This is a genomic window from Granulimonas faecalis, from assembly GCF_022834715.1.
GTDB lineage: Bacteria > Actinomycetota > Coriobacteriia > Coriobacteriales > Atopobiaceae > Granulimonas > Granulimonas faecalis.
On the sequence record NZ_BQKC01000002.1, the window covers coordinates 57,672 to 111,162 of the forward strand.

The window sequence follows — 53,491 nt, forward strand, 5'->3', positions numbered from 1 at the left end:
CCGGAAGGTGCCGCACGAAGGCCTGCTGCCTCGCCTGCGGCACCGCCGCAGCCGTCTCCCACAGGGCCGGGGAGGGCCCCTCTGCCGCAGCCAAGGCGAGGGCCCTTTCCGAGGCCCGCCCACAGGACCCACCCCCGGTCGGGGGCCCTCGACGATCGGATAGGAGAACCCATGAACAAAGATAACGAACCGCGCAGGAGCGTCCTCAACGTCGTCCTCGACCACCTGGGACGGTCCGCCGCGGTCGTCGCGGCCCTGTCGGGGGTGGCCACAGCCGCGGTGGCCTCGCTTGTGGGGTGCGGGACCGACATGGTCGTGCCGAAGGTGTTCTGCCTGTTCCTCGTCGCGAACCTGTGCGTCTGGACAGTCATATGCGAGGCGCTCCTCGTCAGCATCCACCGCGGCCGGCACCGGCCGGACTCCATCAGGCGCTACGGCAACACGTCCCTGGCCATGGTGCTCTGCGGCGTGGCGGTGGGGGTCTGCGTCGCCTGCGCCGTCTTCACCGCCGTCCCGGGCTGGGACGCCCTCGACTCCATTTGGGACTCGGTCCGCTCCGCCTCCGTCGCCCTCGTCGCATGCTCCGCCGGCGCCCTGGCCGTCCCGGTCATCGTCCTCGCCCTGATGCACGTCGCCGGAAGCGACGACGGGGGCGCCTAGGGGCCCCGTCCGCCGCACCCCCCGCGTCCGAGAGAAGGGACGAACCCATGATCGTATCCGTGGCACCCGACGCCCTGGCCGCCGCCGTGGCCTCGGTGTCCAAGGTCACCGCCACCGTGGCCGAGACCCCGGTGCTCGCCGGCGTGCTCCTCGTCGCCGACGCCTCCGGGACCCTTTCCGTGACCGGCACCGACGGCCTTCGCTCGGCCAGGCTCTCCGTGCCCGCCCAGGTGGAGGAGCCTGGGGCTGCCGTGGTGTCCGCCAGGACCCTGGCGAGGGTGGCCAAGAGCCTTCCCGGCGGCGTCTGCTCCCTGGAGGGCTCGGGGGCCTTCTTGAAGGTCTCCTCCGGGCGCTCCCGGTTCAGCCTCCAGGCCCTACCCCCGAAGGACTTCCCGGCGTTTCCCGAGGTGTCCCCGGACTCGTCGGCGGAGCTTCCCGCGGAGGTCCTGGCAGACCTCGTCGGCCGGGTCCGCCGGTTCGCCTCCAAGGACCTGTCCCGGCCGATCCTGTGCTCGGTGGCCGTGGAGGTGGCCTCGGGGCGCCTCACCCTGAAGGCCACCGACGGCTACCGCCTGGCGGTGGCCTCGGCGGGGCTCGCAGACGATGGCGCCTCCTTCTCGGCCCTGCTTCCGGCCGACGCCCTGGCCGAGGCCGTGGCCATGGCCTCCGGGGCCGAGGGCCTGTCCGTGGGCCGCGGGGGAGGCCAGTGGGTGGTCTCCTGGCGGGGCGGCTCCTACGTGTGCCGCCTCGTGGAGGGGTGCTACCCCGAGGCGGAGAGCCTCTTCCCCACGACGACCTCCTGCACCCTGGGGCTCCCTTTGGGCCCCTTCCTCGACGCCCTGTCCCGGGTGGCCCTGGTGGCCAAGGAGAACCCCCGGGTGCGCCTGGACGTCCGCGCCTCAGAGGGGGAGGTGGCGGTCTCGGCCGCCAGCGGCGAGGTGGGGGACGCCTCGGACTCGGTGGGGTGCTCCGTGGAGGGCACGCCGGTGGCCGTGGGTCTCAACTATCGCTTCCTCGCCGACGCCCTGGCGGCCTTCGACGGCCGGGAGGCGGTGTCCCTGGGGATGTCCGGCGAGATGGCCCCGGCGGTGCTCTCCTCCCCGGGGTCCCCTGAGGTGCGCTGCCTCGTCATGCCTACCCGGCTCTGAGGGGGCGGGGCGGTATGGACGGGGAGGGGCCCCTTAGGTCCCCTCCCCCTTGGAACGCGACTCGGAAGGAGCGGACCATGGAACAGATACTTGCAGGTGCGGGCCCCCTCGGCGGCGGGGACGAAGGGGCCCGGGCGCCGGTCGGCGCCCTGAGGGGCCGGCTTCCCGGGCGCCCTCGTGGCAACCGAAAGGCCGCGCTACAGGAGCGCGTGGCGGCCCTGGTGAGCACCGTGGGGGCCCTGGAAGAGGCATTGGCGGAGGAGAGGCGGCGCCTGGAGGAGTCCGAGGATGACCGCCGCAGGGCCAAGGCCCGCCTCATGGCCCTCTTGAAGGATGCCCGGGCCGATTCCGCGGCCGCCCGCAAGGAGGCTGCGGACCTCAAGGAGAGGCTCAAGGAGGCCGAGGCCGCGGCGCCGGGCGTGGCCGGCGAGGGGCGGGGGACCGACGAGGAGCGGGCCCGCTCGGAGGCCCTGGAGGCCGTCGTGGGGCGCCTGGAGGGGGAGGTCTCGGGGCGAGATGACGAGATCCGCAGGCTCAAGGCCCGCCTCGCCGCCCTCGAGGCCTCCCGGGCCCGGGAGCAGGAGGCGGCCCGGGGCGAGACCTCCATGGTGGTCTCGGAGATGGCCTCGGTGCCGAGGACCCTGGACGACGTCCTGACCCTGGCGGAGCGGGCGTGGCCGGAGCGGCTCCTCGTGCTCGAGAGCGCCCACGACGCGGCCCGGGCGTGGTCGGGCAGGGACCTGGACAGGCCCTGGACAGGCCCTGGAGGGCCCTCTGCGCCGTGGCGGAGTGCCTCTGGCCCCTGCACTTCGTGGAGGCATCGGCCGACCCCGTGAGGGAGTTCGCCTCCCGCACGGGGTTCAGGTTCACCCCGACCGAGTCCTTCACGGTCTCCACCATGCCCAGGCTCCGCGAGGCCCGCACCTTCCCCTGGGAGGGGAGGCGCACCTACATGCCTGCCCACGTGGCCGTCACCGGGGGCTCCGGCGACAGCAACATCCGCATGCACCTCTGCTTCGACGAGGAGGGGCGCCGCATCGTCGTCGGGCACCTGGGAAGGCACCTGGACAACACCCTCACCTAGAAGGCGCACCGGTCCGGCCGTCGGGTCCCCGACCTCGAGGAAGAGGTCGGGGACCCCTTCTTTTCCCACTTCGGTACGGAGGAGGGGGCCTTCCTCCGAGGCCTCCGAGGCGCTACACTGTAGAACGGATGTTCGGTAACGGGGTCTTCAGGGGGTGTGCCATGGGGGAGGCGGCCAGGGTCTGCCTGTGCATCGACCTTCGGAGCTTCTACGCCACGGTGGAGGCGGTTGACCGCGGCCTGGACCCCATGGAGGCCCGGCTCGTGGTGGCCGACCCCGACCGCTCCGCCAACACCATCTGCCTGGCCGTCTCCCCGCGCCTGAAGGCCGAGGGCGTCAGGAACCGCTGCCGGATGCGCGAGGTGCCGAAGGACCGTGGCATCGTCGTCGCGAGGCCCCGCATGGCCCGGTACCTGGAGGCCTCCTGCGAGGTGGTGGCGTGCCTTCTGGAGCACGTCTCGGCCGACGACGTCCACGTCTACTCCGTGGACGAGTCCTTCATAGAGATCGGTCCCTACCTGCCCTACTACGGCCTCACACCGAGGGCCATGGCCAAGCGCCTCCAGGAGGCGGTGGCGGAGCGGCTCGGATACCCCGCCACCTGCGGGCTGGGGCCGAACCTGTTCGTGGCCAAGGTGGCCCTGGACGTGCTCGCCAAGCACGACACCGAGGGCATCTGCGAGCTGGACCTGCCCGCCTTCTACCGTGACATCTGGTTCCACCGCCCCATCACCGACATCTGGCAGGTGGGGCCGGGCACGGCCCGGAGGCTCGCCTCCGCGGGGATCGTCGACCTCGCGGGGGTGGCCGCGGCAGACCCCAAGGAGATCTCCCGCCTCCTGGGACCTGCCCGGGCCCGGCTCCTCGTGGACCACGCCTGGGGCCTGGAGCCTGCGACCGTTTCCGAGGTCTCGGCCTGGGAGCCCAAGGGCAAGAGCCTCACCCGGGGCCAGGTGCTCATGAGGGACTACACCACGGCCGAGGCCGCCACGGTGGTCCGGGAGATGGCCGACGAGCTGGCGCTTTCCGCCGAGGCCGACGGCTGGGACGCCCAAGGGGTGTCGCTTTACGTGGGCTACTCCGGCGACACGTGGCCGGCCACGGGAGGGTCCCGTCCCCTGGAGGGCCGCCTCACCGCCCACGGGGTCGCCGAGGCGGCGGTTGCGGTGTTTGCCGCCACGGCCTATCCCGGGGTGCCCATAAGGAGGGTCAACGTGACCCTCACGGGGCTTACCCGCGAGGGCCAGCCGCGGCTCTTCGACCCGGCCTCCGCCGACCCCCGCCGACAGCGCCTGGACGAGGCCCGAAGGGCCGTGGCGGCCCGCTTCGGGAAGGCCTCGGTGCTCCTCGCCTCGAGCCTCCTTCCCGAGGGCACCGCCAGGGACCTCGCCGGGCGCATCGGGGGCCACCGTGCGTGAGCAGGCCCCGGAGCTCACGGCGGGGCTCCTGGCCCGGGTGCTCGCGGGGGCGCCCACGGTGGCCGAGGCGGAGCGCCGTCGGAAGATGCTGGGGAGGATCCGGGAGAGGCAGGCCGCGGACGGGTGCCGGGAGGCCGTGGCGGATCTATCCCGGTGCGCCCAGTTCGCCCCCTTCGACGCCCTGGAGGGGTTCCGGGAGATGGTGGGGGAGGTCCGCGAGAGGTCCCGCGGCGGTCCGCGGACGTGATCTCTAAGGGGGTGCCATGGGGAGGGTCAAAGACAGGCGCGTGTTCGTCGACGTCGAGTCCTCCTGCGACCGACGCGGGCGGGTGACGCCCTCCTGCATCGTCTGGGAGGACGGGCGGAGGCTGCCTGTCCGGGTGGTACGGCGGAGCCCCGCCAGGACCGAGCGGCCGGACTGCGCCCGGGGGGTGCGCTACACCGTGGAGGTGGGGCCCGGGAGGGCGCGGAGGACCCTCTGGCTGGACCCGCCGGGGCTCTGGCACGTGCTAGCCGGCGGGGGACCTGAGGGGGTGCGTCCTGAAGGGTCTCGGGGTCGGACGTTTTGACCCGAGGCCCACCCGGGAGAGGGCGGACGCCTAAATGTAGGCCAAGGCAGACACTGTGGCCTGCGCTTCTGTCTCAAACGGGTTTCTCGGCTCGGCCAGCCTCAGGGTGTCGCCCCCAGCACGCTTGCAGCCTTCTCCACGGCGGCCTCCCTCATGAAGGCCGACTTCTTCACACCCAGGGCTTCCGCGGCCCGCGCTATGAGCTCGGCGGACGATTCCGGGCACTTGAACGAGAGGTTGGCATTGGGCTCGTCAGACAGGCGAGGTCTCCCGGCACGGACCACCTCGAGGTGGCCGTCCCAGGTGCCGTCCTCCCACTCCCTTGCCCGGCGCTCGATCTCGTCGTCGGTGAGGACATATCCGTTGTCAAGCAGGTACTCGGCCATCAGAGCTCCCTTCCGCATCTCTTCAACTCGTCTCGCGTCCTCTTGGACAAGGGTGTGTTCGCGTGGTAGATGATCCAACCCCCTTTGTAGGGGGCGGCGACCATCTCGACCTCGCGCCCTTTGTCGTCGAAGCCGACTCGCAGATACTCGGGCCAGTTCGGGCTTCCGACCCTTGCAGCCTCGACGAAGGCTGTGTCCCATGCCCTCCTCACGTCCTCCTCGGTAAGCTGCGGATGTCGCTCGAGAACTCTCGGGTGTACCTCCACGTACTCCAAGCAATCCTCCAAGCACGACCGCGGAATCCTGTCTTTGGACAATATTCTACTACTAAATCGATGTCAAACTCTCGACATGACTCTGGGTGCACCCCCGACCCTCACCCCATGGAGAACCCCCCGAAGCCCTGCCCCGGCGCGATGCCCGGGCAGGGCTTTGGGCAGGAACCCGTGGAGGGGGCCCTCGGGCAGGGCCTTGGCCGAACTCCGGGGAAGGGGCCCGCTATGGGCGAGGACATGTTGTATAGGGGCGCCGTGAGGGCCTGGGCGGAAGGGCTCGGCCGGAGGGCCGCCGGGATGGGGCCCGCAAAGGCCCGGGAGCTGATCTTGGGGGAGGTCCTCGAGAACCCCGCTGTGGCCTCCGAGGAGGAGGCCGTGTGGGCCGCCATGGTGGCTCTGGAGGTGGCCTTGAAGGACCGTTGAGGGGGCTTCGGTACGGAGGTAGTAGCTCCTCTCCTTCGGCCTCCGTTCCCCTTTGCAGGATCGAGGCTGTCAGAGGGTATGGCGGAGGTCCGGCGGCGTACGGTCGATGACATCCTGTTCGGTGAGGGGTTTCCAGAGGCGCACAGCGTTCCCATACCTCCTCGCACTGGCCTCCTTGGCCTTGATCTGGAGCCTCCTGAGGCCCTTCCCATCGACCATCTCCACGCCGGCGTCCCTAGCGAATTTCTTCGCCTCTGGTGTGAAGTAGCTCGTGGTGATGAACACCATGTGCTCGGCCCCTTCTGTGAAGTTGGCGCCTACGAGCTTCTGCACATCGGGGCGACCTACGGTGGTGTTCTTGCCGTAGAGCTTGCACTCCCCGATGGTCTTCTCCCCGTCCTTCTCCACCAGGAAGTCGAACCCGCCGTCGCCGGACCTACGCGTGGCCTCGCCGGTGTATCCGAGCTTACGGTAGAGGTAGACGCAGAATTGCTCGAACCGGTAGGGTTCTGACCGGTAGTGCGCGAAGACCTCGTCGGCCGACATGATGGGGAAGCCGTAGCTCGCGACGGAGCTATCCGAGCATGCCTTCTCCGACTCCCATCGGTGCGGGGTCACCTCTACACCGCCCACCCTCATCCTCTGGACGAACCTCACCGCCTCCCGCGGGGAGTCGAACGTCACGCGCCAAGGGCCGGAGACGAACTCGGAACCGCCGTAGTAGTAGGAGGTGGAGCTGTAGCGAGCGTCCCTCGTCCCGTCGTTTCGCGGGTGCTCCCAGTGGGGGAGCACGAGTTCATAGGCCGTGATGGCGTCGTTGTCGGGGTCGTAGTTGATCTCCTTGAACTCGTTGGGGTAGGGGACGGCGGGGAAGGACTCCTCCCACCGTTCGTGGAGGAACGCCTGGGTCTTGGCGCGCTCCTTCTCGGCGGCGGCCTCGCGCGAGGTCTCGACGACAGCCTTCACGATGGTGACGACGAGCCATATGACGAGGCCGACGACGATGAAGACGACGAGCAGGAAGCCGATGAAGGTGTTGAACGCCAGGGCGAGCAGGGGAATGAAGGGCAACTCGGGCCTTTCTCTCGTGTCTCGGGAAGGTCAGCGGGCCTTGGAGCCGCCGCGGGTGCGGTTGTAGGAGCTCGTCGCGTCAAAGGCGGCGATGAGGGAGCGCTCGGTGGCGTTGAGGTCCGAAGGTGCGCAGCGGACCATGCGGACCTCCACGGGCTTTCCCGCACGAACGTCGGCATAGACGTCGCCGTTTCCGTGGCCGGTGAGGTGCGCCCTCACCCTCTGGGCCACATGGATGGACTGGCCTACGTAGACAGCCTCATAGGACACCTTGCCGGCCTCGTCGTAGACGGGATCCGTCATGATCACGTAGCAGCCCGCCTCGTCGGTTGCCCCGTAGCCGAGGCCGGACCCCCGCCTCCCGATCCTCCAGTTCTCGAGGAACTCCTCCGCAGACACCGGGGCCGCCTCCATGAGGGTGCGCCGGACCTCGTCCTGGCGGCGCCTGTTGGACACCTCCTGCCAGACGAGGATAGCGATGGTGAGGGCGAAGAGGACAAGAAGGACGGTGTTGATGGCCTGCTCGGTGGGCGTCGGGTGGGCCGGGAAGAACGCCTCCCAGATGTTTCGAAGCGTGCCCGTCAGTGTGCTCATCGTTCCCCCTCTCTCACGGCTTCAGCGTAGAGCCCGAAAAGGTGGTTCACAATCCTCTCCTCGTCGCCGCCGAAGTCGACGCCGTAGGCCGCCTCGACGGCGGCGTCGAGGGAGTCATGGGCGGCCTTGAGGTCGGAGAACACGAAGCGGTCGAACTTCCTGGCCTGGGCGCCCGTCGCCCCCTCGGGCACAGGGGAGATGCCGTCGTACATCTCGGCGAGGGAGGAGTCGGGGTGCGCTGCCCTGGCGTCGAGCACCGCTTGGGCGCACCGCTCGACCTCGGACTTCTTGGATTCGTTTGGTGTTGGGAAGACGAAGGTGTTGTAGACGATGGTGTTGCTGTAGCTATAGTCGCTTTTGAGACGACCGCACGTCATGCGCATCCAGGCGTTGTGGAACCGGGACATGAGGACACCGAATAGGAAGAGGCTGCCGGTGGGGATGAAGTACAGCTTGTCCCCCGGGACCATGCCGTCGGTGACGAAGCCCATGGGGATGTAGGTGCGGTTCGCGGAAGTAACCTTGGGCACGCCGATGTAGGTGCCCTCGGGGTCCCTGACCTCGTCGAACAGCCACGGCGTGGCGGCCTTCTTCCTCGTGGCGGCCTTGGGGCTTGCCAGGCGGAAGTCCCGGACCTCCTTCACCCGCTCCTCGACCAGGGGCATGGAGGCGATGTCGTTAAGGGTCGCGTCCTTGAGCCAGAGGCATCGTCTCGCCTCGCCGTCGACGAAGTCCTTGCCCATGGAGAACGGCCTGATCCACCGGGCTGCCTCCGGCTCCGCATCCACGAGGCCGCGGGCCTCGTCATCGGTCATGATGAGGGACTTGCCCGTCGGCTGACACCCCCTCGACATCTCCGGCATCCCGCTGGCCTGCCTGGTGCTCTTGGTGACGAACCAGTCGGGGGCGGCCATGAGGTAGCCGTTGATGTTGTCGCAGAGGACGGCCTCGCCCTCCCGGGTCCGGTGGAGCACCCGGGGCTTTTCCCCCGTCTTGGAGAACCCGACGATGACGACGTGGACGTGGGCCGGGTCGTCGGCCTCGCTGGACCAGAAGAACGTGGTCCAGGCGAAGTCGATGTGGAACCCTAAGGAGAAGAGGCGCCGCCACAGGGGCTCGACCTGCTGACCCTGGCAGATGGAGTTGGTGCTGACAAAGGCGGCCTTTATCGGTCCGTCACCCATGTACTCGGCCGCCTTCAAATACCAGCAGGCGACATAGTCCAGCACGCCGCCACCGGCGCCGAACAGGTCCTTGCGGTCCGCCTTCTGGATCGCGTCGAGGCGGTAGGACCCGAGGAAGGGAGGGTTGCCGCAGATGTGGGTGACCTTGTCAGACGAGACGACGTCGTTCCAGTCGATGCGCAGGGCGTTGGCGCAGACGATGCCCTCGTAGTCGTTGAGGGGGAGCGCCGGCCTCGTCACCGTGAGCACCTTCGAGGTGTCGCGGTCCGCCTGAATCTCCGCGATCCAGAGTGCGGTGCGTGCGACGCAACAGGCGTAGTCCTCCAGCTCGATGCCGTGGAAGTTGGCGAGCGAGACCTTCGGCTGCAGGTCCATGGCGTCCGAGAAGAGGCCGCCGGAGAACGCCGTCTGGTCTCCGGCACCTTTGCCCGTGTAGCTCAGTTCGAACAGGACCCTGTTCTCGAGGCGGCGCAGGCTCAGGTAGCTTTCGGTGAGGAAGTTGCCCGACCCGGCCGCCGGGTCGAGGACCGAAACGGCGGCGATCTCGTCCTGGAGGCTCAGGAGGGCCTTGGTCCTTGCACCGCCGGCCGTGTCCCTGTTGCAGGCGTCGACGAACTTCTCCTTGAGGTCATCCAGGAAAAGGGGGTCGATGACCCTGTGGATGGCTTCGGGCGTCGTGAAGTGCTGGCCGTTCCTTCGCCTGTGGTCGGGGGAGAGCGCTCCCTCGAAGATCGACCCGAACACGGTGGGGGAGACGCCGGACCAGTCGAACTCCTGGCATCCGTCGACGATCAGGGTGTGCCGGAAGTCCTCGTCCAGGGTGGGGATGGGGATCTTCTCGCGGAACAGGCCCCCGTTGACGTAGGGGAAGGCCCTGAGCTTCTCGGACGCATAGGGGTCCCTGTCCTCGGGCTTGGTGTCGAGCCAATCGAACAGCACCTTGAGGCCTGTCGAGAGGTTCTCGGGGCTCCACGACCTCACGTAGTCGCGGAAGGCGAGGTTATCCCGGACACCGTCCTTCTTGGCGGAGAGGAGGAGCCCCGCGTCCTCGGCGAACATCAGGAACATGAGCCTGGTCAGGAGCACCGACACGGCGTGTTGCACGGACGGTTTGGAGGTGTCTCCGTAGGCCCTCTCGGCGTGCTCGTGGAGTCGGCCCATGATGCGTCCGGCCTCGACCGACACCTCGCGGGCGAGGACCTCGGGCGGCTTGGCCTCCCCGGAGAGGAATCGGAGCACGTCGACCTGACGGGGCAGGTCCTCCAAGGGGATTCTGTAAAGGGGCTTGTCCGCCAGGGGGTTTCTCGCGGTGTCGTAGACCCACATCTCCTCGAAGTTGCATGCGATGAGGTAGCGGGGCCTCAGGGAGTAGGGGAACCCGTTGGCGTAGTCGCGAGCCTGTTCGGCTGGGGTCACCATGCGCCCCTGGCGCATCTCCTTCTTGGCCAGGTCGACGCCCGACGATTTCATCTCGACGATGGTGGATGCGCTCGGGATGTGGACGTCGATGAAGCCCGAGCTGTCGGAGGCCAGGGTCTTGATGGGCACCTCGAACTGGAGGCGCTCGATGGCGTCGTCCAGGCCGAGCACGGTCTGGAACAGGTCGATCCAGAACGACGACGCCTCGCCCTTCTCGTACCCGCGTCCGCTCCAGCGTCTCACGAACGCCTCGGCGTCCTTCCTCCTGTCCGTCCTGTCTGCCCTAGCCATGGTCGCGACCCTCCCTGCGTGCCCTCTCCCGGGCCATCATGTCGCGGAACACCTCGGCCTTCGTCGAGGAGTCCTCCTCGGCCCACCGGGCAAGGTCCCGGTAGTCCGTCTCCAGCATGTTGATGAGACAGGCCTTGCGGGGCACGGCCTTCGGCCCCCGCCTGCCATCTGCCTTGGAATCCAAGACACACCCCCTAATTCTCATATAACTATTATATAGGAATTGCCCTCTCGATGAAAGCAAACTGACAATCCAACGGCCCTCCCCACGCCCCTTCCGCGCGGTGACGCGCGGACGGAAGCCCCCGCGAGATCCGGGCGGAAGGCCCCGGACGCCCGACCCGCGAGGAGGCCCTGATGGAATCCGTCAAAAACCCCGACACCGAGAACGCCACCTCCGACGCCGTCTCCAAGGTCTGCGACGAGGGCGCCGCCTGCGTGGACGCCCTTCTGGCCCGCATCGGCGGCCACCTGGAAAGCGCCTGGTACTACCGCACCTGGATGCGCCGCGACGTGCCCTTCGAGGATGTCGGCGGCTGGTACCTCTACGACTCCCTCTATGCCACCTACGCCGTCGCCGACGTGGACCCTGTGGAGCCCACCCACGCGCTCCCGGCGGAGCCCGTCGGCGACATGGACTGGGAGGGCGTCGGCGCCTGGAACTCCTACGTGCCGCTCCTGAACGAGCTGGAGGACGCCCTGGAGGCGGTCTCAGACGGGATCTGGGAGAGCGAAGGCTGGGAGCTCTGGGACGACCTCATGACCGCCTACAACGGCCTCTACCAGCGCGCCCTGGAGCGCTCCGTCAAAGAGATCGTCCGTTGGTGCGACTGCGAGTGCGAAGAGGTAGCCTCCGGCGAGACCCTGGCGGCTTGACGGCGGGCCCGAGGACGCCCTGGGGTGGGTCGTGGGCCACATCCAGGCATCGGCCAAGGACGAGAGGGTCTGGGCCGCAGAGGTCGTCGACGGCAATACCGGAGAGGTCGTCTGGGAGCTTCCGGAGGATTCCGACAGCGGCGGCCGGTAGGGCCTGATGGACGAGGAGGGGCTGAGGGGGTTCAGGGACGGGCCCGTGTGGATCTCGGGCAACCGCTACGGGCCGCGGGAGGCCGACTTCGTGCCCCAGGCTACCGATAGGGTCCCCGCCCACGTCGACGACCTCGAGGTCGCCGCCGCAAGGGGTGACCTCGATCCCTCGGTCAAAGCCTTCGTCCTCCACGCCCAGTATCAGTGATCTGGCGCCCGGCACCCAATAGGGCCGGGCCTGGGAAAGGGTTCGCGCCCACCGGGACGCGGCCCCTTTCTTGTGCCGAAGGATGCGTTCCTCGGTTTGAGTGCCCCTGCCACGTACCTTCCACGGCGCTTCGCCCCGGGCTGTTGCGACACCGTAGACAGTGGTGTATACAATATGTAGACACTACAGTAGACGCAGGGAAGGAAGGAATCATGGCCAGTGTTGTCGTCTCAGCGAGGGTGGATGAGGGCACCCGCCGCAAGGCCGAGGCTGCCGCCCGTCGTGCCGGCATGTCGCTCGGATCGCTGATCTCCGGGTTCGTGTCCGACCTGGCCACGACCGGGAAGGTCCCGGACTCCTACACGACCGACAGGGAGCTGCTGCGCAGGAGGCGCGCCCTCGACACCCTCGAGGAGATCTCGAGGTCCTTCCCGGTCGGGACGCCCCTGGACACCATGACCAGGGACGAGTTCATGGAGGAGGCGTACGGTGACCGAGACTAAGGTGATGCTCGACACGAACATCCTGATCGACGCCGTGGTGAGCAGTCGTCCCGAACACCATGCGGCGATAGACCTCTTCAGCCTCTGCGTCGACCGTCGCGTCCGAGGATGTGTCCTGGCCTCGAGCCTGAAGGACTTCTACTACATTTGCCGTCGCTATATTCCAGAGCCGGACCCGCGGGGCGCGGCCATACGGGTCTTCCTAGAGATCCTCGACGTCGTCCCCTTGGACAGGGACGCCTGCGAGCTGGCCCTCGACCTTCCGGAGCCGGACCTGGAGGACGCTATGGTGCTCGCGGCGGCCCGATTGAGCGACGTGGACATCATCTGCTCCCGCGACCGCAGGGCCTTCGGGGAGGGGGGCATCCCGTCCATGACCGCGGCGCAGGTCCTTTCCGCGATGGGGTGTTGAGGGCACCGACGAGGGGGTGTCCGCGGGAAGGCCGGCGGGCCCTCTGGCAGGAAGGCACTCGGATGGCGCGTCCAGGGAGGAGGGCCATGGTCGATACCTAGCCGGGGCGCAGCGGCCGGGAACGGATTCTAGGGGCTTCCGAGGGGGCGATCGGAAGTCCCTGCGCGAACCCCGGCCGCCGGCGAGATTCCCGGAGGTTCGCGCTGGATTGTCCCGCAAGATGCGTCTTTGGTATGATTCGATATGGTTTTCCTTGGGGTCGGGCCACAGGATGTCGTGGGGCAGGTGGGCTCGGGCACGACCTTTGGGGTCGCACCCCGCAGGGGTGCGTGTATTGAAACTGCAGTGAGACCGCCCGCCACAAGGTCGTTGAAAGTCGCACCCCGCAGGGGTGCGTGTATTGAAACCTTTGCAACAACGGACGTTGAGAACAAAACGATCGGTCGCACCCCGCAGGGGTGCGTGTATTGAAACCGAAAGGGTGCCGTCGGCCCCGCGCAGGACCTCCGTCGCACCCCGCAGGGGTGCGTGTATTGAAACATCAGCACCGATTCCGGCGTCCTGCCCTGGTGGGTCGTCGCACCCCGCAGGGGTGCGTGTATTGAAACCGGAGTTGAGGTGCCGCCGAAAAGTCGAATGGACCTCAGTCGCACCCCACAGGGGTGCGTGTGTTGAAACACGCGGGGTAGTATGCGGCGAGGCCCACGGCGCCCCGTCTGTCGCACCCCGCAGGGGTGCGTGTGTTGAAACAGCAAATGGTCCTTAAGCGGTTGCCAAGCGGACGTCGCACCCCGCAGGGGTGCGTGGCCGTCCCGCCCTACAAACCCACAGGGACGGCCCGAAGGGCCCCACGAGCGTCTCTCGTGGGGCCCTTCCCCGTCTTCCCGGGGCCGGCGCCCGGAGGCGCCGGGGGCAGGTCCCGTGGAGGAGGGGTGCCGAGGCACTCCTCCCGGGTCTGCGTCCCGGTGGGCCCGGAACCAGTCCGAGACGACACCCGCGGGGCCCTGGGGGTCCCAGCGCTGTGCCCGGGTGCTCCGTCTTGTGGCGAGACCCATGGGATGCTACGGCCCGTGTCACTGACTAGACCCCGTGGACTCCACGTGAGGCGGGGACTGGAGGGGGACTGGCGCCTTTGCCGGTTCCCCTCCTACTTTTTCGGGGATGCCGATAGGGGGGGACCCGGGTCAACCCACCTCGAAGGTCCTCTGTGCGACCGCGGCGCCTTCGGGAGTGCTCACCTCGACGGTGACGGGGGATGTGTCCCTCAGCTCGAAGCAGTCGGAGACCTCGATGGACGCCCCCGGCTTGATATAGGTCCCCTTGTCCGAGTCCGTCTGCGGTATGCCGGAGGTCCACGACTCGGCATAGCCCCTGTCCAGCTCGACCCCGCCCTGGTAGGCCTTGACGGAGGCGACCCCCGTGAACGACGTCTCCTTGCCGGTGGTGTTCGTGAAGGTCATTGGCACGAGGACGACCTTGCCGTCCCCGAAGAAGTCGTTCTCGAACGCGGCGTCTCCGACCTCCACGGTATCGCTGCCCACCCGGTCGACGCCCTCTGTCTCGGCGTCGTCGGCCTTCGACCCCCCTTGGTCCTGCGCCGTCCCCTCCATGGCGTCCACACGCTCCTCAAGGGCGGCCACCCTGGCCTCGAGGTCGGCCGCGTTGCCGGCGCCCGAGCACCCGGCCAAGACCATGAGGGCGGATGCGGAAAGGGCCGTCAAAACGACCTTCGTGCGGATTCCCATGACTTCTCCTGACGGTTGTCTGACAATCAACCGCCAAAGATACCAAAGCGGCCCCTTTCCCGTGCCCCCTGAAAGCTCCTCCCGCCGCCACCCTCGGGAACGCCCGCCCTGGGTGCCTACCCGGCGCCTTTCCGATGTCCCGAAAGATGCGTCTTTGGTATGATTATCCATGGTTTCCCTTACGGCCGGGCCACGGGGTATCCTGAAGCAGATGGGCTCGGGCACGACCTTTGGGAGTCGCACCCCTCAGGGGTGCGTGTATTGAAACGATGACCGAAGCTCACGCAAGTACACTCGGTTTGTCGCACCTCGCAAGGGTGCGTGTGTTGAAACGTTGGTTCTGAGGACTCCGCCGCTGCCGTCAAGGTCGCACCCCGCGGGGGTGCGTGTGTTGAAACCAAAATAAAACATGTCAAGCGTAAACGGGGTCAGTCGCACCCCGCAGGGGTGCGTGTGTTGAAATTTGACCCGTCAGGCCGCCAACGACCTGATCATCCCGTCGCACACCTCAGGGGTGCGTGGCCGTCCCACCCCCGCACTCCCACAGGGACGGCCCGGAGGGTCCCCGCGAGTGTCTCTTGCGGGGACCCTCATCTGTCTTCCCGGGGCCGGCGCCCGGAGGCGCCGGGGGCAGGTCCCGTGGAGGAGGGGTGCCGAGGCGCTCCCCCCGACCCTGCGCCCGTAGCTCAGCAGGACAGAGCGCGGCCCTCCTAAGGCCGGCGTCGGCGGTTCGAATCCGTCCGGGCGCACCAGAAGACACCCGTCAGAGGGTCCCTTCCCGGATTTCCGGGGAGGGGCCCTCGCCCTATGGAGAGGGGATGCCCATGCACTACTGCGTAGCCGTGATCCGCCCAAAGGAGGGGCCGCTTTCCCTGGCAAGCATCCTCGCCCCCTTCTGCGGAGACCCCGACCTCGCCGCTCTGGGAGGGGCCGTCCCGGAGTTCCAGGAGGACGAGGACGCGAACTTCGACGACGAGGCCCAGGCGAAAGGCTACTGGTACAACCCCGACGCCCACTGGGACTGGTGGGAGGAGGGCGGCCGCTGGGAGGGTCTCTGGGGTTACGACCTCGCCCCCATACCTCTGGCGGACCTCCCGGACCCCGAGACCTACGAGCCCACGGAGGCCGAGGAGCGCGCCATCCGCCTCGACTACGAGAGCCTCCTAGCCAAGATCGAGCGCCACGGGGAGTCCCGCGAGCGCAAGCGCCCGAAGAGCTTCGACGATTTCCGCCGGACCCACATCAGGTTCCGCGAGTGCGCCGAACCCTACGCCTACGTGGATGCCGACGGCTCCTGGGTCGAGGGCGGGGTCCCCTTCTGGGACTACGTCCGGAGCCTCCCCAAGGACGACTTCACGGTCGACGTCGTCGACTGCCACTGCTGACAAGGAGGAGCCATGAGAGCACTGCCCCTGGAAGTCTTTCGCAACCCCCTGTTCGAGGGGTGCTCCCTCGGCGGCATCAGCGAGCGCTACGACAAGGTGCTCGTGGTCTGCCCCGAAGGCCACGTCGAGGTCGACCCGGACGACCCGCCGGAGAACCTCGTGCGTCTCGTCCAGAAAAGGGGCCCCTTCGGCGCCCATACCCCCCACCTGGAGCCCGTGGCGGAACCTTCCGAGGGCTGCGCCCCGTGGATGCCGGGCGGCACCGTCGCCGGCTCCGGCGACAGCCGCTGGGGGGACCTTCTCAAAACCGAGACGGACCTGGCCCACGGGGTGCCGCTCGAGATCTTCGACCGCTCGGAGACCTGGGACATGTTCCGCTCGCTCAGCCATTGAGATCCCTTAAGGAGGAGACCATGGCCATGAACCTCAAGATCCATTGCCGCGGCGCCGAGCCCCTCGTGATCTCGGCGGCCGAGGCCGAGATCGTCTGCGACCGCGTCGACGAGGAACGCTTTGCCGACGAGGTCCGCTACCGCCTCACGGCGCGCGTCGGCGATACCTACTGCTACGACGACGACCTCACCGCCGAGGTCCGCTTCCTCCTCGATGAGGGCTGCGGGTGCCCTGACGACATCGTCGAGGGCGCCATGGCGGCGTGGTACGACAGCGACTGGGAGGACTCCCGGGAGAGCGCCCTCAGGAGCGCCTTCGAGACCTTCCGCTGCTCCATGGCCCGGAAGCGATCCGAGCGCGTCCGTCGGGAGATGGCGGAGCTCGGAAGGTTCTAAGGCGCCGGCGGGGGGGGGGGGGGGGGAGACCCCGCGACCGCCCATACCGGCGAGGAGGGCTGACCGAAACACGCGGCGCAAGCCCCTGGCTTCAGCCATGGGGTCGAGCCGCGCCCACGGGTTGCGAGAATGATAGATAGCAGGCTGTGATATAATTAGGGCATGGAGTACAAGAGCAACAACAACGTCGTCTACAGCTGCAGGTACCACGTGGTCTTCTGCCCGAAGTACCGAAGGGCGGTGCTCGTGGACGGCGTGGACGTGCGCTTCAAGGAGATCGCGGCCCAGGTAGCCTCCGAGCTCTCCTTCGAGGTCGTCGAGATGGAGGTCATGCCCGACCACGTCCACCTGCTCCTCGACGTGGACCCGCAGCTCGGCGTCCACCGGGCGGTGAAGCGCATCAAGGGCAGGACGAGCCACGACCTGCGCTCCGAGTTCCCCTGGCTGAAGAGCCGCATCCCCTCCCTATGGACCAACAGCTACTTCGTCTCCACCGTGGGCGGGGCGCCCCTGGCCGCCGTCAAGCGCTACATCGAGGCCCAGAAGGAGGTGTGAGCGTGGAGCGAGCCTACGTGGTCCGCATCTACCCCAACAAGGCCCAGCGATCCCGAATCGAGCGCACCTTCGGGTGCCGGCGCTGGGTCTACAACCGCTGCCTCGAGGTGCGCAAGGCCGCCTACGAGGCCACGGGGAAGTCGCCCTCCCGCTGGGAGCTCGACCGGATGCTGCCGGCCTGGAAGGCCGAGCACCCGTGGCTGCGCGAGGCGGACTCCCACGCCCTCCAGCAGGCGGTGCGGGACCTCTGCTCTGCCTACGACCACTTCTTCCGCCGGGTGAGACAGGGCGGAAAGCCCGGCTACCCCCGCTTCAAGTCGAAGTCGGACCCCGGGCAGAGCTTCCGCACCAACTGGGGCGTGTCCGTGCCCGACGAGAGGCACCTGAGGCTCCCCAAGCTCGGGGCGGTCAGGGCCCGGGTGTCCAGGCCCGTGGAGGGCCGCATCGTCTCGGCCACGGTGAAGCGGGCCCCCTCCGGCAAGTACTTCTGCGTGCTCAGCTGCACGGGTTGCCCTGAGGCCCCCATGGCCGAGGGCGAGGTCCCCGTGCTCGGCATCGACGCCGGCGTCCGGGACCTCATGGTCCGCTCCGACGGCGTCAGGGTCGCCAGCCCCAGGGCGCTCGCCAAGGCCGAGAGGCGCCTCGCCAAAGAGCAGCGCCGCCTCTCCCGCAAGAGGAAGGGGTCCAGGAACAGGGCGAAGCAGAGGCTCAAGGTGGCCAGGGCTCACGAGGCCGTGGCCGACAGGCGCAAGGACGCCGTCCACAAGGCCACGACGCAGGCGATGCGCGAGAGCCAAGCCATCGCCGTCGAGGACCTGAACGTGGAGGGGATGAAGAGGAACCGCCGCCTGGCCAAGGCGGTCTCGGACGCCTCCATGGCCGAGGCGGCCCGCCAGCTCGAGTACAAGTGCGCCTGGCACGGCCGCCCGTTCGTCAAGGTGGACAGGTTCTACCCGTCCTCCAAGACGTGCTCGGCCTGCGGTCACGTGCTGCCCGGGCTGCCGCTGTCGGTGCGCGAGTGGCGCTGCCCGGAGTGCGGGGCGACCCACGATCGCGACCTCAACGCGGCCACAAACATCGCCCGGGAGGGCGAGAGGATCCTGAGGGAAGGTACCGCAGGGCATGCGGGAACCGCTGGGGTCTAAGATTCCAGCTACGCTTCTGGAGCGGGCGTAAGACCTACTTGCCACCCAGGTGGCAAGTAGGCAATCCGCGTCGAAGGAAGAATCCCCTTGCCTTAGCTATGGGGAGTGTCAAAAGAACTCAAGGGGCTCTTTCTCTAGAAGAATAGGTCGAGGGGTCTGTGCGGGGTCGCGCGAGAGCGCGGCCCCGCTCATTTTTGTTCGTACGCGACCGTGCCTGTCTCACGGCAGACGTTCGTGGCCGTGCCCGGGCACCTTTTCGACCATCCGGGAACATTTCCGGCTATTCGGGCACCTTTTCGACCATCCGGGAATATTTCCGGATATTCGGGCAGTTTTTTCGAACACCTGTCTGAACCCCTGTCGGAATGCCGCGGCCTAGGCCCCCTGGAGCACCCTCACGAGGGCCCTCTCCATGAGCCGCGCCCGGGCCTCTGCCGAAGGGTCCCTCCGGGGGGCCGGGTGGACCGTCCTTGCGGCCCCGGCGGCCCTGTCCGACAGGGTCAGGCCCCAGCCGCGGCCGCGGGCCCCCTCGAGGACCCCGGGGGTGTCCGCGGGCGCCATGAGCCACCGGAAGTCCGCCCCCTCCGGGGCCTGGGCGCCGGGACCATGGCAGCCTCGCATCCGGAACATCGACGCCATGGAGCGGGCCTTGGGCGAATACTATTCGCCCACATCCTCGGTCAGCCCGATTCCGTTGAATACGCGTGGCAATTCGCAGTAGAATACAAAACGAGGTCTGCAAAGGAGGACGAACGGAGTGAGAACCATGGCCACGATCGAGAACGGCGCACCTGTTGCCACCTCGACATCCCTCGAGGACCGGATCCCTGTGAGGAACGGGGAGCTTCTCTTCTCCAAGGACCAGATCGTCACCGCGACGGATGCCACGAGAAACTTCAAGCGCGTCCGGGAGCAGGCCAAGAACCGTCCCCAGTTCATCCAGGGCAGGACGGGGGAGATCGAGGTCGCCGTCCTGGACTTCTCCATGCTCCAGGACCTCATGGCCCAGATAGAGGAGCTGCGGATGGAACGCTTCTACGACGAGTGTGCCCAGCGCCTCGAGGATGTCGACGCAGGGCGCGACCAGGCCGTCCCCATCGAGGACGTTCTTGGCCGAGACTGGGAGCAAACCCTGACCATGGCCGGTGGCGCCTTGACCGACGAGGACCTTTTCGAATGAGCGGGCGTTTCGCGATCGAGTTCCTTCCAGGGGCTGCCAAGGACTACGGCAAGCTCGACAACTCCCAGCGCCTCATCGTCAACGCCGGGCTCGACAGGCTTCGCCACCGTGCCGACGAAGTGGGAAAGCCCCTGCGGGGTGGCCTGGCCCCATGTCGGGAGCTCAAATTCCGATCGGACAACCTGAGGCTCGTGTACAGAATCAGAAACGGCGTCGTAGAGGTGGTCGAGGTGGTGGCCATCGGCCCCAGGGACGGTGGCAGGGTGTTTCTCACGGCGGAGCGAAGGCTCAAGGGGCTATAGACCGCAAAACCCCTCCAGTACCTCTGCCCGTTCAAAGAGCGCCCCTCCGGTACCGCGCGACCAAGGCCCTCCCGGCGCAGCCCCGGGAGGGCCTTGGTCGCGCGGGGTCGTCCCCGCGCCGGAGGCGCGGGCGGCGGGGCCGCAGGGGAGAGGAGGACCAATGCCTGTCACCAAGACACCCCTGCGCTACCCCGACGGCAAGAGCCGGCTGTTCCCCCTCATGGCCCGCCTCCTCGCCGCCAACGGCCTCACGGGCGGCACCTGGGCGGAGCCCTTCTGCGGCGGGGCGGGCCTCTCCATGGCCCTCCTGCTCGAGGGCTGCGTGTCCCGGGTGGTGCTCGCCGACGCCGACCCGGCCGTGGCCGCCTTCTGGCAGGCCGTGAGGGAGCGCCCCGAGGACCTCTGCGCCTTCATCGGCCGGGTGGACCTGGACCTGGTCACGTGGCGAAGGTGCCACGACCTCTGGGCCGGGGCCGCAGAGCCCTCCTTCGGGCTGGCCTGCGCCTGCCTGTTCCTGTCCCGGACGAATCGGGCGGGAATCCTGGGCGCGAGGCCCATGGGGGGCATGGGCCAGACCGGTCCCTGGGCCCTGTCCGACCGCTTCAACCGGCAGGACCTCGAGGCGAAGGTGCGCTCCATCGCCGCCCTCGCCGACCGCATCGAGGTGCGGTGGTGCGACGCGATCGACTTCATGGCCAAGGTCGCACCGACCCTCGGTCCCGATGCGGTCTGCTACCTCGACCCGCCCTACGTGGCCGCCGGCCCCGGTCTCTACCGCCGGAGCCTCTCCGAGGGCGACCACAGGGCCCTCGCGGAGGCCCTGGGGCGCCACAGGGGCCCATGGGCGCTCTCCTACGACGCCTGCCCCCTGGTCGACGAGCTGTACGGGCCCTACGGGCCCATGAGCTTCCCTGCCACCTACACCGCCCAGAGGAAGAGGGCCGTCGAAGAGCGCCTCGTCCTCGCCGGCGGCCTCAGGGCCTTCAAGGACGGCCTCGGCAAGGCCTTCGTGGAGGACGCCGTCGCACCTCTCTGACAGCCCCCCTCACACCCTCCTGAGGCACCTCATGAGGGCCCCCTCGAGGAGGTCGGCACGCCCCCCGGCGTCGGCCCTCCGGCGGCGCCCCCGGGTGACCTCGGTCACGGTCCCGGCGGAGACATCGCAGACCGTGAGGCCCCATCCGGAGGGTCTCGCCGACGCCGCGTCGGGCGCTTCCGCGGCGTCTACGCAGAGCCACGCGAAATCCACCCCGGCAGGGGCCTTGGGCACCACCGCCGACGGGGACCCGGGGTCGGCCACGGCGGCGAACCACAGGAGGTCGATCCCCGCAGGGGTGCCGTCGAGGTCTTCCAGGGTGGCCTGTCTGAGGCAGTCTGTGGCCACGAGGGTTGACGCCGAGTGCCTGCCGGAGGTCTCCGGGAAGGCCTGCCAGAGGAACCTTCGGGAGGGGTCGGAAGACGTCGCGCCGAGGGCCTCCGGCGAGAGGGCCCAGAGCAGCTCCTCGGGCAGGTGCCCAGAAGGCGCCGAGGTGTCCGCCCGGGGGCGCCCGCGGTCCCTCAGGCCGGCCCCGGCGGCCGCCATCCGGCGGACCTCCGAAAGCGTCGTGTCGCCTGAGACGAGGGAGCCCATGAGGCGGTCGAAGGCCTCGGGGCGCCCGGCGGAGACCCTTCGGGCCTCCGCCACGGCGGTGGCCGAGACCGGGGCTGCCGAGAGCTCAGGGCAGGGCCTGCCGGCGGCCAGGGACCGCTCCCGGAAGGCCTCGTAGGAGCGCCCGGCGGCAAGGACCCGGTTGAGGTAGTTCACGGACACCCTCGACCTGTCCCCGAAGGACCTCATCCAGGAGGCGAGGGAGCGGTAGGAGTCGAGCCAGAGGCGCTCCTCGGCCACCTCCGACACCAGGCGGTAGACACGGGTCCACCCCATGGAGGCGTCCGACAGGCTCCCCTCGATCTCGCGCTCCACCTCGCGGAGCCTCTCCAACCGACCCATGGCACCTCCAGAAAATATCACCCGGGTGATATTTATCCCCACAGTGATCATACACCGGGATCGCCGAGGGACCCGCGCCGGGGAGGCGCGGGCGGCAGGGGGCGCGAGCGGTACGGGGTGAGGCCCCGGCACCGCGGCCAAGGAAGTAAAGAAACAACGTAGAGGAGACGCCATGGCGAACACCGATGAGACCCGCCCGATCCCCATCGTCATCGACTTCCTGGGTGAACCCACGGAGCTCTACCTGACGGTGGAGGAGTATTACTTCGGAGGAACCTACGTCGGTGCCGTGGAGGCGGATACCGGGGAGCCCTTCTGCGACGTCACCGTGAACCTCGGCGGGATGCCCGATGTGGACGGCGCCATGGCCTTCATCGACACCAACGGCTGTCCCAAAGCGCTCCGGGAGCGCCTCAGGGAGCTCGGGCTGTATCGCCCCACGGGCATCGAGGAGAAGAGCGGCTTCTGCACCTACCCCCTGGTCCGGCTGGACCTGAAGGCCATGGGGCCTTACGCCGTCCGTGAGGAGGTTCTCTGACATCAGAAACGCTAGGATTTCCCGGATGGGTTGAAAACCTGCACGTTCAGATCTCGAGAGGGGGTCCCATGAACGACATCGCCCCGGCAGACGGTCGTGCCTTCGCCGAGAGGCACCTCCCACCCGACGCCTACGAACACTCCCTGAGGGTCGCCGAAAGGGCAGAGAGGAAGATCTCCCTAGACTCCGCCGACAGGACCCCCGTCGCCATCGCCTTGCTCCACGACGTGGTGGAGGACGGGGACGTCACCCTAGGGGACGTGCGTGAGGCCTTCGGGGAACGGGTGGCCGACGCCGTGGGGTGCCTCACGAGGCGACCCGGCGAGCCCTACGACGCCTACATCGGGCGCGTCATGACGAACCCCGATGCCGCGGCCGTCAAGGCCTGCGACCTGGAGGATCACCTGGCGAGCCCCGCCACGGCACCCTCGGCCTCCTACCTGAGGCGCTGCGAGAGGGCCCTGGGAAGGCTCAGGAATACCGCCCTGGGGTTTTGAGACGCCATGACAGTGCCCGCAGCGCGCCCGGAAGGGACCGCCGGAGGCATCCGCAGTTGGGGCCGGAGGGGACCTTCCTTTCGGCCCCTTCGTTTAACCAACGAAGATGATTTGGAGGTACGCCCATGGGAACCGAACTCGTCGCCGTCGACTGCACCATCCTCGGCGAGACCCACCGCATCGTCGTCTGCCCGAGGGTCCAGGCGTCGCGCCTGGAGGGCCCCTTCGACTGCATCCTCATGACCGGCCCGGACTCCGACCCCATCGAGGTGCCCGCGGGCGCCGCCCGCCACCTGGAGCTCCTGTTCGACGACGTGGAGGACGGGGAGCGCGCCTCCTGGGGCCGTCCCCTGGAGCCCATGGGGAAGGACCAGGCGAGGGCCGTGGCCGACTTCGTCTGGGACGGTGCCTTGGCCATGGACCTCGCTGGCCTCATCGTCGTGGCCTGCGACGGCGGCATCAGCCGCAGCGCCGGGGTGGCCGCCGGCATCCTCGCGGCCACCGGCAACGACGACTCCGAGATCTTCCGAAGGAAGTGCCCGAACTCGACCTGCCGGCGTCTCGTCATGGGGGCCGTGGCGGAGCGCCTCGAGGACGACCGGAACCTGTGAAACACGGTCTCGGAGGCCATGGCCACGGCATCCCTTTCCGAGGGGGAGCTCGGGGAGCCCTGCGGGCCCCTCGACCAGGGTGTGGCCCGTCTCTACCGGCATTGCGCTGCCAAACCGCCAGGAATCTAGCGCCTCTGGTAGAATAATCCCAGATAAGTGCAACGCTACCGCTAAGAAACCAGCGATTCTGGAGCCCATGATGGCCACACCGCTCGAGATCATATCCGGAACGGCGACGCCCAGGAGGACCCTCGAGGCCCTCGGCTCCCGTGTCCGGGCACGGCGGTCCGCCCTCGGCCTCACCCAGGAGCAGCTGGCGGAGCGCAGCGGCGTCTCGGTGGCCACTCTGCGGAACCTCGAGCACCGCGGCAGGGCCACCCTGAAGACGGTCGTGGAGGTGGCCCGGGCCCTGGGCTGCGACAGCGACCTGGACGCCCTGTTCGCCAAGCCCGCGTACCGGACCATTGAGGAGGTGGTCGCCGATGGCACGGAGGGGAAACCCCGTCGCTGAGGCCCCGAAGACCGTTTCCGTCTCCCTGGAGGGGTCGCGGGTCGGTACGGCGGCCATGACACCCGACGGCCTCATGGCCTTCTCGTACGCCCCCTCCTGGATCGAGGAGGGGTTCTCGATCAGCCCCTTCAGCCTCCCGCTGGCCCCGGGGGTCCGGGTCGCCCCGCCGGACCCCCTGGAAGGCGTGTTCGGTGTCATCGACGACGCGATGCCGGACGGGTGGGGGAGGCTCCTGCTGGACAGGTCCCTGAGGATGCAGGGCGTGGACCCGAGGTCCGTCGGGGTGCTCGAGAGGCTCTGCCTCGTGGGCGACGGCGCCATGGGGGCCCTCTCGTTCGAACCGAGCCGGGAGTTGGCCGACACCATGGTCGCCGACATCGGCGACCTCGACCGCTTCCTGGGGGAGTGCCGCCGGATCCTCGACGACGAGCCCCTGGAGGACCCGGCCGACGTCGACAGGCTCAGGGCCCTCGCCGGCTCCTCCGGGGGCGCCCGACCCAAGGCCCTCGTCTCCATCGAAGGCGACCCGTGGATCGTCAAGTTCCCCACGGGGCAGGACGGACCGTCTGCGGGGGTCGAGGAGTATGCCTATATGGCCTGTGCCGCGGAATGTGGTCTGGACGTCCCCGAGACGCGCCTGCTCCCGTCGGAGGTGTGCCCCGGTTATTTCGCGGTCCGCCGTTTCGACCGCACGCCCGGTGGGGGACGGGTCCACATGGTGAGCGCCGGCGGCCTTCTCGAGGTCTCCCACCGGATCCCTGTCCTCGACTACGAGAACCTGTTCCAGCTGACCGACGCCCTCCGGTGCCCGGCGGGGGACCGCCTGCGGCTCTTCCGCCTGATGTGCTTCAACGTGTTCTCGGGAAACCTCGACGACCACGCGAAGAACTTCTCGTACCTGTGCCGCGAAGGTGCCTGGGAGCTGGCACCCGCCTACGACCTCACCCCCTCATGGAGGGCCTACGGCACCCAGGAGAGGGCCTGCACGGTGGCCGGGAAGGGCTCGGGAATCACCGTGTCCGACCTCGTGTCCGTGGCGGAGCCCTTCGACGTCCCTTGCGGCGACCTCGCTGCCGAGGCGGAGGCGATCCGGAGGGCGGTCCGGACGCTCAGGGGGACCGTCGGGTCCTAGACAGCGAAGCAGACGACGGGCGCTCCCCCGAAGGGCCCCGGGATTATCTCCCGGGGCCCTTCTTTCGCTGCAGGCCGCCGGCCCCTCCCTTGATGCCCCTCCCGATGTGCAATATCATGCCCATGGAGACTTGTGCATGATATTGCACATCCACCACGGACGGAGGTGTCCCATGGCCTTCAGATTGGCCCTGGCGATAGGGCTCGCCGTGAGGGAGGCCAGGGAGGAGCAGGGCCTCACCCAGGCCCGGCTGGCCGAGCTCGCCGGCGTCTCCCGTCGGCGCATCCTCGACCTCGAGGCGGGCCGGGCGGACGGGATGGCGATGGACAAGGCCGACCGCATCCTCAAGGCCCTGGGGCTCGCCGTGACCGTCGGGGCCGACGAAGGAGGACCTGCGGGCCCCTCCATCCAGGAGCTTCACGCCCGACGGCAGCAGGCACGCAGCGAGGCGATCGCCAGGATGCTCGAGGCGTCCGAGAAGGGGGCGCCATGGTAGCCAAGGCCCTCACTGCATGGCTCTACGGCACCCCCACGGCCGTCGTGGACCGCGACGGGCACGGCTTCATGAGACTCCGGTACGCCCCGGGATACGACGGCGTGCCGCTTTCGGTGCGTCTGCCCGTAAGGACGCCGCCTTACCTCGAGAAGGACCTAAAACCCTTCCTTGCCGGGCTCTTGCCGGACGACCGGGGGGGCAAGGGCGGCCACGGGCGAGGGCGAGGGGGTCGGCCCCGGAAACGTCATGGGGCTCCTGTCCCTCATGGGAAGGGACTGCCCGGAGGCCGTCTCCTTCCTCGGCGTGGGCGAGGACCCGGTTCCGAGGGCGTCCGACTACGTCGAGGTCGACGAGGGCGTTCTGGGACTCCGTCTCTCCGAGCTCATGGACAGGGGCGAGGCGTCCTGGCAGGCGAGGGCGGAGCACTGGTCCCTCGGGGGGGGGTTCCAGCCGAAAATCGCCCTCGCCTGCTTCGACGGACGCTGGTACTCCTGCGAGGGCGACGCGGCCACGACCCACATCCTTAAGCCGGGAATCAAGGGCAGGGCCTTCCAGTCCCTGGTCGAGCACGTGACCATGAGGGCATGCGCCCTCATGGGTGTCGAGGTCGCGAACACCGAGTACCTCGACGGGCTCGGTGCCGTCTGCATCGAGAGGTTCGACCGGGTCGTCCGGAGGCCCTTCGATGTCGTCCGGATCCACCAGGAGGACTTCTGCCAGGCGTGCGGGATCCTGCCGGAGAACAAGTACACGGAGAACCGGGGCCCCGTGGCCCCGGACATCGCTGCCGCCATAGACCGGTTCATTGATGACCCGGACACGGACAAGAAGGCCTTCTTCCTCATGGTCGTCGCGAACCACCTGCTGGGGGCACCCGACGGTCACGCCAAGAACTTCTCCCTCCTGGAGTATCCCGACGGAGGGGTTCGCCTGGCCCCGATGTACGACTGCGCGTCCGGGCTTCCCTACGACGGCCCGAGGGACCGCAGGGTCGCCATGGGCATAGGGGGCGTGAGCGCGGTGGGACGCCTGGGCATCGGGGCGGTGACGCGTATGGCCAAGGCGTGCGACCTGAACGGCGACTGGTGCGTCGCGAAGGTGTCCGACCTCTCGAAGGGGCTCCCCGATGCCGTCGCAACGGCCCTGAACGAGGTCTCCGGTGTGAGCGGGGCCGAGGAGCTTCGCATCCGCCTCTTGGACCCGGTCGCATTCGTGTGCGAGGCCACACTGGCGAGACTTCGCTAGGACCGGCTTCAATGTGCAACATCCTGCACAATCGTGTAAGTTACGCCGATAACTTACACGATTGCCGAGAAAGGTGGACGAAAGTCCCCCCCCCTTGCGGGCAGGGGAGGCGGGTCTGCCGCTCCGAGCTCGGCCCCCTGTCCGTGTCCCACCCGGCCGGGGGCCGTCCCTAGGCCGCCCCGCGGGACACCCGAACCAAGACATACGAAAAGGCACCCCGAGGGGCCCTGGGAAGAGAATCCCGGGGCCCCTCGCCGATGTCGCCTGCGGCCTCGGCCTCGACGGGGCCTGGATGGCCGGGCCGGTCGACGCCCCGGCCTCCCTGGCCCATCCTCGCCTCTCTCGCCCCGGCACCGGCAAGGGTCGCGCGCAAAGGCGCGCCCGGCAGTGCCCGCGGGGGCGGCCCACAGTGGGTGCGCCCGAGACGAGAGGGGGCATCCCATGGAAACGACCGTCGAGCGCACCGGCACCTTCGGCACCGTCACCGGCCGCACCGACCACGCAACCGACGTCCTGGCCGACATGGTCGCCGGCATCTGCGCCCGGGGGGACCGGGCGGTCCGCCGCCTCTGCGCCCACGTCGGGGCCCGCCTGGTGGACGGCTTCTGGGTCTACCTCGAGAACTTCGGCACCGGGCGCATCTGCACCCTGCCGTCCGTCGGTGGCTGGTACCTCTACGACTCGGTCCACGGCACCTACCTCGAGGTGGACCTGGACGGCGACGAGGTGCCGGTCCCCACTCCCCTTGACAGCTTCTGCGACCTGGACGCCGAGGGCTGCTCCGAGTGGAACCGCCTCGTCCCGACCCTCGCCTCCCTGGGGAGCGCCCTCGAGGCCGCCGAGGCCGACGCGTGGGGGCTCGACGAGGACGGCCTTCCCACCGACTCCTGGGACCGGTGGCTCGCCGACGTGGACGCCTACGGGTCCCTCTACCGCCTCGCCTGCGAGCGGGCCGTGAGGGCCGTGGTCGCCGCCTGCGACGGGGAGTGCGGCTTCTGGGACTCCGACGAGGGGGAGGCGGCCTGGGCCGAGGGCCTCGTCCCCGAGACCGCCTGAGGGGCCCTTCCCGAACGAGACACCCGCGACCGAACCTCAAGGAGGACATGATGGACCTTCTCGACCCCGCGGTGGGCTGGCCCGCCGGAAACCTCTCCTCGATCCTTGTGAAACCGCCCCAGCCGGGCCTCGTGGCGGGCCTCGTCGGGCGCGCCGCCGAGACACTCTCGGAGCGCATCGCCGAGGTGGCCGCGGAGGCCGCCTCCCTGGGCTTCACCGAGGATGGGGCCCTGCCCGCTCTCATGGAGGTGCCGGACTGGGACACGGCCTGCCACATGGCCGTAGTCGGCACCCTGGACCTCGACGACGGGCGCGCCCTTGCCTGCTGCGTGGTGGTCACCCCCGTGGACGACCCGAGCCGCGGCGCCTGCGTGCCCGTGGTGCTCGACGAGGACCGGAGCCGCATCCTGGGGCTTCCCGGCCCCTGGGTGGGCCCTGCCACGGAGGGGCCCGCGCGCTGGGGAGAGGGCCTCTCGGCCTTCGACTACGGCCTGGACGGGGGCGACGGCCTGCCGAGCGCGGCGGCCTATATCCGCTGCACCCAGGACGGCCCGGCGCTCGGCTGCGACGGGGAGGCCGGAGAGCTCATCGTCGCTGCGGCCGACCTGGCTCGGGCCCCGGGAGAGGTCGACCTGTCGGCGGGAGGCGAGCTCGGCCGTGAGGCGGTGCTCGCCCGCACGGCGGCCACGGCAAGGCTCTGGTCGGTGCTCGACGCCATGGTCTCAGACCTCCACACCCCGGCCCCCGAGGAGGGCACCCCCTGGGGCCCCCAGGCCTTCCTCGCAGAGCTCCCGGGAGAGATCCGCGAGGCCCTGGTCTGGGCGGCCACGGCCCGGTGGTGCTCCGAGGCGGGGGCCACAGAGGCGGAGGCTGTGGCTGCCGCTTTGGCCGCCCAGCGCCTCATGGTGGCCCACGACATCTCTGAGCGAGAACTTTGGGCAGAAGTGCCCGAGGTGATCGAAGAGATCTCTGTGGGCAGCGTCCGCATGGACTGGAAAAAGAGCCTTTTGAGCGTGGTCGCTCGCAGCTATCGCTGCTCATGCTATCTAAGCGGTGGCGGCAAGACCTTCCAGGGCATCTTTGTGGGTCGTTCCTCAGACGCCAGCGCGGCAAAGCTGGTTTTTGAGTCTCTGGCGAACCTTGGGCAGAAGCTTTCCAAGAAGGCAGGGGAGGCCCGCAAGCAGCAGGCTGCCCAGGCCCAGGCGAATCTCTATGTCCATGAGTCGCTGAAAGAGGACTATGTGAAGCGTTGGCTTAACCAAGAGGCAGCCAAAGCTCGCACGAGCTTTCTAGCGGGCTTTGTGTCGGGGGTTGCCAGTGTCCTGGACAAGCAGACCCGAGAGCTCCTTGTGCTGGTGCCCTCTGAGGTAGCCGACTATATGGACAACATGAATCTGACCTCTCACAAGCAACGCAAGAAGTCCTATAGCTGCGATGCCTACGAGCAAGGGCGCCTTGAGGGAGCCGCTGCGGTGGCTTCTGGGCGAGTGGAAGACGGACAAAACCCTTGCTTGGTAGCCTAGACACCGGTCGTGCCGCTGGACCGGAATCGGCTCTACAGCGGTGGATAGGGGTCCGGGCCGGCAGGCCCGGGCGGAAGGTCCTGTGGAACGCAACGAAAGTGCCGCACGGCCTTCGGCGTCATCGACGGCGAGATAGCCTCCGGCTAGGTCAGCGTCGACGTCCGCCGCTTCGGAACAGCCGAGGAACTTCTCGAGGCGGTCGACGTTCTGGATTGTTGGAGCTTTCGCAAGGTGACCGAGGAATGGATCCACACTGGCCCTGAGACCGGAGATGCGCCGGTCGGGGGGCACGGTCATCGTGGAGTTCGACGAAGGTCGCGTCCCCTGTGACCATGTAGACGTGACGCCGGACCACGAAACCCACCTGCAGACGGTGTGGCGCTGCTCGGCGTGTAGAAACGAGCACACCGAGCGTGCCGGCACCGAGGGTGTCGGTCGCGAATTCCGGTTCTGCCCGTGGTGCGGGCGTCCCATCGGGACCCGGGCGTCCGTGGTGAGAGACGGAGGTCCTCGCTCAGGCCCGGCCGAGGTCGTCGCCCGCGTCGAGGAGACTGTTCCCGTCTCCTGTGTTCAGCGCGGGTACCGGGGAAGCGGCCTGGTCCTCCTCGGCGACTTCGAGCTCATCGACGCCATCCCTGACCCGGGCACCTTCGACCCGTGGAACGACATCGACGACCTCGTGGCCGACGTCGCTGCCGTCGAGATTCCAGGGACGGACCCGGACCGTTCCTTCGAGGGGTGCGAGGTCCGCACCACCGTGGAGCTGATTGAAGGGGGTGACCATGGAACTGAGTGAGATCGTGTCAGCCGGCCTCTGGACCTACGACCCACTCCCAAAGGGGATCCTGTGGCTCTGCTTCAAGGACGGGGTCCCGGTGGCCACAGGCTCTGTGGCCTGCGACGAGTTCGGCCACCCCTTCAAGGTGGAGTGCGTCGAGTTCTTCGATGGCTGCATCACCCTGGTGGGCGACCGCAGCCACCGATGCCTCGAATACGGCGAGGCCGTCGAGCGGCCCCGCGGAAAGGAGCGGCCATGAGCGATCCCTTGGACCTTCGGGGGCTTACCGCAACGATGGTCCTCGGCAGCATCAAGGGGGCGGCCTCGGAGCTCGGCCGCGCCATGGCGCTCCTGCCGGAGCTCGGCCTTGAGCCGGAGGCGGAGGAGGCCGTCTCAGATACCCTGGCCAAGGCCATCGTCTACACCCTGAGTGCCAAGGCCAAGGTCGAGATGGACCCGTCCCTCGAAGACTGTCGGTGAGAGAGCCCATCGCAGACCTGCCCCACGGAACCCGGGCGAGTCCTCAGGACCCCGCTCGGGTTCCCCTTTTCTGCCTGCCCCGGCGGCCGGAGCCGCCGGCGGGATCCCCCGCGAGGGTCCGCGTCGGGCCCGTCCGGGCACTGACGCCCGCCTCAGGAAGACCGGAAGGGGATTGCGATGGCTGATGAGAAGCTCGACGCCATGAGGGAGGCCCTCGTGGCAAGGCTCCTGGAGGACATGGACGCCCTGGGGGCCAACTGGGTCAGGCCCTGGGTCTCCCAGGCGCCCCAGAACCCCTCCACGGGCACGGTCTACCAGGGCCGCAACGCCCTCATCCTCGGCTTCGTGATCCGCTCCGAGGGCTACGGGGACCCGCGCTTCATGACCTTCCGCCAGGCCCAGAAGATGGGCCTCAAGGTCGCCAAGGGATGCCACGGGTGGCCCGTGGAGCGCTGGGGCGAGGTGTTCTTCCACAAAGAGAAGACCGGCCGGATCCCCCAGCCCAGGAGCGTCACCGAGCGCGAGCGCTACCGCAGGGACCCCGAGATCGGCAGCAAGGTGCTCCCCATCGGCCACTACACCGTCTTTAACGGCGCGGACATCGTAGGGCTCGACCCCTTCTGCGCCCCGGACACCATGGCAGATACCGAGGCCAGAAGGACCCTCGTGGAGGGTTGCCCCTGCAAGCTCAGAATCCTTGCCACGGACAACGCCTGCTATTTGCCCAAGTTCGACCGCATCGAGATGCCACTCGCCGCCTCCTTCACCGATGAGGGCGCATTCCTTCGCTGCCTCCTCCACGAGGAGGTCCACGCCACTGGCGCCGAGGGGCGCCTGAATCGCCCCGGCGTCGTCTCCGGCGAGGGTATGGGGTCTGCGTCCTACGCCTTCGAGGAGCTCGTGGCGGAGTTCGGCAGCGTGTTTGCCGCGAGCCGTCTCGGCATCGGCCTTGGGGAGCTTGCCGCGGCCGACCTCCAGCGAGACGGCGCCTGGGAGAACCACGGTGCCTACCTCAAAGGCTGGCTCCAGGCGCTGTCGCCCGAGGAGCGCCCCCGCTCCCTCATGGCCGCCGCCACTCAGGCGGGACGGGCCGCCGACTGGCTTTGGGAACACTGCTTCTCCAAGGGCGAGGCAGGAAAATCGGCCTGAGGGAGATACGAGAGACATCTAAAACCAAGAAAAGGAGCCGACAAAGATGGTCCTCTTGACGACCAAGGTGAAGAACGCCTTCAAGCGCTTCCACCCGGAACTGGCCTGTGTGGACCTCAAGAACACATCCGTGAACGGGGCAAAAAGAGGCTGATCCGGCTTTGTCACCGACGGCAACGGTTGGGTTTATCTGAACGCGAATGTGTCGTCTTTCGACGGAAAGGACGAAGTGGCCCTGTACCGCGGCTGTGACGGCCCTTCGGATTTCCGCGGAAAGACAAACCTGTACTGTAAACGAGCCCCCGATGTCCTGGCTGAAGCGGTGGCCAAAGAACTGCGAAGGATGGCCGCCCGATGCAACCGCGTCTCTTCGCAGTCTTAGAGGTGCTTCGAAACGCCGACGACAGGAAAAGAGGGAACTTCGTCACGTTCCGCAGGGACGTGTGGATTGAAACCCCTACAAGAACGAGACCACTGTCTGCACCTGGGAGGAGCTCTCGGAACACGTCCGGGAGACCATGCTCCGGGACGACCTCGAGCCAAACTCCTGAACCGCAACTTTCAAAAACCTAAGGAAGAGGGAGGTGGCCATGGCCACCGTGCTCAGCCATGACCTCGCTCGCGCCATGGGGGAGATTCGCCCCGACATCGTGGCGGGAAACCTTGCCGACACCTACCGGGGCGACGATGCCCGGGGCTGCTCCGGGCTCCTCACCGACAGGGTGAGCTGGGTCTTCGTGGATACCGTGCCCGAGGACGCCCAAGGTGCCTTCGCCGACGCCTACGGCCCCGTCGCCGTGTGCCACCGGGTGGCGGGACCCGATGACCCGACCCCGAAGGGCCCGGACACCTTCTGCCGGGTGACGCCGGAGGCCATCGCCCGAGCCGCCTCGGACCTCATCGACGACGGGACCCGGGCCACGGCCGTGAACCTCGCCGTCTCCTACCTCGGGCGCCGTGGCTACCGCGTCCTGGAACGCGACTGGGTGTGTGCCGCCGGCACCGTCGACATCGTGGCCGTAGACCCCGACGGCGCCCTCGTCCTTATGTCGATACGCCACCGGGTGGCCCCGGGGGCCACAGACCATGAGCAGCTGGGGACCGTCGCCGTGGAGGCCGAGGAGCGCCGTGCCATGCGCAAGTGCTGCCTCCATCGCCTCGTGGAGGAGCGCGAAGGCGGCGACCAACCCTGGGAGTCCACCCGCTTCGACGTCCTGGGACTCACCTTCACGGGCGGCCCCGACGTGCGCCTGCGCCATCTCGTCGGCGCGGTGTCCTGGGACTCCGACTGACAAGACAAACCTCAAGGGATTGGAGCCACACCCATGATCCACGGAGAGCTTCGCGACGTGAACGTGCCCGTCGTGGTTTTCGACCCAACCCAGGGACTCGTCTACTTCGGGTGCCCGAGCGACCAGGCCGAGACCGAGACCGGCGACGAGCTCATCCTCGGCATGGCCGAGTACGGCCCCGAGGGCGTCATCGCAAACGACTGGGACAACCCAGCCTTCTGGGGCATGGGGGACGACCTGCTCGGTGCCATCGCCGCCGGAAGCCTCTACGACTTCCCCGATGGCGTTGACCTGAACCTGTGCCACGTCTTCCCAACGGACGACCCGCCTGTGGACTCCCGGGACCTCGCCGAGATGGCCGAGGTCGCCGACTGGATCGCCTGCGTGGAAGAGCAGGGAGCCTCCGCAGCGCCCCGGCGCGACGGCCTCGACGCCCCCCGCGTCGTCGCCACGCCTCCGGGGGAGGGAAGCTGCCTTGGCGACCTCCTGGCCCACGCCGGTTTCGACGACGTCTGCGAGATGGACCCCGACGCCACCGAGGACGACATCTCCGTCCTCGAGCTGGCGGCTCGCACCTTCCGCCCGGCCGACACGGCCTCCCTAGACGCCGTTCTCTGTGCCGCCTACGGAGGACATCGCGGGGGAGGGGAGTACGCTCCCACCATCTTCCGCGCCCAGGCCTTGGCATCGGCTCTCGTGGCCATGAGGGGGGCGAGGCCCTGCTTCAGGCGGCACTTCGAGTCTCCGGACGAGATGGTGCCCGCGCACAGCTGGATCGGCTTCCATGTCCGTGGGGGGCGCGTGAACGGCCGCTGCGGCTGGATGTCGATCGAGGACGCCGCCATGGCCCGCGGTGCCTGCGACGAAGGCGACATCGTGAGGGCCTGCATGGAGGCGGCCTAGGAGGCCGCGGAGGGGCCCCGCACGGGTCCGTGGCGGAGCCCGGCGACACCGGACGTCGCGTGGAGGAGTCGGTGCCATCGCGTCTGAAGGCGAACCCAGGGAGATCCCCTAAGATGTACACGAGCCTCTTGCTTAGAGCTTGGGGCCTGGCCTGCCTCGGAGCCCGCAATCCGGGGCCTTTCCCTTTCACCCCCAGAATCCCCCCTCGCGAAAGGCCCCGTCGGACACCCCGGCGGGGCCTTCGCGTACCTGTCGAAAGGAGATCCCATGGCCGTCTTCAAGTACGTCGAGGAGGGTTTCGTCTGCTACCTCTTCTGCGACCGCCCCGAGGTGAACTCCCCCGAGGCGTTCCGCGGCCTCTGCCGCGAGGTCTTCGCGAAGGCCTGCCCGGTGACCGTCGGGACCACCTTCGGGGTCGGCCTCCTGACAGCCCTCACCGACGACCCCGCGGAGAACCTCGCGAGGTTCGCGGGGATCGACGGCGGGGACCGCGAGGACTTCCTCGGGGAGTACCCCGAGAGGGTCCGAGAGGCCCTTAGGCAGGCGGGGGTCTCCCTCGAGAACCTCGGCTATTACTACCACCCCGACGAGGTGGACGAGGCCGCGGCCGCAGAGCGAGACCGCTTCTCCGAGGTCCACAGGGACGCCGTCGTGGTCGAGGACTTCGACCTCACGGACCTCCGCCGGTGCCCATTCTGCGGGGCCCCCGCGAGGGTCTACAGAGACCGTGACAGCGTCCTTGGGGGCATCACGGTGGCCGTGGAGTGCTCCTACGACATGTGCGCGGCCCGGATAGGGCTGCTCACCACGGAGGCCGGGGTGGACGTCGCCGTGACCGACGTGGTGAGCGCCTGGAACCGCAGGGCGGGGGAGTGACCATGACAACGTTTCGCTACACGAGGTCGGGATATGAGGCGTACTTCCTGGTCGAGGGCCGGCCGGTCACGACCGCATCGGACTTCCGCGAACTCTGCCGCGAGGTCTACTCCCGGGCGTGCCCGGTGACGGTGGGCACCGTCTTCTCCGTGGGCCTCGCCCCGGCCCTCGTGGGCGAGGCCGCCGAGACCCTGGCCGAGCGGGTATGGCCCGACGACGAGGACGCCCAGAAGGACTTCATGGACCTCTACCCGGCCCGGGTGGCCGAGGCCCTCGCCCAGGAGGGGGTGAGGGTCACCTGCCTCGGATGGATGGGCCCTGTCGGCCCCTTCGAGGAGGACCTGCCGTTCCTGGACCGGATGCCTCCCGAGCCCACGGTCACCACCGTCGAGGACTTCGAGCTCACCGACCTCGCCCCCTGCGGTTTCTGCCACTGCGACGCCCGGGTCGAGGAGACCTACGACCCGGATCTCGAGAGGACCCGCATCGACGTGGCCTGCGCCAACGACGAGTGCGGGGCGCAGGTCACCGTCACGACGCCCCAGGACTGCCCCTACGACGTGGAGATGTCCGCCAGGGAGCAGGCCGTGGATGCCTGGAACCAGTGGCAGGGGAGGGGCTGACCCCCGCACCGACCATCCCGACAACCCATGAAGGAGGTCCCCATGGCAGACGCCAAGCTCGACGCCGCCCGCAGGGAGCTCGCGGCCCAGATCGCGGCCGACATCGACGCCCTGGGCGCCAACTGGGTGCGCCCCTGGGTCTCCCAGGCGCCCCGGAACCCGCTGTCCGGTACCGTCTACAAGGGGCGCAACGCCCTGCTGCTCACCTACGTTATCCGCAAGCACCGCTTCTCGGACCCCCGGTTCATGACCTTCACCCAGGCCCGGAAGGCCGGCCTCATGGTCCGCCGCGGCGCCCACGGCTTTCCCGTGGAGCGGTGGCAGGAGGTCTTCTTCCTGAAGGCCGATCCCAAGGAGCCCGTGGCCCAGCCCAAGGGGGCCCGGGAGAGGGCGGCCATGTGGAAGGATCCCCGCTACGGCACCCGGGTGGTGCCCGTGGGCCACTACACCGTCTTTAACGCCGGCGACATCGAGGGCGTCGAGCCGTTCCTTGTGGAGGCGACCCCCGAGAACCCCGAGGTCATGGACCTCCTCGTGGACCACGGCCCGTGCCCCGTGGACACGGTGGTGAGCAATGGGGCCTTCTACGAGCCGGGCCGCGACCGCATCACGGTGCCCCCCGGCGGCGACCTTCTCCTCCGAGGGGGCGTTCTTCCGGACGCTGCTCCACGAGGAGTGCCACGCCACCGGGGCCGAGGGCCGCCTCGGTCGCCCCGCCGTGTGCGAACGGGTCAAGGTGACTTACGAAGACATCGCCCGGGAGGAGCTCGTGGCGGAGCTCGGCAGCGTGTTCGCGGCCAGCAGGCTCTCAATCGACCTTTCCGAGCTCACCGCGGCGGACCTGGCCGAAGGGGGCCGGTGGGCGGAGCACGGGGCCTACCTCAAGGGGTGGCTTGCCGCCTTCGACGAGGGCGACCGCGCCGACGCCCTCATGACCGCCGCCACGGCGGCGGGCAGGGCCTCGGACTGGCTCTTCGACCACTGCTTCTCCGAGGCGGGAAACGGGGGCGCCGAGGCGGGGGCCGCCTGAAGGGGAGGGAAGCGTTGAGATACTACGTCAACTACCGCGAGTCCGATGAGAAAGGCGAGCTCTGGAGGAACACGTGGCACCGGGCCCTGAAGACCCGCCGGGGCACCGAGGCGTGGCTCAAGCGCCACGGTTACGTGGCCACCGACGACCCGAACACCTGGCACGGCACGGAGTGGCCGTACACCAACGATGCCACCGTGTACGCCTGGGACGAGCTCCCCGACCACGTCAAGGACCTCATGGCCCGCGAGGACCTGGGTCCCGACTCATGAGAGGCCGGGCACCCGTGCGGCCTAAGGCCCTGTGATATAGTCACTTTCAGATTATTTAAATTTTAATGGAGGTGCCTCGTGGCCCAAGGTTTCATGGTCCGTCTCAGGGGCCCCATGGCCCTGTTCACCCGACCGGAGTTCAAGGTCGAGCGCTACAGCTACGACGTCCCCACGCCGAGCGCCCTGGCCGGCGCCCTGGCCTCCATCTACCTCCACCCCGGCATCGAGTGGCAGGTGGAGCGCTACTGGGTCCTGAACGAGATACGCCGCCAGTCCGTGGCGGTGAAGGAGGTCTCCTCCAAGGCGAGCTCCGCGAAGGTGCTCCAGGCGGCCAAGGGCAAAGGCCCCATGCCCAGAGTGGGGGTGGGGGAGGCCCGCCAGATCCGGTGCACGTCGCGCCTCGTGGACGTCGACTACGTGGTCCAGTGCCGCTTCTCCATCACGGACGGCACCGACTCCAGGGCCAAGCGCGCCAAGATCGCGTCCATCGTCGATAGGCGCCTCCGGCGCGGCCAGTGCTACCAGCAGCCCTACCTCGGCGTGCGGGAGCACCCCTGCTCCTTCTCGGCCTGGGAAGGGGGCGTGCCCGAGGGCCACTACTCCCAGTGCGGCCCCGTGGACCTCGGCCTCGTGTTCTGCGGCATGGACCGCACGGACCCCGCCGTGGACCGTCCCCGGTTCTTCCGCGCGGTCATGGACCGCGGGTGCGTCGAGGTGGCTGGAAGGGAGGTGGTCTAGGTGCTCCTGGAAGACCTGGTGAGGCTCCACGGGGAGCTCGTCTCCCGCGGGGCCGCCGTGGCCCCCGCCGGCATGGCGTGGCGGAAGGTCCGCGGGCGCGTCGCCATCGACCCCGCAGGAAGGCTCCTGGGGATCCTTCCCGGCGACTACTCCGGGGACGAACCCGCGGAGACCCTGGCGCCGGCGCCCCCGGTGAGGTCCGCCAACATCGCCGCGGCCCTGCTCTGCGACACGGCCGCCTACCTCCTCGGCTTCTCGCCCAAGGGCGACGCCCGGGCCGCCGAGAAGTTCGAGGCGTCCCGGAGGCTCCATCGCGAGGCCCTCGAGGGCGTGGCCGAGGCGGCGCCCCTGCTGGCGTTTCTCGACTCCTGGGACCCCGCCCGGGCGCCGTCCGTGACGGCCGTCGCCGAGAGCCCCGTGGACCTTAACATGGCCCTCCTCGAGTTCTGCCTGGTGGACGCCGACGGCGCCGTCCGCGACCTCCTGGACACGGAGGGCGTCAGAGAGGCCCTGGAGAGGCGCTCCTCAGAGAGGGGCGGCGGCGCCTACACGGACCTGGTCACAGGCGAGCCCTGCGAGCCCTTAAGGGTGCACCCCAAGGCCCCGGCCCTCGCGGGGCCCGGGGAGAAGGCGGCGCCGGTCGTGGGCTGCAACATCGAGAGCGCCGAGTCCTGGGGCGCCTCCCAGGGCTACCTGTCGCCCATGGCCCGTCCCACGGCCGAGCGCTACTCGGCGGCCCTGGACTGGCTCCTGAAGGATGGGTGCCACAGCCTGTGTCTCGGCGAGGCCACCTTCGCCTGGTGGGCCGACGGCGAGGCCGACGGGACCGTGGCGCCGGCCGTGGCCGACGCCCTCCGGGGCTCGGGGGCGGCCGACGTGGACGCCGACGCCGGGTGCGCGCCCCTCCACATGGCCTGCCTCTCCTCGAGGTACGCACGGGTGCAGCTCCGCTGGTACGAAACCGTCACCTGGGAAGACGCCAGGGACTCCCTGGGGCGGTGGGAGGGTTGCTTCGGCGGGAGGGTCCCGTCGGCCTTCTCGATCCTCCGGGCCCTGGAGAGGCCGGGGGAGAAGGCCCCGGCCACCCGCTGCCAGGACGCCGCCTCCCTGGTGGGCGCCCTGATCATGGGAGGCCCCTGGCCGAGGACCCTGACCCAGAGGGCGGCCGCCATGGCGTCCGCGGGAGACATCGGCCCCACGGTGGCCGGCACCCTGGCGGCCTCGGCCCTGTCGACACGAAAGGAGTCGGGAATGGAGACCGACGACCTGCTCTGCCCCGCCGACCCCGCCTACCGGGCCGGCTGCATCTTCGCCATCCTGGAGGGCCTCCAGAAGGCCGCCCAGGGGCGCCTGGCCGCCCCGGTGAGGACCCGCTACATGGCCGGGGCCGCCAAGAGCCCCGTCCGGGTGCTGCCGACGCTCGTCGCCACCGCCCAGGCCCACCTGAAGAAGCTCTCCCGGACCAAGCCGGGGCTCGCCGCCTTCTACGAGTCGGCGCTTTCCGAGGCCGTGGCCGCGGGGCCCGTGCCCCTCACCATGGACGCTGCGGCCTCCTGGCGCTTCTACGTCGGCTACTACCGCCAGCGTGACCAGCTCTACCGCCCCGCCGGCGACGGCGCCGACCCGGAGGCGGAGGAGGAGGTGCGCGCGGACTAGGGCCCCACTCCCGCACCGCCCCGAAACGACGGAAGGCCCCACCACACGTTTTCCCCAAGGAGGACCACCCATGGACAATACCCTGGACCGCCGCATCGAGTTCGTCGCCTACCTCGATGTGGAGCTCGGCAACCCCAACGGCGACCCCGACGCCGGAAACCGCCCCCGCCAGCTCGACGACGGCCGCGGCATCGTCACCGACGTGTGCCTGAAGCGCAAGGTCCGCGACCGCATCGCCCTGGAGCACAGCGGCGAGGAGGGCTTCGACCTGTACATCGAGCCCACGGGGACCCTGAACTCCAAGGACGAGCGCGGCTTCGAGGCCGTGCTCGGGGCCGGGGTCGACCTCAAGGGGCTCAGGAAGAGCGACCCCGACGCGGCCCTGCGGGTCCGCGACGCCATGTGCCGCACCTACTTCGACGTGCGCTGCTTCGGCGCCGTCATGACCACCTTCGCCAAGAACAACCTGGCCGGCGGCCAGGTGCGCGGCCCCGTGCAGCTGTCCTTCGCCGTCTCGGCCGACCCGGTGTTTCCCGAGGGGCAGACCCTCACCCGCCAGGCGGTGACCACGGAGGCCGACCGCGAGAAGAAGACCTCCGAGATGGCCGTCAAGTGGGTCGTACCCTACGGCCTCTACCGCGTCTCGGGCTTCGTCTCCCCGGCCCGGGCCAGAGACACCGGCTTCACCTGGGAGGACTGGGACGCCTTCGTCGGGGCGTTCCGCCGCATGTTCTGGGAGGACCGCAGCGCGAGCCGCCCCTCCATGAGGCTCCGCACCCTGACCTGCTTCACGCACCCCAACGCCCTGGGGGTGTGCGCCGCCGAGGCCAACCTGGAGCGCGTCTCGGCGTCCCTCAAGGAGGGCGTGGACATCCCGACGTCCTTCGGCGACTACGTCGTGGAGGCCGACGGCGAGGGCCTGCCCGAGGGCGTCGAGATGGTCCACGAGGTGCTCTAGGGCCGCCGCTGCGGGCGTCACCGGAAGGAGGATCCATGGCAAGACGCGGGAAGGGCCGCCCGAGGCTCGGCGGGGCGTGGGCAATCGTCGTCGCGGCCCTGACGGCCGTCCTCGCCCAGACCCCCTGGGAGGCCCCCGGGGTCATCGGGGACCCCACCGCATCGGCGTCGACGGCCCCGGCGGCGACGACCGCCGGGGCCCCCGAGGACATGGCGGCGTCGTTCTCGGCCTACGACGGCTCGCGGGAGCCCCACGCGACCTTCTCGGACCTCGACGGGAACCTGCGGTGCGGGCCCGTGTTCGCGGTCCTGGACGAGGCCCACATGGGGTCCGGGGAGAGGCCCGACATCTCGGGGGTGGAGCCGAGCGGGTGGAGGCAGAAGCGCTACGACGGCATCGACGGCGGCTGGCTCTACAACCGCTGCCACCTCCTGGGCGACCAGCTCTGGAACGACGACAGCGCCAACTGGAAGAACCTGGTGACCGGGACCCGTCAGATGAACGTGGAGGGGATGCTTCCCATCGAGAACGAGGTGGCCTCCCACCTGAGGTCCACGGGTCACCTCGTGATGTACCAGGTGACGCCCCTCTTCGAGGGGGAGGAGGCCGTCTGCCGGGCGGTGCGCATGGAGGCGTCCTGCCTGGAGGGGGACCTTAAGATCGACGAGCGCGTCGAGAACGTCCAGGACGGCATCGTCATCGACTACACCGACGGGTCCAGCCGGGCGGCGTGAGCGGGCAGACGCCGACGTCTCCCTGCGGCCGAGGCCGCGGACACCCTCGCGCAGGCACGGTGGACGACACCCTCGCCGGGGCGACGGCGGCCGCTTGGGAAAAGGGAACGGGTCACGACGTCGACGCGTGACCCGTTTCCCCCGGATGCAAGATCTGCCCCTACTTAACACAGTTTCAACCCGTGGGCGGCCACGTGGGAGGCCGCCCGCCGCACCGGGCCATGCCCTGGTGCCGACACCTAGAGCATAGCCCAACCGCCCCGTCCCCGCAGGCGGGCCCGGGGTGACGACCGAAGGGAGGGGCCGTGGGAGACGCCGCCAAGACGACCGGGACCGACCCGTTCGGCAAAGGCCCTGGCGCAGGCCCCGGGGACCTGCCCGCCGCCGACGACACCCCCAACGCCGAGACCCTGGAGGCCGTGGCCGAGGCCCTGGCCCTGGCCGCCGGACCCCACGAGACGTACCCCGACGCGGCCGAGCTGTTCCGGGCCCTGGACGCCTGACCCGGGGTCCCGACGGCACCGGGCGGCAGCGCCGTCCCCCGAAAGCCCCTTCTAAAAGATCGACCGAAAAGCGCCTACCCCGGGGTATATCAGGGTAGGCGCCATCTGACAGTCAAGGAGAACGACCCCCCTGATGGGGGGCGAGAGGAGATACCCATGGCACTTCCCGACCTCACCCCCGAGCAGCGCGCCGCGAACCTCGCCAAGGCCGCCGCCGCCCGCCACGCCCGCGCCGAGCTCCTCGCCCGCGTCAAGGACGGCACGACGACCGTCGCCGAGGTGCTGGCCTCCGACGACGAGACCTGCCGCCGGCTGCCCGTGAGGTCCCTGCTCAAGGCCCTGCCGGGCCTCGGCAACGCCAAGGTGGCCAAGATCATGGAGGAGCTGGGCATCCCGGAGAAGCGCCGCGTGGCAGGGCTCGGCGCCCGCCAGCGCGAGGCCCTGGCAGAGGCCGTCCCCCGATAGCCCTTGCCTCAAAGGGGGCGCACCCGACCGGATGCGCCCCCTCTTTTCGGGCGTCCCGGGACCCGACCCCGACAGGGACCGCGAAGATGGGATATGCTTGGTGACAGTTTCGATCGGAGGCCTGCAGGTCCTCCGGCGGCTCCCCCGAGGGGGTGCCGCATGATATTCCCGACCCGGTCACACAGGACCGGGACGAGGGCCGTCCCCCTCCCATGGTCTCCGGGTGACGGCCCTTTTCTTTTTTTCCTTGCAGGCAACTATATCGGGAGGGTCCATGGACGGTCGCGGACATGGCGCCGCGAGATTCGGGTCGCTGTTTCCGGTGGGGAGGTCCGCCGGGCCCACGCCGACCCGTTTCAGTGCCTTCCTCCCCATGGCCTCCCACGGGATGAGACTCTCCGACGTCCCCGACGTTCAGGCCGACGGCCCGGGCAGACCCCCGGAGCCCCGTCGCCTCAAGGTGCCCGAGCTCTGGCAGGAGAGGGTCGCGAAGGCCCTGGGGACGGCGTTTCCCGTCGCCGTGGCAGGGTGCGGCTGCCAGGTGGCGGTGGCGGGCCCGGAGAGGGCGGTGGGGGAGTTCGTCGAGACCTACGACGCCGTGACCGCCACAGGTACCCGCGCCTGGGCCGCCTCGGCCATGGGCCTTTGGAGAGGCCTCGACCGGAAGGCCGCGACGGCTGTCAGGGACTCCTTCTTCGACGGGTACCGCGCCGGGGTGTGTGCGGCCTGCGGCCTCGACGACGACCCCCGCCCCTCGGCAAGGGGGCCCTGCGGAGGCGCCGCCGCGAGGCCTTCTCGGCAGGGGCCGAGGCCGCCGGGGCCTTCATGGCCGCCCTGTGGGGCCGGCCCCTGCCTCAGCCGACGACGGGCGAGACGCCGTAGCCGATGAGCTCGCGGTCGATGGTCTCGACGGTGCTCTCCGGGACCCTGTCGAGGTCCCAGCGCCTGGTGGTGGCCCTGCGGGGGTTCACGATGCCTACATGGCGGACGCCCTCCCAGAAGGCGGCCCGGTCGGAGTGCATGCCGAGACGCCAGTAGACGAGGAGCTGCAGGGTCTGCAGGGCCGTCGCCCCGTAGGAGCTCACCTTCATGTCCCAGAGGGTGTCCCCGCAGACGAAGTCGGCGTCACCGGCCGACACGCAGGCGGTGTAGGCCCCGTCGAAGGTGGGGCCGTCCCAGACCATGGGGCCGTAGGCGTCGAAGAACCGCCCCATGTATCGCCTCATGGCCGCCACGTTCTCCAGGGCGGCCCCGTTCGGGACCCTGCCCTCCCCCTTGAAGAAGGCCGGGCCCCGGCGGTAGGCCTGATCGTAGGACGACAGGGCGAAGGCCGCCGCCACGCCCTCGGCGCCCCCGCGGGCGACCCGGGCCAGAAGCTCCTCGGCCCTCCGGTCCTCACCGAGGTTCCGCGCCCCCCGGAGGGAGATGGAGAAGGCCGACTCCGGGGTGGCGCCCTGGTCGAGGCGCGTCAGGTAATCCACCGCAAGGCCCATGGAGGCCGGTGAGACACTCTCGGCCGACCTCGGGTAGGGGGGAAGCAGGTCCGGGTGGTGCCTGCCGCCTCCCGTGGAGGGGTCCAGAAGGCCTTCGGGCGGCTGCGGGAAGGGCTCCACGCCGAGACGCTTCGAGCCCGCCACCCTCACGTAGACGGAGACACCCAGATGGGCCGTCGAATGGTCCATGGACCCTCCTTGCAGGAAGCCAAAGGGACGTTCAGGTAAATCCTAACCCAGTGCCAGCCCGCCCTGGGCCGGCGCCTCCGCGTTCCACCGGGCGTTGCGCCCGGTGGAACGCGGCCTTTTGCCCGGCGTTGTGCCCGGCGCAGGCGCCGGGACACGAGGGGACCCGGGGCCCGGGAAGAGGGCGGCTCCCCGTCGGGGAAGCCGGCGGGGCACGGGAACAGGGAGGGCCCCGGCGATGGGGCGCGGCCGGACCCTCAGGGGTAGGGATGCCCCTGATTCTTCCGGGTTCCCACCATGGGCCTCGAACCTTTTAATACTCCCTTTCAGACCCCTCCTTCCGGTCCCGGGACAAGCCGGTCTCCCACCAGGGCCCCGGGACCCCACCCCCACGGCGCGATGCCCGGGACCCCTCCTTCCGGATCCCTGAACGACCGGGGCTTCGAGCCCCCGCCGGAAGCCCCGCCAAGAGGGCCTCCGCCGGAAACCTCTGCCGGAAGCCCCAGCCAGAAGCTCCCGCCGGGAAGCCCCTGCCGGAGGCTCCCACCAAGAGGGCCGCAGGGGCCCCGGAAAGAGAGTCCCGGAATGGACCGGTTGACGGACATCTGAAAGACGTTCCCTTCAGATGTCCTACAGAGAAGGATTTCATGGGCCGATGGTTCGGACTTCCATTCAGGGGACTGCGACCTACCGGCGGTTTCTAAGTATATCGATGACTGTGCCTACGAAAACCTCCAACAAGAACCCATGATCGACCGATCGGACGGCCCCTTCCCGGTCCCCGGCGGCAGGAGCCGCCGGCGGCGACCCCCGTGAGAAGGGAACGTCGAGAGAGATCGGAGACCCGCCATGGAGGCCATCCTCGAAAGCACCGTATGCAAGACCCGCGCCGCGAAGGACCGCCGGTGCACCCCCGGGAGACTGACCGGGACCCTCGCCTGCACCCTGGCCGTGACGGCCGCGGCCCTCACCTCGGCGGGGCTCTGGCAGGCCTCCGTGGAGGCCCTGGGGGCCGCCCGGGCGGAGCTCGCCGTGGCCCAGGGGAGCCTGGCGGGCCAGCGCGAGGCCCTCGCCCAGGTCATCGGGGACACCCCCGAGGGCGATGCCCGGGATGCCGCCGAGGCGTGGCTGGCGGACGGTCCGGCGGAGGTGCCGGCGGAGGGGCCCGGGGACTCCATCATGGCCATGGGGGCGGCCGCGGAGGCTGTCCGCCAGGCCCGCGGCGAGGCCCTGGACCTGGCCCAGGAGGCCTACCTCATGAGGGCCGCCTGCCTCGGGGCCCAGAAGGAGGCCGCCCTAGGCACCGCCAGGGCCGAGGCCGAAGGACCCCTGGCGGAGGCCGAGGGACTCTCCGCGTCGGACGACATCGCCCTGGCCTCGGAAGGGGCGAGGGGGCGCCTCGAGGCGGCGACCTGCCTCGTGCGCCTCATGGGCCGCGCCGGCACCTTCTGGGACGCCTCCCAGGTGAGGGGAGCGACGGAGGACCTGCAGGAGGCGACCCGTGCGGTAAAGGCCGAGGTGCACGCGGCCGTGGCCGAGCGAGAGGCCGCGGTGGCCGCCGCCAGGGCTGCCGCGAGGGCCAGCGCCAAGACGTCCGGGACGTCCGCGGGCTATACCAGCGAGGGCGCCGCCGCGGCCGCGGCCACCACCTACCGGGGCTCCGACGGCGTCTGGCACATCGACTACAGCAGGGCCCACGGCACCGCCGAGGCCGCCTCCGACGGCGGCGTCACCGAGTGGGCCGACGGCTACTACATCGCCCACGACTGGAGCGACAGCGGCGCCAAGATCACCGGCCGCACCGAGTACGTCGAAGTCGACGGCCAGACCTACCGCCTGGCCGGCTCCAAGGAGGTCAGCCGGGACACCACCTGGAACGAGGTGGAGGGCTGGGTGCACGCCAACGGCGGCATCGGCATGCAGACCTGCGTGGAGGGCGGCGGCTACCTGATCAACCACTACGAGCCGGTCGCCTAGGGCGGCCGCACCGAGGGGCCCCGGGACAACCCGGAGCCCCTCGCTTTTTCCCGGCGGATTTCCGAAAGGGGCACCATAACGGAAATTTCCCGGCTATAATTTCTGTAAAGGGACGAGATCCGGAAGGGAGGTGCGCCATGGAACCGGAGAGGGGTGCTTGGCCGGCCGTGGGCTGGGAGGAGCTGCCCTGGAGGTCGGGCGGCGACGACTCATGGATTCCCCGGAGCCGGCGTCGGAAGATCCTGGGGACCTTTCGGGCGGCCGTGCCGGCGGAGATCGCGGAGGAGACCCCGGAGGTCGAGGGCGACCTCTGGCCCCTGGTCTCCGAGGCCGGCCGGGAGCTCGCCCGCTTCGACGCCGAGCAGGCGGAGCGCGGCTACGACCTTCCTGCCATCCTCCTGAGGGGGGAGTCGTCGGCGAGCTCCCAGATCGAGCACCTCACGTCGAGCGCCAGGAACGTGGCCTGGGCCGAGGTGTCCGGCGACCTCCCGGAAAACGCGCGCCTCATCGCCCGGAACCTCCATGCCATGGGCCGGGCCCTGGAGGTCGAGGGCCCCGTGGACCGCGACACGGTCGTCTCGGTCCACGGGGCCCTCATGGGCAGGCCCTGGGGGCTCAGGGAGGAGCAGGTCTGGGTGGGCGGCACCCCCTACAGCCCCCACGGGGCCCTCTTCGTGCCGCCCCAGGCGGGGCGCGTGGCCGCCCTCGTGGACGACCTCTGCGCGTTCTCCCGGAGGGACGACATCGACCCCGTGGTCAAGGCCGCCTGCTTCCACGGCCAGTTCGAGACCGTCCACCCCTTCGCGGACGGCAACGGGCGCTGCGGCCGCGCCCTCATCCACCGCATGCTGAAAGACGACGGGGTGTGCCGCAGCCTGGTGACGCCGCTCTCGGCGGGGCTGCTCCACGACGTCGGCCGCTACATGGACGCCATCGACGTCTACCAAGGGGGGGGACGTGTCCCCGTTGGTGGGGCGCCTGGCCGAGTCGGTCCTCTACGGCGTCGCCGTGGGGCGCCGGGCGGCCACGGCCGTCGACTCGGTCATGGAAAGGTGGCGGCAGGCCATGGGGTCGAGGCGGACGGGGGCCGCGGCGAGGCTCCTGCCCCACCTGGTGGCCCAGCCCGTCACCTCCGTCGCCATCGCCGCGAAGGCCCTCGGCGTGAGCGAGCGCCAGGCCCTGAACGTCCTCGACGAGGCGTGCGAGGCCCAGGTGGTGAGCCCCTGCGGCAACCGGCGCCGGGGGCGCTTCTTCCAGGCCACGGAGCTCCTGGAGATCGTGGACGCCGTGGGGGCGGAAGACGGGCTCAGGAGGGCGCTGCCTCGGTAGGCCCGAGAGCGGGCCGCTCAAGGTGCCCCGGGCGACGACGCCCGGGCGGGGGTAACCGCGAGGGGCCCGGACGGCCCCTTCGGAGCAGATAGCCCCCGAAAGGAGCCAACCATGGACCTCTGGCAGAACTTCCCCGACCCCACCTACGTGAGGGACGCGGACGGCCGCCTGCTTTGCGTCTTCGCCCGTCGCGAGGAGTATGCCGAGAACCCGCGTCGGGACTTCGACCACCCGGACCACCTCGCGATGTTTGGCGACCTCGACTGGCTCACCGACGGGGCGGGCATCCGGCGCCGGGACCCCGAGGGGGTCCTGCGTTCGCTTCTGGAGGACGCCTGCACACCGGAGGAGGTCGTGGCCTTCGTGGCCGAAGGAGGCCTCACCGACCACGAGCTCGTGGGCTCGCCTTTCGGCCCCAATCCGCTCCTCGTGGGCTACGAGGGCACTGGCTACACCGGAAAGCTCGAGGGCGATGGCGCTCTCGACTGCATCCGCGAGCTTGTGGAGGCGGGGCGCCGTGCCCCGTCTCTGGAGGGCGCCACGGAGCCCGACCTATGGGACGCCTTCGAGGCCGGTCCCGTGGACGGCTTCGCCCTGATCCCCTGCCCCTGGCCCACAGGGGACTACCTCCTGGTGGACGAGACCGACCCGGACTGCGCCCCCTCGGTGGAGGCCACGCGCGACCTCCGGCTCCTGGGGGGGCTCTGCTTGGACGCCCTCTCAGCGGAACCGGCAGACGCCGCCAGGCTCCTCGCATCCCGCGGGGTGTATCTCAGGGCCGTCGTCGCATCCGGTGACCCGCGCGACCCGTGGCGGGTGGACGGATGGGACCTCGCCGTCCTCGCAAGCCTCGGCGAGCGGGCACGTTCCGTCGACGGGTTCCAGTGGGTCTCGAAAGACGATGTGAACCGCGGCGAGGGGGAGACCTGGGAGCAGGCCGCATCGAAGCTCGTGGACTCGGAGCTCTCGGTACTGAACGCCTGGCTCCAGGGAGAGGTCTGGACCTGCGAGGCCGACGAGGTGTTCGGCTCCGGAGACGACGTCTGCTACGACGTCATCGTCGTGGACGGGCAGGACCCGGCCGAGCAGTGCCTGGCGCTCCTGGGCCTCGAAGACGCCGTTGCCGCTCCGGCCCCGGACCTCACCGACGCGGTCTCCTGCGCCGTGGCCGAGGTGGCCGCCCAGGCGGAGGCAGCAGGCACCGCCCCGACGGTCGCGGAGGCCGTCTCCCTCGTTACTCGCGACCGCACCCTCTGGATCAGGTGGGTCGAGACCGCCGTCAAGTGCTTCCCGGATGTCCGCCTGGCCCTCCAGGGGCACCTGGAGGAGGCCTGCGGCAGCGCCATGGCTTAAGGACCGCAAGGGGACGCCCGGGATAGGACCTTTAAGGAGGAACCCATGGAAAAGACCAAGAGCGACGTCGCCACCGCCCTGGACCTGCTCAGGATGTCTCTCGCGACGGCGAAGGGGGCCAAGGCGGTCCTCGACGTCGCCTACGAGGGCGGCGACCTCGACCCACACGAAGTCGACGCCGGCTACATGCTCGACGGTGAGGTCGCCGCCATCGAGAACGTGATCGAGCTCCTGACCGGAAAGGGGGGTGGCTATGAGTGAGGGTTCTTACATCGACCCCGCCGACACCCACCGCACCGTCTTTAGGTCCCTGGACCACCTCGGGGGCGACCCGGTGGGCCACCGGGGATGCTCCGGCAGCCTCCTCCCTGCACAGGTCCGCCGCCACACCTGCCGGGACGCCTTGGGGAGAGGGTCCGTGCGGCTCTCGGGTTACGCCTGCGTCCCCGGGAGCAACCTGCCGGAGATGGACCCGGGCAAGGCATCGGCAAAGCTCTCGCGGATGCTCTCCCAGAGGGGCCTCGGCGGTCTTCCCCGGGGGCTCTCCCACTACCGCCGCATCCCCGTCCCCGACAGCCTCGCCACGGGGGACCACGTGGACGTCTTCGGGATCTGCCTCGCACCTCACGGGGCGCCCCGGCAGGACGAGGGGTTCCTCATGGCCGACACCGTGGGCGCCCTGGACCGGCTCGCCCACGCCCTGGACCTGCTGGAGACCCACGTGGTGTGGGAGGGCCTCCAGGAAGGGGCCGTGGTGGGGCCGGAGGGGCAGGACCTGGTGCCCTTGGGCACCCAGCGCCGCGGGGGCCTTCTCACCGTGGACTGCCTTGTGGCGGGCCCGGGGGCGCCCCGGGGCGAGGTCGCCGTGGTGCCGCGGCACCTCGGGGTGCTGTGACCCGGCCGCGGCAGGCCGACGGAGCCCGCGACACCCGAAGGAGGAACCCATGACCCACCTCGACATCGAGGACCTGACGGCCCGGTCCTCGACCTTGCGTCCCCGGACGGTCTGCTTCACCGGCCCCCGCCCCAAGAGGCTCTGCGGCTACGACCACGGGAGCTACCGCGGGGCGGTGGCGGGGCTCGTGGAGGTCGTCGAGTCCCTCTACCGGGATGGCTTCCGGCGGTTTCTGACAGGGGGTGCCCAGGGGTTCGACCAGCTGGCCTTCTGGGCGGTCCACAAGGCCAAGGGGCGGTCCGGCCGCTCCGACATCTGCAACGCGGTGGCCGTGCCCTTCCCGGGCCAGGAATCCCGGTGGGCCGAGAGGGGCTGCTTCGGCCAGGGTGAGTACCGGACCATGCTGGCCATGGCGGACCGGGTCTTCTACATCGGCGGGGCGGACGACCGTCGGGGCACCGCCATGCACCGGAGGAACCGCGCCATGGTGAACGCCTCGGCCCTCTGTATCGCCCTCTACTCCGGAGGTCCGGCCTTCAGGGACGCCAGGACAGGCGACACCGAGGCCACCATGCGGTATGCCGAGGCGGCGGGGTCCCCTTGAGGGCCCTCGACTTCAGAATCGACGCAGGGAGACCCGCGACCCTGACCCTGGGCGCGCTCGCCGAGATCCCGCTATAGGAGGGCAAGAGGCGGCTCCGGAAGACCCCGGAGGCCGCCCCTTCTCTTAGAAGACGTCGTCCGGGCCCTTTGAAGGCCCCGACGGACCCACTGCCACCTCGCGGCCTCCGGAAGATTCTCCGGAGGCCGCCTTTTTCTTTCCCTCCTCTTTGAAGGTCCTGCGCTCCATGACCCGCCTCCCATCAGGGGCCGGCGAATATATCGCCGGCACGAAAGTCCTGTGAGAAGGACCGTGAAGAGACGGTCCCCACGGCACCCGAAGGAGGGGCACCATGTTCGACCTCGAGATCTACGACACCCTCACCGCCCTCTGCTCCATCGACGGCGCAGACGCGGCCTACGACCCCTACCTCGTCTCCGCGGAGGCCGTGCCCACCAGCTTCATCACCCGTAACTCCGAGTGGGACTTCGACTCCGAGTCCATGGTCCCCTCCCTGGTCTGACGGACGGAAGGGAAGGAGCCCCATGGAAAGCCTCAAGCCCGTCGACCTGGCCCGCATGGCCTGCGCAGCCGTGGCCTGCGTCGCAGGGTTCGTCTGCCTCATGACCGCCACGGCCGGAACCACTCCCGAGGGCGAGGCGGCCTGCGTCCTCGACCCGACGGCCTTCGCCGTGGCGGTGGCCGCCGCCGTCGCCTACGCCTGGCTCACCGACCGCCTCGGGATGGCGGCCAAGGGGGCCCCGGAGAAGGGGAGGGCCTGACCGAACCGGGAACCGACCGCCCCACGAGGAGTTGCGTCGCGGATCACCGCGACGACAGGACCTATGTGAGAGGGACCTAAGGAACGGTCACCTCGAGACACACCGATGAGAAAGGAACCACCCATGAACGGCATCAACACCGTCGCCCTGTCCGGCAACCTCACCCACGACGCCGAGCTGCGCGCCACCGCCGGCGGCACCCCGGTGCTCAACTTCTCCCTGGCCGTCTCGCGCTCCGTGCAGAACAAGGAGACCGGCGAGTACGAGGACAAGCCGAAGTACTTCGACTGCGTCCTGTACGGCGGCCGCGCCAGCGCCATCGCCCAGTACATGACCAAGGGCACCCGCGCCACCGTCCAGGGCCACCTCGACCAGCGCAGCTGGATCGACAAGGACACCCAGAAGACCCGCTCCAAGGTGGAGGTGGTGGTCGAGGAGATCGACTTCACGAGCAGTGCCGCCAAGCGTGCCGACGCCCCCGTCCAGCAGCCGCAGGCCGCCGTGACCGCCGCCCCGGTGCCCCCGGCGGTGGCCGACAGCCCCTTCATCCAGACCCAGTAGCGACCGGTGCGTGGGGCCCCGCAAGGACCGGGGCCCCACCTCCACGGAACCCGCCAATCCAGCCCGACAGAAAGGGATGTCAATGAACAAGGTCATGCTCTCCGGCAAGATCGCCTCCAAGAAGGGCGGCCGCCCCAACGTCGTCTGCTTCGACAACGGCCGCTGCCACAACTGGCGCCTCACCCTGATGGTCAAGGACGACTTCGCCAGCCAGCAGCCGGTCTACAAGAACGGCGCCCAGGTGTTCAACACCGACGGCACCCCCGCCACCGAGCAGCGCCACGGCTACTCCTTCATCGACATCGAGGTCCCCGTCTTCGCCGACCGCAACACCGGCCAGTTCCACGAGGACATCCTGATGCGTATGTTCAAGGGCGAGGTGGACGTGGTGAGCATCGTCGCCCAGATGAGCTCCTCCACCTTCACCGACAAGCAGACCGGCGAGACCCGCTTCAAGCAGACGGTCCGCGTGGCCTCCGTCCGAGACATCATGGTCGAGTCCTGGGCACCCCGCACGGGGCAGCCTGCCCCCGTGCCCGCCCCGGCTCCCGGGGCCTACGACCAGGTCGCCTGACAAGGGGCTGCCCGGCACCCCCGCGCGCCGCGTGACCGACAGGGTCCGCGGCCCCGGGCGGAGGGTGCGCCCCGCACCGAAGACGCCGTTTCCTTCGATATGCCCCCGGCTACGTGCCGGGGGCTTTTTTTCGTGCCCCCGCCAGACCCCCCGCCGGAAACCTCTGGCGAAAACCATCCGCCGAGGCCCCGGCAAGAGGCACCCTTGAGACCGCCCTTCTCCGAGGATCTGGCGGAGGGGCCATGGGTCGGTACTAACAGCCTGACAGACTCTCAGCCTATCAGCCTGACAGGGTTTCCCTGAAGACACCCCACCGCCAACCCTCCGCGGGGTCCTGCCGAAGACCCCTGGCGGCGCCTCCGTCGCACCGGTCCGCCGGTGCCCCCCATGGGGCTCCGTCATATAAACGTCCGTAATGGAACCGCAGCGCGAAAACATCGGACGGCACCCCCTTGGGACCCTCCTTGGAAACTCCTCAGCGACGCCTCCGGACCATACCCTCCCGCAGGGGCCCAAGAGGGGCTCCGACCCTTGGAGGGGGCCGCGGCAGACAGGCCCGGCGGGGGCCCCGTCCGAAAACCTTCCGGGAAGGCCCTTGCCGGGTCCCCGGGGAAGGCCGCGCCGGAGGCCTTGGCGGAGGGCCGGCGAAGGGTCCCGGCGGAACGTGCCGGCAGAGCCTCTCGGGAGACGGTCGAAAGGGGGGCCGGCAGGGGGTGCCCGGAAGAGGGGTTCCGGGAAGGAGGCCCTTGATAGACCCCTTCCGAGGGGGGCGGGAAACGGTCCGCCAGACCCTTGGGGAAAAGGGCCACCGCCGGGACCCCAGGGCGGTGGGGGACGCGGGACCCGCCGGCCGCAGAGGGCCGCGCGGACGGGCCGGGACGACGCACCTTAAGCACCCCTCCGGGGAGGGCCCCGGAGGGTCCGACGCCAGGAGCCAAACGGAAGGACTCTCGCAGGGAAGCTACCTGCGGGGGTCCCGGGAGAGCCCTGGCGGGGCCTGTGGCAGGACCCGCCGGCGGGGGCGGCCGTAGGGGGCGATGGGATGCAGGTAGAGGGTCGGAAACCCGGCTCGGTGGGGACAATGACGGACATGGGGGTCTCGGGTCGTTGAAGAGCATAAGGGAATCGCGCGGCGCCTCCGGCGCCAGGGCCCGTCGGAGCCATGGCGATGCGGTTGTATAGATTATCTTGTGCCCCACCTATCTCCCGCCGTACTGCGAAGCCCTCGAGGGGGCCGGCGAAACCCCGGAGGCACCGCCGGGAGGACGTCCGAGAGGGGTCCCGGACAGGTCCCCACGGTCGCCCCGGAAGGACCGCCGCCCCCCTTTCCTCCTCCAGAGGCCGCGGCGCCGGGGACCGCACCCCGCCCCTTTCCGGGATGGCCCCGACCCGTCGCCACCGGGGCCCGCCCGGCGACGGCCTCCCGCCCGGGGCGGCTCTCAGAGGTCCCCCTCGACCGGTCTCTGGAAGACCCCCACCAGGGCCCCCGTGAGGCGCACCGATCCGCCGGGAGGTTCTGCCGGAACATCATCACAAGGGGCCCCGGGAGGGGCCGTGGATCAGGACCGTCGCGAGGGCTGGGCCGACGGTCGCCGCCGGACCCCTTTCGGCGGGACCGTACCCCATTGACCGATTGATGTTCCGGGCCCGTCTTTCAAGGGTCGATCGGCCGGCGACTGAGCGCCGGCCGGAGGGGTCTGGGAGGCGGGGCGGCAAAGACCCTGCCGCCGGGAGGCCCCCTTGGGACCGCGAAGGGTCAGGGGGGGTCATTATGCCTTACAGCCTGTCAGGCTAATAGGCTGACAGTGGCACCGGTCGGGACCCACCCATGACACGGGGTGTCACGGGCCACGACCTCGTTCCGATAACATTGACGACACTGGAAGTTTTCAGGCAGGGCGCAGGGGAGGGGA

Annotated in this window: 65 protein-coding genes, 1 tRNA gene, 3 pseudogenes and 1 CRISPR repeat array; of the genes and pseudogenes, 58 read left to right on the top strand and 11 right to left on the bottom strand. The window is 69.5% G+C overall.

What is annotated here, in order from left to right; genetic code table 11:
- The first annotated feature begins 171 nt into the window (after positions 1–171).
- The 6 genes from OR600_RS09435 to OR600_RS09460 all read left to right on the top strand — a co-directional run bounded on the left by OR600_RS09435 (position 172) and on the right by OR600_RS09460 (position 4,557).
- Entirely contained in the window at positions 172–660 is a 489-nt protein-coding gene (locus tag OR600_RS09435; protein ID WP_265591099.1) for a hypothetical protein, read from the top strand.
- 47 nt (positions 661–707) lie between these two features.
- Entirely contained in the window at positions 708–1,808 is a 1,101-nt protein-coding gene (dnaN, locus tag OR600_RS09440; RefSeq protein WP_265591100.1) for a DNA polymerase III subunit beta, read from the top strand.
- A gap of 77 nt (positions 1,809–1,885) precedes the next feature.
- Positions 1,886–2,644, top strand: coding sequence for a hypothetical protein (locus tag OR600_RS09445; RefSeq protein ID WP_265591101.1), 759 nt, complete (start codon positions 1,886–1,888; stop codon positions 2,642–2,644).
- The gene (locus tag OR600_RS09450) at positions 2,590–2,892 is read left to right on the top strand and encodes a hypothetical protein (protein ID WP_265591102.1); all 303 of its coding nucleotides are present in this window, start codon (positions 2,590–2,592) and stop codon (positions 2,890–2,892) included. Before OR600_RS09445 ends, OR600_RS09450 begins: the two co-directional genes overlap by 55 nt.
- Before the next feature lie 161 nt (positions 2,893–3,053).
- Positions 3,054–4,310, top strand: coding sequence for a Y-family DNA polymerase (locus OR600_RS09455; protein ID WP_265591103.1), 1,257 nt, complete (start codon positions 3,054–3,056; stop codon positions 4,308–4,310).
- Positions 4,303–4,557, top strand: coding sequence for a hypothetical protein (locus tag OR600_RS09460; RefSeq protein WP_265591104.1), 255 nt, complete (start codon positions 4,303–4,305; stop codon positions 4,555–4,557). Before OR600_RS09455 ends, OR600_RS09460 begins: the two co-directional genes overlap by 8 nt.
- 423 nt (positions 4,558–4,980) lie before the next feature.
- Here the strand turns inward: OR600_RS09460 and OR600_RS09465 are convergent, their stop codons facing one another.
- Complete coding sequence (locus tag OR600_RS09465) at positions 4,981–5,265, bottom strand: ribbon-helix-helix protein, CopG family (RefSeq protein WP_168354087.1); 285 nt, start codon at positions 5,263–5,265, stop codon at positions 4,981–4,983.
- On the bottom strand, positions 5,265–5,540 hold the full coding sequence (locus tag OR600_RS09470) for a hypothetical protein (protein WP_168354088.1): 276 nt from the start codon (positions 5,538–5,540) through the stop codon (positions 5,265–5,267). Before OR600_RS09470 ends, OR600_RS09465 begins: the two co-directional genes overlap by 1 nt.
- A 225-nt stretch (positions 5,541–5,765) precedes the next feature.
- Here OR600_RS09470 and OR600_RS09475 point away from each other — a divergent pair, with 225 nt between their 5' ends.
- Positions 5,766–5,963 (top strand): hypothetical protein, encoded by a 198-nt coding sequence (locus tag OR600_RS09475; RefSeq protein ID WP_135978543.1) that lies wholly within the window; start codon positions 5,766–5,768, stop codon positions 5,961–5,963.
- A 69-nt stretch (positions 5,964–6,032) separates the two neighbouring features.
- Here OR600_RS09475 and OR600_RS09480 read toward each other — a convergent pair whose 3' ends face one another.
- From OR600_RS09480 to OR600_RS09495, 4 genes are read right to left on the bottom strand one after another with little or no spacing between them, the layout of a single operon-like run.
- Positions 6,033–7,034: a restriction endonuclease gene (locus tag OR600_RS09480; RefSeq protein WP_265591105.1), complete on the bottom strand. Its 1,002-nt coding sequence runs from the start codon at positions 7,032–7,034 to the stop codon at positions 6,033–6,035.
- A 30-nt stretch (positions 7,035–7,064) separates the two neighbouring features.
- The gene (locus tag OR600_RS09485; RefSeq protein WP_265591106.1) at positions 7,065–7,628 is read right to left on the bottom strand and encodes a GIY-YIG nuclease family protein; all 564 of its coding nucleotides are present in this window, start codon (positions 7,626–7,628) and stop codon (positions 7,065–7,067) included.
- Positions 7,625–10,522: a DNA methyltransferase gene (locus tag OR600_RS09490; RefSeq protein WP_265591107.1), complete on the bottom strand. Its 2,898-nt coding sequence runs from the start codon at positions 10,520–10,522 to the stop codon at positions 7,625–7,627. The genes OR600_RS09485 and OR600_RS09490 overlap by 4 nt, the downstream gene beginning before the upstream one ends.
- Complete coding sequence (locus OR600_RS09495) at positions 10,515–10,706, bottom strand: hypothetical protein (RefSeq protein ID WP_265591108.1); 192 nt, start codon at positions 10,704–10,706, stop codon at positions 10,515–10,517. Before OR600_RS09495 ends, OR600_RS09490 begins: the two co-directional genes overlap by 8 nt.
- A gap of 173 nt (positions 10,707–10,879) precedes the next feature.
- Between OR600_RS09495 and OR600_RS09500 the strand changes: the two genes are divergently transcribed.
- From OR600_RS09500 to OR600_RS09515, 4 genes are all read left to right on the top strand, one after another.
- Positions 10,880–11,398 (top strand): hypothetical protein, encoded by a 519-nt coding sequence (locus tag OR600_RS09500; RefSeq protein ID WP_135978547.1) that lies wholly within the window; start codon positions 10,880–10,882, stop codon positions 11,396–11,398.
- Positions 11,399–11,555: 157 nt separating this feature from the next.
- Positions 11,556–11,756 carry a hypothetical protein gene (locus tag OR600_RS09505; RefSeq protein WP_135978548.1) on the top strand — a complete coding sequence of 67 codons (201 nt, stop codon included), beginning with the start codon at positions 11,556–11,558 and terminating at the stop codon, positions 11,754–11,756.
- A 212-nt stretch (positions 11,757–11,968) separates the two neighbouring features.
- Positions 11,969–12,259, top strand: a complete 291-nt coding sequence (locus OR600_RS09510; protein WP_135978549.1) for a hypothetical protein — start codon at positions 11,969–11,971, stop codon at positions 12,257–12,259.
- A complete protein-coding gene (locus OR600_RS09515) occupies positions 12,246–12,671 on the top strand; it encodes a PIN domain-containing protein (protein ID WP_265591109.1) in 426 nt (141 codons plus the stop codon). The genes OR600_RS09510 and OR600_RS09515 overlap by 14 nt, the downstream gene beginning before the upstream one ends.
- Positions 12,672–12,980: 309 nt before the next feature.
- Positions 12,981–13,421: a CRISPR direct-repeat array (repeat unit 32 nt; unit sequence GTCGCACCCCGCAGGGGTGCGTGTATTGAAAC).
- 434 nt (positions 13,422–13,855) lie between these two features.
- Here the strand turns inward: OR600_RS09515 and OR600_RS09520 are convergent.
- Complete coding sequence (locus OR600_RS09520; RefSeq protein WP_168354089.1) at positions 13,856–14,416, bottom strand: DUF5067 domain-containing protein; 561 nt, start codon at positions 14,414–14,416, stop codon at positions 13,856–13,858.
- Between the two features lie 675 nt (positions 14,417–15,091).
- Between OR600_RS09520 and OR600_RS09525 the strand changes: the two genes are divergently transcribed.
- From OR600_RS09525 to OR600_RS09550, 6 genes are all read left to right on the top strand, one after another.
- Positions 15,092–15,168: transfer RNA gene (locus tag OR600_RS09525), tRNA-Arg, on the top strand.
- Between the two features lie 66 nt (positions 15,169–15,234).
- Positions 15,235–15,801 (top strand): hypothetical protein, encoded by a 567-nt coding sequence (locus tag OR600_RS09530; protein WP_135978552.1) that lies wholly within the window; start codon positions 15,235–15,237, stop codon positions 15,799–15,801.
- Positions 15,802–15,813: 12 nt separating this feature from the next.
- Complete coding sequence (locus OR600_RS09535) at positions 15,814–16,194, top strand: DUF8317 domain-containing protein (RefSeq protein WP_135978553.1); 381 nt, start codon at positions 15,814–15,816, stop codon at positions 16,192–16,194.
- A 20-nt stretch (positions 16,195–16,214) separates the two neighbouring features.
- Entirely contained in the window at positions 16,215–16,589 is a 375-nt protein-coding gene (locus OR600_RS09540; RefSeq protein WP_135978554.1) for a hypothetical protein, read from the top strand.
- Positions 16,590–16,751: 162 nt separating this feature from the next.
- Positions 16,752–17,144, top strand: coding sequence for an IS200/IS605 family transposase (gene tnpA, locus OR600_RS09545; RefSeq protein WP_265591110.1), 393 nt, complete (start codon positions 16,752–16,754; stop codon positions 17,142–17,144).
- Positions 17,145–17,146: 2 nt separating this feature from the next.
- A complete protein-coding gene (locus OR600_RS09550) occupies positions 17,147–18,289 on the top strand; it encodes an RNA-guided endonuclease TnpB family protein (protein WP_265591111.1) in 1,143 nt (380 codons plus the stop codon).
- A gap of 375 nt (positions 18,290–18,664) precedes the next feature.
- On the opposite strand, the gene OR600_RS09555 is transcribed toward OR600_RS09550, so the two are convergent.
- The gene (locus OR600_RS09555) at positions 18,665–18,928 is read right to left on the bottom strand and encodes a hypothetical protein (protein WP_265591112.1); all 264 of its coding nucleotides are present in this window, start codon (positions 18,926–18,928) and stop codon (positions 18,665–18,667) included.
- 127 nt (positions 18,929–19,055) lie between these two features.
- On the opposite strand from OR600_RS09555, the gene OR600_RS09560 reads away from it, so the two are divergent.
- From OR600_RS09560 to OR600_RS09570, 3 genes are all read left to right on the top strand, one after another.
- On the top strand, positions 19,056–19,469 hold the full coding sequence (locus OR600_RS09560; RefSeq protein WP_135978566.1) for a hypothetical protein: 414 nt from the start codon (positions 19,056–19,058) through the stop codon (positions 19,467–19,469).
- A complete protein-coding gene (locus OR600_RS09565) occupies positions 19,466–19,771 on the top strand; it encodes a type II toxin-antitoxin system RelE family toxin (RefSeq protein ID WP_135978567.1) in 306 nt (101 codons plus the stop codon). The genes OR600_RS09560 and OR600_RS09565 overlap by 4 nt, the downstream gene beginning before the upstream one ends.
- Before the next feature lie 160 nt (positions 19,772–19,931).
- A complete protein-coding gene (locus OR600_RS09570) occupies positions 19,932–20,807 on the top strand; it encodes a DNA adenine methylase (RefSeq protein WP_265591113.1) in 876 nt (291 codons plus the stop codon).
- A gap of 9 nt (positions 20,808–20,816) precedes the next feature.
- On the opposite strand, the gene OR600_RS09575 is transcribed toward OR600_RS09570, so the two are convergent.
- The gene (locus tag OR600_RS09575; protein WP_265591114.1) at positions 20,817–21,761 is read right to left on the bottom strand and encodes a hypothetical protein; all 945 of its coding nucleotides are present in this window, start codon (positions 21,759–21,761) and stop codon (positions 20,817–20,819) included.
- Positions 21,762–21,933: 172 nt separating this feature from the next.
- On the opposite strand from OR600_RS09575, the gene OR600_RS09580 reads away from it, so the two are divergent.
- The 27 genes and pseudogenes from OR600_RS09580 (at position 21,934) to mihF (ending at position 41,827) form a co-directional block, all read left to right on the top strand.
- Positions 21,934–22,299, top strand: a complete 366-nt coding sequence (locus tag OR600_RS09580; RefSeq protein WP_265591115.1) for a DUF4313 domain-containing protein — start codon at positions 21,934–21,936, stop codon at positions 22,297–22,299.
- 68 nt (positions 22,300–22,367) lie between these two features.
- On the top strand, positions 22,368–22,796 hold the full coding sequence (locus tag OR600_RS09585) for a hypothetical protein (RefSeq protein WP_265591145.1): 429 nt from the start codon (positions 22,368–22,370) through the stop codon (positions 22,794–22,796).
- 125 nt (positions 22,797–22,921) lie between these two features.
- Positions 22,922–23,407: a hypothetical protein gene (locus OR600_RS09590; RefSeq protein WP_265591116.1), complete on the top strand. Its 486-nt coding sequence runs from the start codon at positions 22,922–22,924 to the stop codon at positions 23,405–23,407.
- Between the two features lie 199 nt (positions 23,408–23,606).
- On the top strand, positions 23,607–23,918 hold the full coding sequence (locus OR600_RS09595; RefSeq protein WP_168354092.1) for a helix-turn-helix domain-containing protein: 312 nt from the start codon (positions 23,607–23,609) through the stop codon (positions 23,916–23,918).
- Positions 23,890–25,050: a type II toxin-antitoxin system HipA family toxin gene (locus tag OR600_RS09600; RefSeq protein WP_265591117.1), complete on the top strand. Its 1,161-nt coding sequence runs from the start codon at positions 23,890–23,892 to the stop codon at positions 25,048–25,050. Before OR600_RS09595 ends, OR600_RS09600 begins: the two co-directional genes overlap by 29 nt.
- A 172-nt stretch (positions 25,051–25,222) precedes the next feature.
- Positions 25,223–25,546: a helix-turn-helix domain-containing protein gene (locus tag OR600_RS09605; protein WP_265591118.1), complete on the top strand. Its 324-nt coding sequence runs from the start codon at positions 25,223–25,225 to the stop codon at positions 25,544–25,546.
- Positions 25,540–25,728 (top strand): annotated as a pseudogene (locus OR600_RS09990) (HipA N-terminal domain-containing protein); the annotation flags it as partial. The gene OR600_RS09605 and the pseudogene OR600_RS09990, both read left to right, overlap by 7 nt.
- Before the next feature lie 64 nt (positions 25,729–25,792).
- Positions 25,793–26,791 (top strand): HipA domain-containing protein, encoded by a 999-nt coding sequence (locus OR600_RS09610; protein ID WP_265591119.1) that lies wholly within the window; start codon positions 25,793–25,795, stop codon positions 26,789–26,791.
- 441 nt (positions 26,792–27,232) lie between these two features.
- Complete coding sequence (locus OR600_RS09615) at positions 27,233–27,847, top strand: hypothetical protein (protein ID WP_135978578.1); 615 nt, start codon at positions 27,233–27,235, stop codon at positions 27,845–27,847.
- Between the two features lie 50 nt (positions 27,848–27,897).
- Positions 27,898–29,370, top strand: a complete 1,473-nt coding sequence (locus OR600_RS09620) for a DUF7168 domain-containing protein (protein WP_265591120.1) — start codon at positions 27,898–27,900, stop codon at positions 29,368–29,370.
- 298 nt (positions 29,371–29,668) lie between these two features.
- A complete protein-coding gene (locus tag OR600_RS09625) occupies positions 29,669–30,166 on the top strand; it encodes a hypothetical protein (protein ID WP_265591121.1) in 498 nt (165 codons plus the stop codon).
- Complete coding sequence (locus OR600_RS09630; RefSeq protein WP_265591122.1) at positions 30,153–30,407, top strand: hypothetical protein; 255 nt, start codon at positions 30,153–30,155, stop codon at positions 30,405–30,407. Before OR600_RS09625 ends, OR600_RS09630 begins: the two co-directional genes overlap by 14 nt.
- Positions 30,404–30,628 (top strand): hypothetical protein, encoded by a 225-nt coding sequence (locus tag OR600_RS09635; RefSeq protein ID WP_135978584.1) that lies wholly within the window; start codon positions 30,404–30,406, stop codon positions 30,626–30,628. Before OR600_RS09630 ends, OR600_RS09635 begins: the two co-directional genes overlap by 4 nt.
- Before the next feature lie 177 nt (positions 30,629–30,805).
- Positions 30,806–31,777 carry a zincin-like metallopeptidase domain-containing protein gene (locus OR600_RS09640; protein ID WP_135978585.1) on the top strand — a complete coding sequence of 324 codons (972 nt, stop codon included), beginning with the start codon at positions 30,806–30,808 and terminating at the stop codon, positions 31,775–31,777.
- Between the two features lie 590 nt (positions 31,778–32,367).
- The gene (locus OR600_RS09645) at positions 32,368–33,069 is read left to right on the top strand and encodes a YraN family protein (protein ID WP_135978586.1); all 702 of its coding nucleotides are present in this window, start codon (positions 32,368–32,370) and stop codon (positions 33,067–33,069) included.
- Positions 33,070–33,102: 33 nt separating this feature from the next.
- Positions 33,103–33,972, top strand: a complete 870-nt coding sequence (locus tag OR600_RS09650) for a hypothetical protein (RefSeq protein ID WP_265591123.1) — start codon at positions 33,103–33,105, stop codon at positions 33,970–33,972.
- A 267-nt stretch (positions 33,973–34,239) separates the two neighbouring features.
- On the top strand, positions 34,240–34,848 hold the full coding sequence (locus OR600_RS09655; protein ID WP_135978588.1) for a Lar family restriction alleviation protein: 609 nt from the start codon (positions 34,240–34,242) through the stop codon (positions 34,846–34,848).
- A 2-nt stretch (positions 34,849–34,850) separates the two neighbouring features.
- Positions 34,851–35,471: a hypothetical protein gene (locus OR600_RS09660; protein WP_135978589.1), complete on the top strand. Its 621-nt coding sequence runs from the start codon at positions 34,851–34,853 to the stop codon at positions 35,469–35,471.
- A gap of 42 nt (positions 35,472–35,513) precedes the next feature.
- Positions 35,514–35,804: pseudogene (locus OR600_RS09995) on the top strand (ArdC family protein); the annotation flags it as partial.
- 241 nt (positions 35,805–36,045) lie between these two features.
- Positions 36,046–36,501, top strand: coding sequence for a zincin-like metallopeptidase domain-containing protein (locus OR600_RS09665; RefSeq protein ID WP_168354095.1), 456 nt, complete (start codon positions 36,046–36,048; stop codon positions 36,499–36,501).
- Positions 36,502–36,515: 14 nt separating this feature from the next.
- On the top strand, positions 36,516–36,773 hold the full coding sequence (locus tag OR600_RS09670) for a hypothetical protein (protein ID WP_168354073.1): 258 nt from the start codon (positions 36,516–36,518) through the stop codon (positions 36,771–36,773).
- 78 nt (positions 36,774–36,851) lie between these two features.
- Entirely contained in the window at positions 36,852–37,511 is a 660-nt protein-coding gene (gene cas5c / locus OR600_RS09675; protein WP_265591124.1) for a type I-C CRISPR-associated protein Cas5c, read from the top strand.
- Positions 37,512–39,167 carry a type I-C CRISPR-associated protein Cas8c/Csd1 gene (locus OR600_RS09680; RefSeq protein ID WP_135978592.1) on the top strand — a complete coding sequence of 552 codons (1,656 nt, stop codon included), beginning with the start codon at positions 37,512–37,514 and terminating at the stop codon, positions 39,165–39,167.
- A gap of 70 nt (positions 39,168–39,237) precedes the next feature.
- Positions 39,238–40,125, top strand: coding sequence for a type I-C CRISPR-associated protein Cas7/Csd2 (cas7c, locus tag OR600_RS09685; RefSeq protein WP_135978593.1), 888 nt, complete (start codon positions 39,238–39,240; stop codon positions 40,123–40,125).
- Between the two features lie 35 nt (positions 40,126–40,160).
- Positions 40,161–40,859: a DNA/RNA non-specific endonuclease gene (locus OR600_RS09690; protein ID WP_135978594.1), complete on the top strand. Its 699-nt coding sequence runs from the start codon at positions 40,161–40,163 to the stop codon at positions 40,857–40,859.
- Positions 40,860–41,164: 305 nt separating this feature from the next.
- A complete protein-coding gene (locus tag OR600_RS09695; RefSeq protein WP_135978595.1) occupies positions 41,165–41,362 on the top strand; it encodes a hypothetical protein in 198 nt (65 codons plus the stop codon).
- A gap of 156 nt (positions 41,363–41,518) precedes the next feature.
- Positions 41,519–41,827 (top strand): integration host factor, actinobacterial type, encoded by a 309-nt coding sequence (gene mihF / locus OR600_RS09700; protein WP_135978596.1) that lies wholly within the window; start codon positions 41,519–41,521, stop codon positions 41,825–41,827.
- Positions 41,828–42,681: 854 nt separating this feature from the next.
- On the opposite strand, the gene OR600_RS09705 is transcribed toward mihF, so the two are convergent.
- Entirely contained in the window at positions 42,682–43,509 is an 828-nt protein-coding gene (locus OR600_RS09705; RefSeq protein WP_265591125.1) for a hypothetical protein, read from the bottom strand.
- A gap of 846 nt (positions 43,510–44,355) precedes the next feature.
- Here OR600_RS09705 and OR600_RS09710 point away from each other — a divergent pair.
- A complete protein-coding gene (locus tag OR600_RS09710) occupies positions 44,356–45,483 on the top strand; it encodes a hypothetical protein (RefSeq protein WP_265591126.1) in 1,128 nt (375 codons plus the stop codon).
- A gap of 376 nt (positions 45,484–45,859) precedes the next feature.
- On the opposite strand, the gene OR600_RS09715 is transcribed toward OR600_RS09710, so the two are convergent.
- The gene (locus tag OR600_RS09715) at positions 45,860–45,991 is read right to left on the bottom strand and encodes a hypothetical protein (protein WP_265591146.1); all 132 of its coding nucleotides are present in this window, start codon (positions 45,989–45,991) and stop codon (positions 45,860–45,862) included.
- Between the two features lie 19 nt (positions 45,992–46,010).
- Here OR600_RS09715 and OR600_RS09720 point away from each other — a divergent pair.
- From OR600_RS09720 to OR600_RS09765, 10 genes and pseudogenes are all read left to right on the top strand, one after another.
- Positions 46,011–46,322: pseudogene (locus OR600_RS09720) on the top strand (Fic family protein); the annotation flags it as partial.
- Positions 46,323–46,440: 118 nt separating this feature from the next.
- Positions 46,441–46,812, top strand: coding sequence for a hypothetical protein (locus OR600_RS09725; protein WP_265591147.1), 372 nt, complete (start codon positions 46,441–46,443; stop codon positions 46,810–46,812).
- Positions 46,813–46,923: 111 nt separating this feature from the next.
- Positions 46,924–48,165: a hypothetical protein gene (locus OR600_RS09730; protein WP_265591127.1), complete on the top strand. Its 1,242-nt coding sequence runs from the start codon at positions 46,924–46,926 to the stop codon at positions 48,163–48,165.
- A gap of 45 nt (positions 48,166–48,210) precedes the next feature.
- A complete protein-coding gene (locus tag OR600_RS09735; RefSeq protein ID WP_265591128.1) occupies positions 48,211–48,426 on the top strand; it encodes a hypothetical protein in 216 nt (71 codons plus the stop codon).
- Positions 48,419–49,060, top strand: coding sequence for a hypothetical protein (locus tag OR600_RS09740; protein WP_265591129.1), 642 nt, complete (start codon positions 48,419–48,421; stop codon positions 49,058–49,060). Before OR600_RS09735 ends, OR600_RS09740 begins: the two co-directional genes overlap by 8 nt.
- A 49-nt stretch (positions 49,061–49,109) precedes the next feature.
- The gene (locus OR600_RS09745; RefSeq protein ID WP_265591130.1) at positions 49,110–49,664 is read left to right on the top strand and encodes an SLOG family protein; all 555 of its coding nucleotides are present in this window, start codon (positions 49,110–49,112) and stop codon (positions 49,662–49,664) included.
- Between the two features lie 349 nt (positions 49,665–50,013).
- The gene (locus tag OR600_RS09750) at positions 50,014–50,184 is read left to right on the top strand and encodes a hypothetical protein (RefSeq protein WP_168354096.1); all 171 of its coding nucleotides are present in this window, start codon (positions 50,014–50,016) and stop codon (positions 50,182–50,184) included.
- Positions 50,185–50,206: 22 nt separating this feature from the next.
- Positions 50,207–50,443 (top strand): hypothetical protein, encoded by a 237-nt coding sequence (locus tag OR600_RS09755; protein WP_265591131.1) that lies wholly within the window; start codon positions 50,207–50,209, stop codon positions 50,441–50,443.
- A 123-nt stretch (positions 50,444–50,566) separates the two neighbouring features.
- Positions 50,567–51,004, top strand: a complete 438-nt coding sequence (locus tag OR600_RS09760; RefSeq protein ID WP_168354097.1) for a single-stranded DNA-binding protein — start codon at positions 50,567–50,569, stop codon at positions 51,002–51,004.
- An 82-nt stretch (positions 51,005–51,086) separates the two neighbouring features.
- A complete protein-coding gene (locus OR600_RS09765; protein ID WP_265591132.1) occupies positions 51,087–51,578 on the top strand; it encodes a hypothetical protein in 492 nt (163 codons plus the stop codon).
- Positions 51,579–53,491: the final 1,913 nt, after the last annotated feature.

Excerpts from the sequence above, each read along its gene's own strand:
- OR600_RS09445 (WP_265591101.1), top strand. The coding sequence starts at position 1,886 with ATGGAACAGATACTTGCAGGTGCGGGCCCCCTCGGCGGCGGGGACGAA.
- OR600_RS09760 (WP_168354097.1), top strand. The coding sequence starts at position 50,567 with ATGAACGGCATCAACACCGTCGCCCTGTCCGGCAACCTCACCCACGAC.
- OR600_RS09615 (WP_135978578.1), top strand. The coding sequence starts at position 27,233 with ATGGAAACGACCGTCGAGCGCACCGGCACCTTCGGCACCGTCACCGGC.
- OR600_RS09755 (WP_265591131.1), top strand. The coding sequence starts at position 50,207 with ATGGAAAGCCTCAAGCCCGTCGACCTGGCCCGCATGGCCTGCGCAGCC.
- OR600_RS09740 (WP_265591129.1), top strand. The coding sequence starts at position 48,419 with ATGAGTGAGGGTTCTTACATCGACCCCGCCGACACCCACCGCACCGTC.
- OR600_RS09640 (WP_135978585.1), top strand. The coding sequence starts at position 30,806 with ATGGCTGATGAGAAGCTCGACGCCATGAGGGAGGCCCTCGTGGCAAGG.
- OR600_RS09485 (WP_265591106.1), bottom strand. The coding sequence starts at position 7,628 with ATGAGCACACTGACGGGCACGCTTCGAAACATCTGGGAGGCGTTCTTC.
- OR600_RS09565 (WP_135978567.1), top strand. The coding sequence starts at position 19,466 with ATGAGCGGGCGTTTCGCGATCGAGTTCCTTCCAGGGGCTGCCAAGGAC.
- tnpA (WP_265591110.1), top strand. The coding sequence starts at position 16,752 with ATGGAGTACAAGAGCAACAACAACGTCGTCTACAGCTGCAGGTACCAC.
- OR600_RS09750 (WP_168354096.1), top strand. The coding sequence starts at position 50,014 with ATGTTCGACCTCGAGATCTACGACACCCTCACCGCCCTCTGCTCCATC.
- OR600_RS09645 (WP_135978586.1), top strand. The coding sequence starts at position 32,368 with ATGGCCACCGTGCTCAGCCATGACCTCGCTCGCGCCATGGGGGAGATT.
- OR600_RS09665 (WP_168354095.1), top strand. The coding sequence starts at position 36,046 with ATGGGGCCTTCTACGAGCCGGGCCGCGACCGCATCACGGTGCCCCCCG.
- OR600_RS09730 (WP_265591127.1), top strand. The coding sequence starts at position 46,924 with ATGGACCTCTGGCAGAACTTCCCCGACCCCACCTACGTGAGGGACGCG.
- dnaN (WP_265591100.1), top strand. The coding sequence starts at position 708 with ATGATCGTATCCGTGGCACCCGACGCCCTGGCCGCCGCCGTGGCCTCG.
- OR600_RS09455 (WP_265591103.1), top strand. The coding sequence starts at position 3,054 with ATGGGGGAGGCGGCCAGGGTCTGCCTGTGCATCGACCTTCGGAGCTTC.
- OR600_RS09535 (WP_135978553.1), top strand. The coding sequence starts at position 15,814 with ATGAGAGCACTGCCCCTGGAAGTCTTTCGCAACCCCCTGTTCGAGGGG.
- OR600_RS09555 (WP_265591112.1), bottom strand. The coding sequence starts at position 18,928 with ATGGCGTCGATGTTCCGGATGCGAGGCTGCCATGGTCCCGGCGCCCAG.
- OR600_RS09705 (WP_265591125.1), bottom strand. The coding sequence starts at position 43,509 with ATGGACCATTCGACGGCCCATCTGGGTGTCTCCGTCTACGTGAGGGTG.
- OR600_RS09690 (WP_135978594.1), top strand. The coding sequence starts at position 40,161 with ATGGCAAGACGCGGGAAGGGCCGCCCGAGGCTCGGCGGGGCGTGGGCA.
- OR600_RS09520 (WP_168354089.1), bottom strand. The coding sequence starts at position 14,416 with ATGGGAATCCGCACGAAGGTCGTTTTGACGGCCCTTTCCGCATCCGCC.
- OR600_RS09585 (WP_265591145.1), top strand. The coding sequence starts at position 22,368 with ATGAACGACATCGCCCCGGCAGACGGTCGTGCCTTCGCCGAGAGGCAC.
- OR600_RS09605 (WP_265591118.1), top strand. The coding sequence starts at position 25,223 with ATGGCCTTCAGATTGGCCCTGGCGATAGGGCTCGCCGTGAGGGAGGCC.
- OR600_RS09465 (WP_168354087.1), bottom strand. The coding sequence starts at position 5,265 with ATGGCCGAGTACCTGCTTGACAACGGATATGTCCTCACCGACGACGAG.
- OR600_RS09650 (WP_265591123.1), top strand. The coding sequence starts at position 33,103 with ATGATCCACGGAGAGCTTCGCGACGTGAACGTGCCCGTCGTGGTTTTC.
- OR600_RS09595 (WP_168354092.1), top strand. The coding sequence starts at position 23,607 with ATGGCCACACCGCTCGAGATCATATCCGGAACGGCGACGCCCAGGAGG.
- OR600_RS09575 (WP_265591114.1), bottom strand. The coding sequence starts at position 21,761 with ATGGGTCGGTTGGAGAGGCTCCGCGAGGTGGAGCGCGAGATCGAGGGG.
- OR600_RS09710 (WP_265591126.1), top strand. The coding sequence starts at position 44,356 with ATGGAGGCCATCCTCGAAAGCACCGTATGCAAGACCCGCGCCGCGAAG.
- OR600_RS09655 (WP_135978588.1), top strand. The coding sequence starts at position 34,240 with ATGGCCGTCTTCAAGTACGTCGAGGAGGGTTTCGTCTGCTACCTCTTC.
- OR600_RS09745 (WP_265591130.1), top strand. The coding sequence starts at position 49,110 with ATGACCCACCTCGACATCGAGGACCTGACGGCCCGGTCCTCGACCTTG.
- OR600_RS09530 (WP_135978552.1), top strand. The coding sequence starts at position 15,235 with ATGCCCATGCACTACTGCGTAGCCGTGATCCGCCCAAAGGAGGGGCCG.
- OR600_RS09570 (WP_265591113.1), top strand. The coding sequence starts at position 19,932 with ATGCCTGTCACCAAGACACCCCTGCGCTACCCCGACGGCAAGAGCCGG.
- OR600_RS09610 (WP_265591119.1), top strand. The coding sequence starts at position 25,793 with ATGGGGCTCCTGTCCCTCATGGGAAGGGACTGCCCGGAGGCCGTCTCC.
- OR600_RS09765 (WP_265591132.1), top strand. The coding sequence starts at position 51,087 with ATGAACAAGGTCATGCTCTCCGGCAAGATCGCCTCCAAGAAGGGCGGC.
- OR600_RS09435 (WP_265591099.1), top strand. The coding sequence starts at position 172 with ATGAACAAAGATAACGAACCGCGCAGGAGCGTCCTCAACGTCGTCCTC.
- OR600_RS09600 (WP_265591117.1), top strand. The coding sequence starts at position 23,890 with ATGGCACGGAGGGGAAACCCCGTCGCTGAGGCCCCGAAGACCGTTTCC.
- OR600_RS09475 (WP_135978543.1), top strand. The coding sequence starts at position 5,766 with ATGGGCGAGGACATGTTGTATAGGGGCGCCGTGAGGGCCTGGGCGGAA.
- OR600_RS09505 (WP_135978548.1), top strand. The coding sequence starts at position 11,556 with ATGGACGAGGAGGGGCTGAGGGGGTTCAGGGACGGGCCCGTGTGGATC.
- OR600_RS09590 (WP_265591116.1), top strand. The coding sequence starts at position 22,922 with ATGGGAACCGAACTCGTCGCCGTCGACTGCACCATCCTCGGCGAGACC.
- OR600_RS09630 (WP_265591122.1), top strand. The coding sequence starts at position 30,153 with ATGGAACTGAGTGAGATCGTGTCAGCCGGCCTCTGGACCTACGACCCA.
- OR600_RS09735 (WP_265591128.1), top strand. The coding sequence starts at position 48,211 with ATGGAAAAGACCAAGAGCGACGTCGCCACCGCCCTGGACCTGCTCAGG.
- OR600_RS09510 (WP_135978549.1), top strand. The coding sequence starts at position 11,969 with ATGGCCAGTGTTGTCGTCTCAGCGAGGGTGGATGAGGGCACCCGCCGC.
- cas7c (WP_135978593.1), top strand. The coding sequence starts at position 39,238 with ATGGACAATACCCTGGACCGCCGCATCGAGTTCGTCGCCTACCTCGAT.
- OR600_RS09500 (WP_135978547.1), top strand. The coding sequence starts at position 10,880 with ATGGAATCCGTCAAAAACCCCGACACCGAGAACGCCACCTCCGACGCC.
- mihF (WP_135978596.1), top strand. The coding sequence starts at position 41,519 with ATGGCACTTCCCGACCTCACCCCCGAGCAGCGCGCCGCGAACCTCGCC.
- OR600_RS09660 (WP_135978589.1), top strand. The coding sequence starts at position 34,851 with ATGACAACGTTTCGCTACACGAGGTCGGGATATGAGGCGTACTTCCTG.
- OR600_RS09580 (WP_265591115.1), top strand. The coding sequence starts at position 21,934 with ATGGCGAACACCGATGAGACCCGCCCGATCCCCATCGTCATCGACTTC.
- OR600_RS09560 (WP_135978566.1), top strand. The coding sequence starts at position 19,056 with ATGGCCACGATCGAGAACGGCGCACCTGTTGCCACCTCGACATCCCTC.
- OR600_RS09635 (WP_135978584.1), top strand. The coding sequence starts at position 30,404 with ATGAGCGATCCCTTGGACCTTCGGGGGCTTACCGCAACGATGGTCCTC.
- OR600_RS09540 (WP_135978554.1), top strand. The coding sequence starts at position 16,215 with ATGGCCATGAACCTCAAGATCCATTGCCGCGGCGCCGAGCCCCTCGTG.
- OR600_RS09620 (WP_265591120.1), top strand. The coding sequence starts at position 27,898 with ATGGACCTTCTCGACCCCGCGGTGGGCTGGCCCGCCGGAAACCTCTCC.
- OR600_RS09490 (WP_265591107.1), bottom strand. The coding sequence starts at position 10,522 with ATGGCTAGGGCAGACAGGACGGACAGGAGGAAGGACGCCGAGGCGTTC.
- OR600_RS09715 (WP_265591146.1), bottom strand. The coding sequence starts at position 45,991 with ATGAGGCGCGCGTTTTCCGGGAGGTCGCCGGACACCTCGGCCCAGGCC.